The sequence below is a fragment of the Streptomyces sp. NPDC002574 genome (assembly GCF_042889545.1).
In the GTDB taxonomy this organism is placed as follows: domain Bacteria; phylum Actinomycetota; class Actinomycetes; order Streptomycetales; family Streptomycetaceae; genus Actinacidiphila.
On the sequence record NZ_JBIARB010000002.1, the window covers coordinates 500,579 to 557,749 of the forward strand.

The window sequence follows — 57,171 nt, forward strand, 5'->3', positions numbered from 1 at the left end:
CGGGCCCCCCGCGGGCGCCCGGCTGGGGGGCACCCGGGCCCGCTCACCCCCCCCGGGGGGGGGGGGGGGTGGGCGCCCCCCCGCGCCCCCCACCCGCCCACCCCCCGCCGTCGCCCTGGGCAGAGGGGCGGATGCCCGATGAGGAACAGCAGCAACCAGCGAGGGATGCCTGCCCTGACATCCCTCGCGTGTGGACGGAGAGAATGACATGGCTTATTACATCGCCCGTGCGGCGGACCGGAAGTTCTTCGACGTCGAGGGCGTGCCGGGACTCCGGCAGGCACTCCTGGTCGGACACGAGCAGGGCGCTTCCCACCTGGAAGTGAGCCTGTACGAGCTGGCTCCCGGCGAGACGACGGGCTGGGCCCGCTGCCCGTTCGAGGAGTCGTGGTTCATCGCCGGCGGATCCGGCGAAGCCGCCTTCGCCGGGCTGCGCTACGAACTCGGTTCCGGCGACTACGGTGTGGCACCGGTCGGCGTCGCCCACTCGCTGTCCGCCGGTGAGCAGGGACTGACCTGGCTCGGCGTACGCGCACCGAAGCCGCCCACGTTCGACGGAGCCCGCACCAGCATCGCCGCCAAGCCCGCTCCGGGTGAGAACCTCGGCCGGCCGTCCGAGACGGACCCCCGGCACCGTTTCGTCGGGCACTTCGAGGACTCGGACATGGCGCCGTACGCGCAGCTGTCGATGCCCGGATACCACGGTCCCAACGTCAAGAACATCAGCCTCAGGATGATGGTCGACCAGCTCGTGGGAGCACAGCACCACACGGTCTTCGTGTGCGAGATCGCGCCGAAGTCCGGCCCGGGCAAGGCGGCCAAGGTCCACTACCACCCGTTCGAGGAGATCTACTACTTCACCTCCGGCGGGATGCGCGGCACCCTCGACGGGAACGACGAGGTCATCGAGACGGGTGACCTGGTGTGGGCCGGCACCAACGGCACCCATGGTTTCGTCAACGAGCGCAACGAGCCGGCCCGCTGGATCGAAGTGCAGTCGCCGATTCCTCCCACTTCGGACGGGTTCTTCTTCCCGGACGACTGGCGTAAGGTCCCGGAAGAGAACTGACGATCACGGAGGCTCGACGATCGATGGGTGACTCCGATTCCGATCGGCCAGGCAGCTCGAGGACGCCAGGTCGGCAGCATCGCGCCATCATCAGACGGAAACTGGCCATGCCGGAGCCGGCGCAAGGCGTCGTCGTCCGGGACAGGCTCAGTCAACGGTTGAGAGGGCTGCTCGACCGCCACACCGTGGTGAATGTCTTCGCGACGGCCGGGGCCGGCAAGACCACGGCGGTGGCCCTGGCCGTCCGGGACCTCGACAGACCGGTCGCCTGGTTGTCACTCGACGGTACCGAGCAGGCGGCGGGCCGCCTGCTCGTCTACCTCGAGGCGGCTGTCGAGGGCATCGTCCCGAGCGCGGCCGATGTGGCGACTGATGCCCTGAGCAGCAGTCTCCACATCGGCGAGGCAGCCGGCCTGCTGGCCGAGAGCCTCCAGGGGAGCCGGCTCATCCTCGTGTGCGACAACGTGGAACGGATCGCCCCCGACGAGACCTGCGTCGCCGTGCTGTCGTCCTTCGCCCGCTACCTGCCCTCCGGGGTGAACCTCGTACTGATCTCGCGCGTCGATGTCCGCCTGGACCTCGGATCGACGAGCGAGCGCGATCGGGTGGGTGAACTGGTCGAGAGCGAACTCGCCATCGACGCCCAGGAAGCCGGCGCGGCACTGCGTACGGTCGGCCATGCCGACGTGAATCCGGCTCAAGCGGTGGCGGCGACAGGGGGCTGGGTCACGGGCGTCCTGTTCGAGGGCTGGCGTCACGCGCGGTCGCGCGAACTGGACCCCGACGCGCTGCGGTCCTATGTCGCCGCGAACGTCTTCAACTCGCTCTCCCTGATGGAGAGGACGTTCCTCCTCCACACCAGCCTGCTGGAGGAGGTATCGGTCGAGGGAGCCCGGGCCCTGGGTCAGGAGAACGCGGCGCGGGTCATGGCGAGCCTCCGCGCCCGGCATCTTCCGGTGACGTGGTCCGAGGACGGCTCGCGCATGACGCCGCACCCGGTCTTCCGCGACTTCCTGCACGAGGCCCTGGGCCAGGAGGACGCCACGACGCTCGGCACGGTGCGTCGCAGGCACGCCGAGGTCCTGATCGCCCGCGGCGAGCACGAGGAAGCCGTCGATGAGCTGATCCGGCTCGGCGACCTGGAGGCGGCGGGGCGGCTGGCTGCCGTGGCCCTCCCCAGCCTCGTCGCGCGGATGGACTTCGCGCCGGCGGCACGCTGGCTCGACGCGCTGGGAGCGTCGGCCCGGACCCCGACCGCGGAGATCGGATCCGTCATCCTGCGCGTCGCGTTCGCCCTCGAGCAATGCGACCGCGGCGTCGAACTCGTCGACCGCCACGGATACGACTGGCTTCCCGAGCCGGAGACCCCCGACTGCGAGGAGGCCCACGTCCTGGCCTGCTGGTGCCTTTGGCACCACGGGCGGATCGAGGAGGCGCGGTCCCTCGCGGACCACCTGCCACCGGGCCGGAACCGGCTCATCGCGCAGACACTGATCGCGATGGCCACCGGCGAGAAGCCGCCACCGTTCCCCGACTTCTCGACCACACCGTCCGGCCCACTCGACGGCTTGCTGATGCGGCTCGCCTTCCTGCGCGGCCGCCTCGAAGGACTCGACGACCCGGGATCGTTCGACCCATGGCGCACGATACTCGGCGGCCCTTGGGTCGTCGCCGCGCTGCGCGCCACCGGGCGACTCGATGCCGCGATGTCGATGTTCGAGCCCCGCCGGGGATCGTCGCAACCGGTCTGGCTGCACGCCGTCGACGCCGTCGATCTCATGCTCGACCTCGGCCGAGGAGAGGAGGCCCGCGCCTCCATCGACCGGGGCAGGGAGCTCATCGCGGCGACCGGCTCGAAGGTGTACAAGAACATGAGCCTGCTCGTCGAGGCCAAGCTGTGGCTGCGCCTCAAGGGCGACACCCAACGCGCCCACCGTGTGCTGGCGGAGGCGAGTGCCAACGGAGCCTCGGACTACATCCTCACGCGGGAGACCTGGCAGATGTGGTCGGGTTTGTCGATGCTGCTGCAGAACAGGGACGCCGAGGGGTACGAGCACCTCGCGGAATGCCTCCGCAGCATGCAGCAGGGAGACCGCCATCTCGATCTCCCGACGGCCGCCGCGTACCTGGCCGAGGCCCAGTGGCGGCTCGGCCTGGAGGACGAGTCCGACGCCACAGCCGACCTCGCGATGGTCTCCGCCTCGGCGCACGGAACACAGCACCTGCTGCTGACGGCCCTGGCGGATGTGCCGTCGGTCGCGGCCAGAGCCGCGGACACCAAGGCCAGTCGCATGTCGCCCTGGCACGAGATCCTGGCCGTCCTCTCGGGCCAGCACTCCGTACGCGTGAACGTCAGTACCCCCCGTCTCGTGCTCGAGGAGTTCGGCGAGCCGACCCTCACCGTCGACGGGAACGCGGCTCAGCCCCGGCTGACGAAGAGCGTCGAGCTCCTCAGCTACCTGCTCGGGACACCCGACCGGAGGGCCAGCCGCGAAGAGCTGCTCGGGGCGCTCTTCGCCGGCCGCAATGACGCTGCCGGCCGCAGCTATCTGCGGCAGGCGCTCTACCGGCTGCGCGAGATACTGCCCGAGGGCCTGGGTCCGGCGCAGGACGGCGATCTCTTCCAACTGGTCGGCCCCGCGCTGGCCATGGGTTCGGCACAACGGGCAGTCGACCTCGTCGCCCAAGCGGGGAGACAGACCGGCGAGATCCGCCTCCAGACGCTGACGCACGCCCTCAGCATCGCCGACAGAGGGCCCTACCTCGCGACGGTTTCCGGCGACTGGGTCGCCGAACGTCGCGTGGTCCTGGCCGAGACCTTCCTGGCCGCCCGCGTCGACGCGGCCCAGCTCGCCTGCCGGATGAACCGCTATCGCGAGGCGAAGGCACTCGTCGACCACGTCCTTCGCGAGGATCCGTACCGCGAGCAGGCCTGGCGGCTCGCCATCAAGCTGGCGCACGCCAGCGGCAGCGACGACGCCGTTCTGGCGCTCTACCAGCGGTACGTCGCACGGATGCGGGAACTCGGCGTGCCGCCGTCCGACGAGGTGCGCCGGCTCGTCATGCAACTGCGCCGATAGGGCCCGGCCCGGGCCGATTTCGCGTCGGTAAACATGCCGCCCGTCACACTCGGGCCACCTGACCGAAGGAACGCTCAAGCCATCTCGTTACCGGCAACGGAGGGCATCATGGGTACATCGACCGCGCAGAACATGGCCGCCACCTACCGAGGGGCGATGTCACGGTTCACGACCGGCGTGACGATCGTGACCACCAGGGCTCCGGACGGAGGACCGGCGGGGATGACGGCCAGCGCTGTCGCGTCCGTTTCGCTGGACCCGCTCATGCTGCTGGTGTGCGTCGGGAACACCCTCGCGACGAGGGACGCGATCTCCGGCTCCGGAGTCTTCGCCGTCAGCGTCCTCGCACAGGGCCAGGAGCACCACGCCCTCCGGTTCGCGAGCCGTTGTGACGACAAGTTCGCCGGCATGGGACTGCGCACCGGCCACGACCTCGCCGTCGTCGACGGCGCGGTCGCCTACTTCGTCTGCGACGTGAAGGAAGAGGTCGCCGGGGGAGACCACACGATCTTCATCGGCGAGGTCGTCAGCTGCGGCTACTCCGCCGACTCGGAGCCCCTCGTCTACTTCGGTGGCAAATTCGGCAGCCTCTGCGACCCCCATTCCCACGCGCAGCTCGCGTTCGACTGGCACCTCGCCGCGTCGATGTAGCGGGACGCCGCCCAGGTGCCCGGAACGGCTGTGCGCGCCCCCGCGCGGCGCCGGGCCCGAACCGGAACAACCAACCCTTGCGCAGGTCGCGCATCGTGTCCTCAGGAGTTCAACGTGAACATATCCGTGCTGGGTCTCGGCCAGATGGGATCCGCCATATCCGAACGCCTCATCAGCGCGGGCCACAAGGTCAGCGTCTGGAACCGCTCGAAGGGCAGGGCAGAAGCCCTGGTCGCCAAGGGCGCGATCGAGCTGACCGACCCCGCTGACGCGTGGGCCCGGTCAGAGGTCTGCATCACGATGGTCGCGGACTCCCAGGCCCTGGCCGATGTCGCGCTCGCGCGCGACGGCGGGCTCGTCCACGCCGCGTCCGGCCGGGGCCGGACCCTCATCGACATGAGCACGGTCTCCGCCGAGGTCTCCCGCGAGGTGGCAGCCGCCGCTGCGGAAGGCGGCGTCCAGTACCTGCGCGCCCCCGTCAGCGGAAACCCGGGTGTCGTGCGAGCCGGGAACCTCACGATCATCGCCTCGGGTGAGGACGCCGTCTTCACCTCCATGGAGAGTCTGCTGCGCGACATCGGTCCCCATGTGTTCTACGTCGGCGAGGGCGATGCCGCCCGCGTCATCAAGCTGGCTCTCAACCTCATGGTCGCCGGGACGGCCGAGCTCCTCGCGGAGTGCGTCGCGCTGGCCGAGGGCCACGGCGTCCAACGCGACAAGCTCCTGGAGGTCGTCGGTGCCTCCGCGGTCGCGTCCCCGCTGGTGAAGTACAAGATCGGGCCCCTGCTGTCGGACGACTACACATCGACGTTCAGTGCACGGCTCATGCGCAAGGACCTGGACCTGGCCCTCGAGTCGGCCGCGGCCGGGGGAGTCCCGCTGCCGCTCACCGGCGTCGTGCAGCAGCTGCTCCAGGCCTGCATCTCGACCGGCCTGGGCGAGCTGGACTTCATGGCCCTCCTCATCCGGCTGAAGCGTGAGGCCGGCCAGATTCCCGCCTGACGGCGCGGGCGGCTGCGGCCGCTCCGTACACACCATGAGGCCGGCCAGACCCTGTCTGACCGGCCTCACTGCCTTGCGCGCTGGATTCAGAGCCGGGCCGCCACGGCCGCGGGCGCCTCCGGCATGTCGAGCTCGAAGGCCATGACACGGTGGAAGCGTGACAGCGCGTTCCACATGCTGATGCACATGACGAGCTCCACCAGCTCCGCCGCGCCGAACACCCGCTGCACCTCGTCGTGGACAGGACCCGAGACACCTGTGGGGTCACTGGCCACGGGGACCCGGGGAAGGGAGACCGTCATCTCCTCGGCCAGCCGCAGCGCCAGTCGCTCCTGCTCGGTGAAGCCGTCGAGCTCGCCGTTCGCGACAGCCGCGAGTTCGTCGAGCGCCACCCCCTTGGCCAGCGCGGACGTGCAGCGGTGACTCGCGGTGTAGCGGCAGTGGTTGAGCACGGCGATGCGTACGGCGACCAGCTCCTTGATGCGCTGCTCCAACGCGCCCGGGCCGTTGAGCTGCCCCAGGAACGGCAGGTACTTGGCGAGCAGGCCGGGGCTGTTCCCGATGCCCGCCCAGGTGTTGAGCACGTCGCCGTACATGTTCACCCCCTGCGCGAGAGCGGGTTGGTCGACGGCGGAGAACTGGTCGGACGCGAGGATCGGCACCAGCGACATGGCAATTACCTTTCGACGGTTCCTGCCTGGAAGCGGCAGGTTCGGGGGGAGGGCGGGTCGGACTCCCGGGGGCCGGCTGTGTCCGCGGGCGCGGTCCGGTCACGCGGTGAAGCGCCGGGCTTGCGCAGGCCGATCGCGATGCCCATCGTGGCGTTGAACCAGGGCACCAGGAACGTCAAGGCGACGCGAACCGTGAGTGCCCAGGTGAACGGGGTTTCCCGGACCTGCGAGTACAGGTTGACCATGAACAGGGTCGACCCGACGATCAGGGCGGCGGCGGTTGTCTGCGCCACGGCCCTGCCTCGTACGGCACCGCGCAGGGCCGCACTCCAGGCGACAGGGATGGTCTTCGCTTGAGGGTCATGTTCGGGCAGGCTCATCGCGTCCCTCGACTCTGGACGTCACGTCACGTCACGATCCGCAGCCGGTCCTGCGTCGGACCGATGGAACTCCCGCACCCAGTGGGCCGCGGCCGCACCGTCGACGCGCCGATGGTCCACGGACAGTGTGAAACGCATCGTGTGCGGCAGGGCCTATCGGCCCTGCCGCGGTCGAGGCCGGTGCACGGTCGACCCAAGGCGCCGCGTGAGCCGGGCCAGTGGCGCCGGGTCAGGGTGCGGCTCTCCGGGTTCCGTTGCTCTCTACCGTGGCAGAGAATGGATCCAGTTTCAATCGTCGGCCTAGAAAATCTTGCCTTTTGGGTGGCAGAATGGATCCGAAGTTGTCTCTGGTGGTGGCGACCTGACGTGTGGAGCCTGCCGGCTCGAACCGTGCCCGCGCCGAGCCCGACGGATCGGGCGGCGGTGCCGGAGCGGTCCCACCGACCAGCGAGCCGGGCCGGCGGGAGCGTGTGATGCGTATCCGCGCCATGGCCACTCAGTGTCGGCGGGGTTTCCCACCGGCCCGTCCGCCACTGCTGTCCGCGTCCTGCCGCCCGAAACAGACCGCGAAACCCGGTTTTCCCTTTGCGTATCCCTGACACAGGAGGCCCCCATGAGCGTGTCGACGGAACCCCTCACCCACTCCGACTTCCCCTCCGCCTTCCGCGGCGCGGTGCTGCGGCCCGGCGACGACCAGTACGACGTGGCACGTGCGCTCTACCAAGGCCGTGCCGCCGACGAGGGCCCCGCCCTGATCGCGCAGTGCAGCGACGAAGAGGACGTCGCCACCGTCCTGCGCTACGCCTCCGCCCACGCCGTACCGGTGGCCGTCCGCAGCGGCGGCCACGGCTCCGACGGCTATGCGATGCCCGGTGGCGCGTTGGTCGTCGATCTCTCGGCGATGCGGGCGGTCACCGTCGATCCCGAGACCCGGGTGCTGCGGGCCGAACCAGGCGTCAAGCTCGGTGAGATGGACGCCGCCGCACAGCAGCACGGCCTGGCCGTACCCGCCGGGACGGTCAGCAGCACCGGCGTCGCCGGGCTGACTCTGGGCGGCGGCATCGGCTTTCTCATGCGCCGCTACGGCGCCACCGTCGACAATCTGCTGGCCTGCGACATGATCACCGTGGACGGCCGCAAGGTCCGCGCCGACGAGACCGAGAATCCGGAGCTGTTCTGGGCGCTCCGCGGCGGGGGCGGCAACTTCGGGGTCGTCACCTCGCTCGAGTACCGCGCGCATCCGGTGGGCCCCGACGTCGTCGCCGGGCAGTTGATCTTCCCGTTCGACCAGGCCGCCGACGTCCTCGGCAGGCTGTCGGCGCACCTGGCGACAGCCCCGCGGGAGCTGGGCCTGCTGGTGGCGATCGCTCCCGCCCCGCCGCTGCCGATGCTGCCCGGGCACGTGCACGGCAAGCCGGTGCTGATTCTCGTCGTGGTCCACACCGGAGAGCCCGCCGCGGCCCATGAGGTCGTTCAGTCGCTCGCCGCGCTCGGCCAACCGCTCGCCAACCTGGTCACGGAGACCACCTGGGTCCGGGCGAACAGCATGCTCGACGCCGTCGCCCCCTACGGCATGCGCATGAACCTCCGCGGCGGGTACTTGTCGACGCTGTCAGCCAGTGCCGTCGACGTGCTGCTGGAGAATGTCGCAGCCGTGCCGCCGAACCCCGGCATCATCTACTCGATCAACATCTCGTTCATGGGCGGCGCGATCTGCGAGGACGTCGACGAGGACGCCATGGCCTTCTCCCGTGAGGGAGCAACCTGGCTGTGGGAATCCATCTGCAAGTGGGACGCGCCCGAGCACGACGCGCAGTACGACGCATGGGCGACGACCCTCACCGAGGCGATGCGGCCGCACGCCCTGACCAACGGGTACATCAACCTCACCGACGACCTGGGCGAAGAATGGCGCCGCGGAGTGCACGGCAGCGACGCCAAGCACCAGCGGCTGCGTTCGGTCAAGGCTGCCTGGGACCCCCACAACCTGCTGCGCTTCAACAAGAACATCGCCCCTGGGACCACCGACTGACTCCGGCAGCCCGGACACCCTCAGGTCCGCGGCCTCTGCGCGCGATGCGCAAACGCGATCCCCCACCCCGTCCACGTGGACGGCCGGTGGGGGATCGCGTTCGCGGTCAGAGGGCGGCGGTGTCGTTCCGGTGGCTGGAACGGCTCCCGGTGAGCGTGTTCAGATGCGACTGGGAGTCGCGCTGGGTCGACAGCGGCCCCGAGACGGTGAAGTAACGCTGGCCGGCGACGAGAAGCTCCTCCGCCGGGAACTTGGTGATCACCTCGCACCCGTCGGCGGTCACCACGAGTTCCTCCTCGATCCGGGCCGCGCCCCAGCCGTCCTTCGACGGCCAGTAGGTCTCCAGCGCGAAGACCATGCCCTCCTCGAGCACCTCGGGGTGCTCGAGGGACACCAGCCTGGAGAACACCGGCTTCTCCCAGATCGACAGCCCGACACCGTGGCCGTACTGGAGCGCGAAGGCCGCCTCCTCGTCGGCGAACCCGAACTCCTGGGCCGTCGGCCACACCGACACGATGTCGGCCGTCGTGGCTCCGGGCCGGACGAGGCTGATCGCCTCGTCCATGTACTCGCGGCACCGTGTGTAGGCGTCGCGCTGGGCGGAGGAGGCGCTGCCGACGGCGAACGTGCGGTAGTAGCAGGTGCGGTAGCCGTTGTAGCTGTGCAGGATGTCGAAGAACGCCGGATCCCCGGGCCGCACGATGCGGTCGGAGAAGACGTGGGGGTGCGGTGCGCACCGCTCGCCGGAGATCGCGTTGACGCCTTCGACGAACTCCGAGCCGAGGTCGTAGAGGGTCTTGGCCACCACGCCCACGCACTCGTTCTCGCGCACGCCCGGCCGGAGGAACTCGTAGAGGTTCTCGTAGGCGGCGTCGACCATCGAGCAGGCGTGGGTGAGCAGATGGATCTCGTCGCGCGTCTTGATGCGTCGCGCCTCCAGGAACACCTGCTGGCCGTCCACTACCGTGATGCCCGCGTTCTGCAGGGCCATCAGGACCGGGAGCTCGATGACGTCGACGCCGAGCGGCTCGTCCAGGAGGCCGTAGAGCTCGAGCTCGTGCTTGATCTTCCGGGCGACGGAGTCGGCCATCCCGACCAGGGGATTGATGGCGCCGCGCAGCGTCGAGATACCGGCGCGGGCGCCGCTCGGGTTGCGGGCGTCGGTGCCGTGGTGGGCCGCGTGCGGATCGCCGTCGGACTGGGCCTTGGAGTAGTCCAGCCACGGGTTGTACAGCTGGTGGTGCTTGGCGGCTGAACCGAAGTCCCAGACAATCGGCTCGCCTCCCCTGACCAGCAGGGAGAACCGGATCATCTTGTCGATGGCCCATGTGCCGATGTTCGTCGAGGTCATGTAGCGGATGTTGGCGAAGTCGAAGGCCAGCACGGCGCCGAGGTCGGACTGCTCCAACGACTCGCGCAGACGGGCCAGCCGTTCGTCGCGGAGCCTGCTCATGTCGACGCGGGTTTCCCAGTCGACTGCGTTCGGGCCAAACGTCGGTATCGCCATCACACGTCCTTTGCCAAGCGGACAGTTGCGGGTATGGGGGACGCACGCGCATCGTCCACACTCCGAGTGGTGGCGCGTGTTCAGTGTGACTTAACACCTGAGGGGCGGGCGACGTCAACCATGACGGGGGCCGGGTTCTCCGTCGCCGGGCCACCGTTGCCGGCGACCACATACCACAGGCCGCTGGCCGGCTCGTCGCTCTCGTTCACGTACAGGTGGGGGACGGCGGAGTCGAAGCTGATGGACGAGCCGGGTTCCAGGGTGTGAGTCTCGAAACCGAGGCGGACGGTCAGGCGCCCCGACGTCAGATAGCCGTACTCCCGGCCCTGGTGACTCATCAGCCCTCCGTTCGTCGAGGAGCTGCTGCCCGGCGGGTAGGTCACGAGCAGCGCGTCGACGAGCGGGTCGGGGCTGGGAGTGAGCCGCTCCCAGGTGACGCCGCTGTCCATGACGAGGACGGCCCGGTTCTCGGGCGTGACGACGGGCGACGCGGGGGCCGTCACCGGGCCGGGACCGCGCTGCGCTCCCGGTCCGGCGAGGAGCTGGTCCAGCGAGATCGAGAGTTCGGACACCAGGGCGTAGAGGGTGGCCACCGAGGGTTCGCAGTGCCCGTTCTCGATCTGGGACAGCATGCTCGGTGAAATGCCGACGCGGCGGCTCAGTTCACGAACGCTGAACTTGGCCTCGGTGCGGGCGGTGCGCAAGCGGGCGCGTGCTTCGGGTTCCACGGGTCCGTTCCCTCCTCGATCCCGCATGCGGCACACGGGCACTCGTCGACGGGCGTCGGACGGCGCCCGGACTGCTGTGCAGTAATACTAAACGAGGGAGAGGGTGCTCGGCCCGTCAGGCTCGCCTCACGAACGTCACCTCGACGTGGCTGCCGGTCCGCGCCGTGCTCATGACTCCGACCGTGCGGTCCTGGCACACGCGAAGGGCGCACGGGTGACGGTCGACGCAGCCGAGATAGCGCCCGGGCGCGGGGCGCGCGAACTCGGACGAGATCAGCAGCCGGCCGTCGTCGCCCACGGCAGCCGGAAGGACGAGGGAGGCCCCCAGCAGGTCGGCGGCCTCTTCGACGTCGCCCTCGTCGATCAGCCGGCGGATGCGCGTCGACGAGATCGGCTCACCGGCCGGACCCCGCCTGACCAGCGGGACGACCCGGGTGCTCAGCCCGGGATACCGGTCGAAAGTGGCGGTCGTCCCGGCACCCCGGGCGCCGAATCGAAAGCCCTGGCCGACACTGATGAACTCCGCCCCGAGCCGGTCGACAAGCACGCCTTCGACGAAGTCCTCGGCGGAAAGACGAGACCAGGCGTGGTCGAACGGGACGATCGCCACACGCCGGATCCCCAGGGCACGGAGCTTCTGGAGCTTCCGCCGGCGATCGCTGAGCAGGCCCGGTACCCGGCCTGGCGCGAGCACCCGCATCGGGTGCGGGTCGAAGGTGAGCACCGTGTCGCACCCGCGCAGGACCTGACGGTGGCCCAGGTGGACGCCGTCGAAGGTCCCCAGCGCAACTTTGGCGCGTGCGCCTGTTCCAGCGGTGCGGCCACTGCCGGTGTCCCGCTTCCCGGGCGGGATCCCGACGCTGAGGACCTCCATGACTCACCTCTCTTCCAGCCTCGGATCGGCTGCGCGCCGGACAGTGTGTGCCCCGCGCCGTTAACCGTTCGAAAGGTGCGACGAGGCCCGGCAGCCCGCGTGTGAAACGGGCGTTAGCCGTGCTTGCAGCGGCCTCGGCGCTTCGGTCCACTCTCTGGCAGACGCAACACAGCGCTGACTGGAGGAATCGAACATGGCTGCAGGTTGGAATTTGGAGGGCCGCACGGCTTTCGTGACCGGTGGTAGTCGAGGCCTGGGCTTCGCCATCGCACAGGCGCTGCTCGAGCGTGGCGCCAAGGTGGCGATCGCAGCCAGGGACGAAGCCGCCGTCAAGGCCGCGGCCGGCCGGCTCAGCGCAGGAGCCGGCGCCGAGGACGTACTCCCGGTCGTCATGGACGTCACCGACGCGGACTCCGTCAACGGCGCGCTGGCAGAGGTGCACGCCTGGCAGGGCGGCATCGACATCCTCGTGAACAACGCGGGCCCCCAGCTCGCGCCGTCCACCCTGGACAACGTCGACGAGACGGTCGTCGCGGCGGCCTTCGACACGAAGCTGCTCGGGTTCCTTCGTGTCTCGCGGGCCGCTCTGCCGTTCCTGAGCCGGAATGGCAGCGGCGCCATCGTCAACGTCGTCGGTGCCACCGCACACGCGGTGATCCCCAACACCGGCCCCACGGCCATCGTGAACGCGGGCGTGGTCGCGCTCACCAGCTACCTGGCGAGCGAGGCGGCTCCGAGCAACATCCGGGTCAACGCGATCTCCCCCGGGATGACCAGGACCGAGGGCTGGCTCACCAAGACCGAGGCCATGGGCAAGCAGCAGGGCAAGAGCGCGGAAGAGGTCCGGGCCGGCATGGCCAAGGGGCTCGGCATCCGCCTCGACCGCTGGGCCGAGCCCACCGAGATCGGCTCCGCCGCGGCGTTCCTGGCGTCCGACGACGCCTCCTACGTGACCGGTCAGGTCCTGCGTGTCGACGGCGGGCTGTCGAAGCCCGTCGCCTGATCCCGGGCACCCGGGCAATCGCCGTCCAGGGCCCGCACTCGCCCTGGACGGCGCTCATGGTTCGCGTACCCGAGGTCCGCCGAGTGCCCCGCAACATCGACAGCCTGGAGTCATGGGAATGTTGATCGGAATCGTGAGCGAAGCCCGCCGCGGCGAGACGCGCGTTGCCGCGACTCCAGCCACGGTGGTCCAGCTGGTGAAGCTGGGGTACGACGTCGTGGTGGAGCCGGGTGCCGGCGCGTTGTCGCGACTCCCGGACGAGGCGTACGCCGAGGCCGGTGCGAGCATCGGCGACCCGCTGGCAGCGGACGTCGTGCTCGGTGTGAACGCCCTCTCGCCGGAGCAGTTGGACGGGCTGAAGCCGGGAGCGACGGTCGTCGGCATCATGAGCCCGGCGTTGAACCCGGCGCTGGTGGAGGACCTGGCGAAGCGGCCGATCACGGCGCTGGCGATGGACGCGGTCCCGCGTATCTCCCGGGCGCAGTCATTGGACGTGTTGTCGTCGATGGCGAACATCGCGGGATACCGGGCGGTGGTGGAGGCAGCTCACGTCTTCGGACGGTTCTTCACCGGCCAGGTCACGGCCGCGGGCAAGGTGCCGCCGGCCAAGGTCCTCGTCTGCGGCGCCGGGGTGGCCGGTCTGGCCGCGATCGGCGCGGCGGGAAGCCTGGGCGCCGTCGTGTACGCCACCGACCCACGGCCGGAGGTCGCCGACCAGGTCAGGTCGCTGGGCGGTGAGTACCTCTCGGTCGAGCCCGAGGACGCCGGCGAGCTGGAGGTGTCCGCGACGGGCTACGCCAAGGAGATGTCGCGGGACTACAACACCCGCGCGGCCCAGCTGTACACGGACCGGATCGCCGGGATGGACATCGTGATCACGACGGCGCAGATCCCCGGCCGGCCCGCGCCGACGCTGATCACCGCGGACATGGTGGCGGCGATGAGGTCGGGCAGCGTGATCGTGGACATGGCCGCCGCGAGCGGCGGCAACGTCGAGGGCATGGTCAGGGACAAGGCGGTGGTCACGGCCAACGGCGTGACGATCATCGGCTACACCGACCTGCCCGGCCGGTTGCCCGCCCAGGCCTCCCAGCTGTACGGCACCAACCTGGTCAACCTGATCAAGCTGATGACGCCGGACAAGGACGGCCTGCTGGTCCTGGACTTCGACGACGTGGTGCAGCGGTCGATGACCGTGGTCCGCGACGGCGAGTCGACCTGGCCGCCGCCGCCGGTCCAGGTGTCGGCCGCTCCAGCGGCCGCTTCCGCTTCCGCGTCCTCCGGGGCGAAGCCGGTAGCGCCGCAGGCGAAGCCGGTGTCGGCCGAGCGGCGGTTCGCCGCGGTCGGGGTCGGTGCGACCGTGCTGTTCCTGCTCGCGGCCCTGTCCCCGGCGGCACTGCGGGGACACCTGACGGTGTTCGCGCTGGCGATCGTGATCGGCTACTACGTGATCGGGCATGTCCACCACGCCCTGCACACGCCCCTGATGAGCGTGACCAACGCGATCTCGGGAATCATCGTGGTCGGCGCCCTGATGCAGATCGGGCACGGTGACGCCGCCCATGGCGACGCGGTCACGGCGCTGTCGACGATCGCGATCCTGCTGGCCTCGGTCAACATCTTCGGTGGCTTCTCGGTGACCCGCCGGATGCTCTCCATGTTCTCGAGAAGCTGAAGGGCCCTGCCATGTCTGACCTCATGTCCGTCGAGGCCGCCGCGGCGGGTGCCTTCATCGTCGCGGCCCTGCTCTTCATCCTGGCGCTGGCCGGACTGTCCCGTCACGAGACCGCCAAGGCCGGCAAGACCTTCGGCATCGCCGGCATGGCGGTGGCGTTGGCCGCGACGATCGGGCTCGCGGTCCACCGTGACATCTCCGGAGCCGGTCTGGCGTTGATGATCGGCGCCGTGGCGATCGGTGCCGCGATCGGGCTGTGGCGGGCCCGGGTCGTGGAGATGACCGGGATGCCCGAACTGATCGCCCTGCTGCACTCCTTCGTGGGACTGGCCGCGGTGCTGGTGGGCTGGAACGGCTACCTGAACGTCGAGGCCACCCTGGACGGCCCGGTCGGTGCCGAGGCCAAGGTGCTGGAGGCCCAGGAGCTGCTCGGGATCCATTCCGCCGAGGTGTTCATCGGCGTGTTCATCGGCGCGGTCACCTTCACCGGCTCGATCGTGGCGTTCCTGAAGCTCTCGGCGCGGATCAAGTCGTCGCCGCTGATGCTGCCCGGCAAGAACATCCTCAACCTCGGTGCCCTGGCCGCGTTCGCGGTGCTGACCACGTGGTTCGTGATCGACCCGGCGCTGTGGCTGCTGATCGCCGTCACGGCCGTCGCGCTGGCCCTGGGCTGGCACCTGGTCGCCTCGATCGGCGGCGGTGACATGCCCGTCGTGGTCTCGATGCTCAACTCCTACTCCGGCTGGGCGGCCGCGGCGTCGGGATTCCTGCTGGAGAACGACCTGCTGATCATCACCGGCGCCCTGGTCGGCTCCTCGGGCGCCTACCTGTCCTCCGTCATGTGCAAGGCGATGAACCGGTCCTTCCTCTCCGTGATCGCCGGCGGGTTCGGCATCGAGGCCGGCCCGGCCGACGACAAGGACTACGGCGAGCACCGCGAGATCACCGCCGAGGGAGTCGCCGAGCTCCTCGGGTCGGCCCAGTCGGTGATCATCACCCCCGGCTACGGCATGGCCGTGGCCCAGGCCCAGTACGGCGTCGCCGAGCTGACCCGCAAACTCCGGGACCGGGACGTCGACGTGCGCTTCGGCATCCACCCGGTCGCGGGCCGGCTGCCGGGCCACATGAACGTGCTGCTCGCCGAGGCGAAGGTCCCCTACGACATCGTGCTGGAGATGGACGAGATCAACGGCGACTTCGACGACACCACCGTCGTCCTCGTCATAGGCGCCAACGACACCGTCAATCCCGCCGCCGCCGAGGACCCTGACTCACCCATCGCGGGCATGCCCGTACTCCAGGTCTGGAACGCCGAGAACGTCATCGTCTTCAAACGCTCCATGGCCTCCGGGTACGCCGGCGTCCAGAACCCGCTCTTCTACCGCGAGAACTCCGCCATGCTCTTCGGCGACGCGAAAGACCGCGTCGAAGACATCCTCCGAGTCCTCTGACACCCCGGCGTGAACGCGGTGGCGACGCGCCGTCTTCGACCGACAGACCAGAACGAAGTGAGAGGACTCGGATGATGACGAACGGCGAGGACGGCGTCTGGAGTGGCGCCGTGGAGCAGGAAACGATCGGTGCCATCAGCGTCCTGACCCTTCGCAACGGCGAGCGGAACCTGCTGAACCCAGCCATCCTCACCGACATCCGCACCCGGCTGCAGGAGTGCGACGACAACCCGGACATCCGCGCTGTCCTGCTCACCGGCGCGGGTGAGACCTTCTGCGGCGGCCTCGACATCGCTCCCATCAAGGCGGGTGCCGACCCGGCCCCGTTCGGCAGGGCACTGATGGAGACCCTCCGGATCTTCCCTCGGCTGGGTCTGCCGGTCGCGGCCGCCGTCAACGGCGACGCGCTCGCCGGGGGCGCCTCGTTCGTCGCGGCCTGCGACTTCGCCGTCGCGGTGGACACCGCGCGCATCGGCACGATGGAGGTCAGCGCCGGGATGTGGCCGATGATCGCGCAAGTGCCCATCATCCACCGGCTCGGGCCGCGCCTGGCGATGGAGAACATAGGTTCCGGCGAGCCGTTCACCGCCGAGCGGGCCCGCGAGGTCGGTCTCGTGCAGGCCGTGGTCGAGGCCGGCCGGGCAGCTGCGGTCGCCAGGGAGTGGCTCGACAAGGCACTGCGGGCGGCCGGCGCTGGTGCCCCAGGCCGTCGCTCCGTCTACGAGTTGGCGTCGATGTCGTACGACGACGCGTTCGACGCGGCGCTGCCACGCTTCACCGGGCTTTTCGGCCACTGACCCCTCGGCAGGCCGCGCGGGTGACGTGCGACGATCCCAACCTCGTCCGGAAGGGCGAGGTTGGGATCGTTTGCGGGTCCTGAGTCACGTGCCCGCGCCGATGACGACGGGACCGGGCGCGAGGAGCCGGCAGGCAGTGCCAGGACCCCTCGCGCCCAGCCCGGGGAAACCGAGCGTTCCCGTCAGCTCTTCCAGACCGTCTTGAGGTTGCAGAACTCCCGGATGCCTTCCGCGGCGAGTTCGCGGCCGATGCCGGAGTCCTTGATGCCGCCGAAGGGCAGCTGGGGGTAGGAGACGGTCATCCCGTTGACGAAGACGGCACCGGCCGTGAGACGGCTGATCAGGAACCGCTCCTCGTCCGGGTCGTCGGTCCACACCGACGAGCTCAGGCCGAACGTCGTGTCGTTGGCGAGCCTCACGGCCTGCTCGACGTCGTCGACCCGGTGGACCACCGCCAGGGGACCGAAGGCCTCCTCCCGGTACACGCGCATCTCGGGGGTGACCTCCTCCAGCACGGCCGGCTCGAAGAACCACCCCTTGGTTCCGACCGCCGACCCACCGCACCGCAGGACGGCACCCTTCGCGACGGCGTCGCCGACCAGGCCGACGAGCTCGCGCCGGCCGGACTCCGTGGCGATCGGCCCGATCTCGGTCTGCTCGTCGAGCGGGTCGCCGACGGTCAGCGCCTTCGTGCCCGCGACGAAGGCCTCGACGAACTCCTCGTACACGTCCGTGTGGACGATGAACCGCTTGGCCGCGATGCAGGACTGACCGTTGTTGATGGTGCGGGCGGTCACGGCGGTGCGGGCGGCCGCGCCGACATCGGCGGAGGACAGCACGACGAACGGGTCGGACCCGCCCAGTTCCAGCACGACCTTCTTGACCTCGGAGCCGGCGACGGCCGCCACCGACCGGCCGGCCGGCTCCGAACCGGTCAGCGTCGCGGCGGCGACGCGCCGGTCGCGGAGGACCGGCTCGACGTCGGCCGCTCCGATGAGGAGCGTCTGGAACGACCCGGAGGGGAAACCCGCCCGTTCGAAGAGCGTGTCGAGGTACAGCGCGGACTGCGGCACGTTCGAGGCATGCTTGAGGAGGCCGACGTTGCCGGCCATCAGCGCGGGCGCCGCGAAGCGGATCACCTGCCACATCGGATAGTTCCAAGGCATCACGGCGAGGACGACGCCGAGGGGCTCGTACGTCGTGTACGCAGCCGAGGCTCCGACCGTGCCCGGGTCGGCGAGTGGCTGGTCGGCCAGCATGCTCTCGGCGTTGTCGGCGTAGAACCGCATCGCGTAGGCGCACTTGAGGACTTCTCCGCGGGCCTGCGCGATGGGCTTGCCCATCTCGATCGTGAGCATGCGCGCGGTGTCGGCCGCTTCGGCCTCGACGAGGTCCGCGGCTGCCCGCATCCAGCGGGCGCGTGTGGCGAAGTCGGTCGCCCGCAGCGCAGCGACCGCGGCCTCCGCTCGCGCCAGCCGCTGATCGACCTGTTCCTTCGTGAGTGAGGCGAACTCTGCGACGAGCTCACCTGTAGCGGGGTTGACAGTGGCGATGGGCACGGTGCTCTCCTCGTGGGGTGGGGCTCTCCATGATTCTTGATTGGATCCATTCTAGGTTCGGTGGAAGAGGTGTGCCAGGGTAAAGGTGCAGCGATTTCGTTTCGCGTGACCATAATTGGATACATTCATGGGCGCGCAGGCTGCGTCTCGGAGCAGTTCGCGATGCGTCGGGAGGGGTGGCCGCGTGCGCGCCGGATCCAGGGCGCGCCGACATTCACCCCTGGGCCGCGGGGTGTTCGGGAGGGTGTTCGGAGGACCGGCCTCGACCGGCTCGGCCTGGGTGCGGACGCCGTCGCGGGAGTCCGCCCCGCGTCAGCGCTTTTCGGTGAAGAGTTCGGAGTGCGCGGTGAGTTCGACCCTCGTACGACGGATGTGCCCCGTGAGGTACCGCTCGCCGTCCTCAGGATCGCGGCGCCGCACGGCGTCGAGGATCAGCCGGTGTTCGGCGTTGACGATCGTGGCCCGGTCGGGGTCCGTGAGCACCATGAACGCACGGCGGTAGTGCTGGGTCGAGTTCCACAGCCGCTCCGTCATCGCCAGCAGGTGGTCGCTGGGGCAGCCCGCGTAGGTGGTCATGTGGAAGTCGCGATCCAGCAGAAGGAACCGATTGACGTCGCTCTGGTTCTCGATCTCGTCCTGGACGCGCTCCAGATGGGCGAAGTGGTGATCCGTGAGGTGGGGGAGGCTCTCGGCGAGTGTCAGCGGCTCGAGTCGCTCGCGCATCCGGTAGTACGTGTTCACGTCCTGGAGGCTGAGCACGGGAACCCGCGACCCGCGATTGGGGAACGACTCGGCGAGACCCTCGGACTCCAGGATCCGCAGCGCTTCGCGGACCGGGATGCGGCTCGTGCCGAGGCGCTCGGCGAGTTCGTCCTGGCGCAGCCACGTGCCGGGAGTCAGTTCGCCCGCGAGGATCTCCTCGCGGAGGGTGCCGGCGATGCGCTGACTGCTGACGCTGTCCGATCCGCGCGGATCGCGAGCGTGCTCAGGAGTCAAGAGCGGTCACCTCTGAACGTGGACGGGTCGCGGTCGAAGGCCTTGCCGCCAGGATAGGACACCAGCTCAAAGTGCATCCCCCACGGCGAGAGGAAGTAGACCCACCGCTGCCCCTCCGACGGGCCGGAGCTGACGGTCGGGTCGCCCAGCACGGGAACGTCCCTCGCTCGCAGGTACGACACGGCTTCGTCCAGGTCCTCGACGTACAGCGCGACATGGTGACCGCCGACGTCGCTGTTGCGCGGGACGACCTGCTGCTGCGCCTCCGCCCGGTACTCGAAGACCTCGAACACGGCCTGTTCGCCGCACCGGTAGAAGCGCAGTTGGCGCATGACCGTGCTCGCGTCCACGTTCAGGTGTTCCGACATCCAGTCGCCTGCCGAACGGAACGGGCCGAGCGAGTACAGGTACTCGCAACCCAGGACGTCCACGAGCCAGGCGTGCGCCTGGTCCAGGTCCGGCACCGTGAATCCGATGTGGTCCAGGCGCATGAGGCCGGGTAGAGCCATGGTCTTCCTCCTTTGGATACAAACATGTCCCATGGTGGCGTCTCTAGTACTGAAAGTCGAGCGTGGTCTTGTAATTGGATCCAACCTTGTGGCAGGGTCGGGTGCACTCCGGTCGACTGAAGGGGGCTCCCCATGCCTGCGGAACACCAACTCGAAGCGAAGGCCGCGTGGTCGGAGTTCGTCGTCACACAGGACGACTGGGACGCCGCGGCTCCCGACCTCCTGACGGGCATGTTCAGCCAGCTGGTGCTGATCCGGACCTTCGAGGAGTACGTCCTGGAGCTCGCCGCGGACGGGCTCATCCACGGCCCCGCGCACTCCAGCATCGGCCAGGAGGGCGGCGCGGTCGGCGCGTGCTTCGCCCTGACCTCGGAAGACACCGTGAACGGGTCGCACCGTGGCCATCACCAGTTCCTCGCCAAGGTGCTCGCCCATCTGCACCCCAAGGGCATGGACCCCACGAAGCCGATCCCCGAGGACGTGCGGGCCGTGCTCCTGCGCAGCCTGCGCGAGATCTGCGGACTGGACCAGGGCTTCAGCCACGGTCGAGGCGGCAGCATGCACCTCCAGTGGCACGAGGCCGGCGCCATCGGGACCAACGCGATCGTCGGTGGCGGGGTGCCGCTCGCGGCCGGATCCGCGTGGGCCCACAAGAAGGCCGGCACCGATGCGGTGACCTTCACGTTCTTCGGCGACGGCGCGATCAACATCGGATCCACGCTGGAAACCCTCAACCTCGCGGCGGCGTGGTCGCTGCCCTTGTGCTTCTTCGTCGAGAACAACCTGTACGCCGTCTCCACCCACGTCTCCGAAGTCACCGCCGAGCCACGGCTGTCCGGCCGCGGCCCGGGCTTCGGCATCCGCAGCTGGAAGGTCGACGGCATGGATCCGCTGGCCGTCCACCTGGTGACGCAGCAGGCCCTCGCCCACATGCGCCGCGGTGACGGCCCGACGGTCATCGAAGCCGACGTGTACCGCTACTTCCACCAGAACGGCCCCTTTCCCGGTTCGGCGTTCCGGTACCGCACCAAGGAAGAGGAAGCGCAGTGGCGCGCCCGGGATCCGATCGACACCCTGGTCGACCACCTGGTGCGACGCAGGATCCTCACCAAGAGGGCGGTCGCCGAGACGATCAAGCGCGCCAAGACCCTGATGTCCGAACTCGGCGACGTCCTCCTGGAACCGCGGCAGGGCGGCAAGCCGGGGGAGCGACGTATCCGGCCCTCCGAGTGGCCGGACCCGGCGTTCGTCGACCAAGGTGTCCGGGGCGACCTGTCGGAGCTGGCCGGGATCGAGTTCACCGACACCGAGGACTTCGCCGGCGGCCTGACCGACGTCAAGTTCATCGGCGCCGTCGCCGGCGTGATGGGACGCCGCATGGAGACCGATCCTCGTGTCGTGGTCTTGGGGGAGGACGTGCACCGGCTCAACGGCGGCACCAATGGCGCCACCCGCGGCCTGAGCGAGCAGTTCCCCGACCGCGTGCTGGGGACCCCGATCTCGGAGAACGCGTTCGCCGGCCTCGGCGGCGGACTGGCCCTGGACGGCCGGTTCCGCCCGATCGTCGAGTTCATGTACGCCGACTTCATGTGGGTGGCGGCGGACCAGCTGTTCAACCAGATCGGAAAAGCCCGCCACATGTTCGGAGGTGAGGGCAAGGTGCCGTTCGTCCTGCGCAGCAAGGTCGCCACCGGTACCGGGTACGGATCCCAGCACTCGATGGACCCGGCAGGCATCTTCGCGACGGCGGCGGGCTGGCGCATCGTCGCTCCGTCGACGCCGTTCGACTACGTCGGCCTGATGAACACGGCTCTGGCCTGCGACGACCCGGTCGTGGTCCTCGAACACGTGGACCTGTACAACTCCAGCGGTCCCGGACTGCCGGACAACTACGACCACTACCTCCCGGTCGGCAAGGCCGCCGTACGCCGCGAGGGCGCGGCCATGACCATCCTCACGTACCTGTCGACGACGCAGGCCGTCCTCACCGCCGTCGAACAGACGGGAGTGGACGCCGAGGTCATCGACCTGCGCTGGCTGGACCGGGCCAGCCTGGACTGGGACACCGTCACCCGGTCGGTGCGGAAGACCAACAACGTGCTCATCGCCGAGCAGGGCGCCCTCGGCACCTCCTACGGTGGCTGGCTCGCGGACGAGATCCAGCGCCGGCTGTTCGACTGGCTCGACGCCCCGATCGAGCGCGTCACCGGTGGCGAGGCGTCACCGAGCATCAGCAAGGTACTGGAGCGTGCCGCGTTCGCCTCCACGGAGGAAGTCGTCGCCAAGCTCCGCGAGATCGCGCAGGGGCAGAACAATGGCTGAGATCCTGCGCATGCCCGAGGTCGCCGCCAACACGACAGAGGCGATCCTGGAGTCCTGGAACGTCGGCCTGAACACCCCTTATGCGGCCGGCGACACGATCGTCACGGTGGAGACCGAGAAGGCCGCGGTCGACGTGGAAGCCGAGAAGGACGGAGTCCTGCTGCGCCTCCTGGTCGAAGCGGGCACGACAGTGGCGGTGGGTACACCGATCGCGGTCTGGAGTGCTTCGGAGGAGCCGGCGTCCGAGGTCGACGCCCTGATGGCCTCGCTGGGTATCGGAGAAGCGCCGGCGACGACCACCGCCGCACCGGCATCGGTACCGGTACCGGCACCGGCAGAGCCCGCGACGCCGGGGGGCACGGTCACTCCGCCGCCCGCCGTCGCGGCCCCGGACAGCAGCGAGCGCATCTTCGCCAGCCCGCTGGCGAGACGTCTCGCGCGGGAACTCGGAGTCGATCTGAACGCTGTGACGGGCAGCGGCCCGCACGGACGAATCCGGCGCGCCGACATCCAAGCGGCCGCCGTCACCTCCGTGGAGCCGGAGGAGACGCTGCCGGCCGACGACACCACCGCGGAGGCCCCGCGAAACGAGACAGCGGCCGTCGGCGCGCGATTCGTCGACGTGCCCAACACACGGATGAGGTCGGCGATCGCCCGCCGGCTGACGGAGAGCAAGCAGAACACGCCGCACTTCTACCTGCGCGCCGGCGCACGCGTCGACGCATTGCTCGAACTGCGGCAGCGGATCAACGCAGGTCAGGGCGTGAAGACTTCGATCAACGACCTGCTCGTCAAGGCGATCGCGTCCGCACACACGAGCGTTCCCGCGATGAACACGCAGTGGAACGGCACCTCGATCCGGCACTTCTCGGACGTCGACATCGCTGTGGCCGTCGCCACCGACGGCGGGTTGGTCACCCCGGTGGTCCGCGGCGTGGACTCCCTGTCGATGAGCGGCGTGGCCAAGGCCACGAAGGACCTGATCGCCCGTGCGAAGGAGCGCCGGCTCCGGCAGGACGAGCTGGAAGGCGGCACGATCACGATCACCAACCTCGGCATGTACGGCACCGAGGACTTCGCGGCGATCATCAACCCGCCGCAGGCCGCGATCCTGGCCGTCGGCGCGATACGGCAAGAGGCGGTCGTCGACGAGGGTGCGGTCACGGTCGCGTCCGTTCTGCGACTGACCCTCGCCGTCGACCACCGGTCGGTGGACGGCGCCACCGCGGCCGAGTGGATGAAGGCGTTCGTCGACGTCCTCGAGCACCCGCTCCGGATCCTGCTGTGAGTGCCGGCGCACGCGAAGGCGCGGACAGGGCGCACGGAGTGCTGCGCTGCCACGGATCGCCGTTGCCGCAGCGCGTACTCGGGTTCGGCAGTCAGGACGGCTGGACCTGGTCGAAGAGAGCCAGGGCTTCGGCGGGGTCCGGGCTCACGAGGCGCTCCAGGCCGTCCGTCGTCGTTTTCGCCCACCGGCCGGCCCGTGCCCACATCTGTTCCTCGAAGGCGCGGACGGCCTCGTCCGGATCCCCCGGGCCGGCGGCGATGGACTCGGCGAGTTCTGCGCCCTCCAGCATCGCGAGGTTCGCGCCCGCCCCCAACGGCGGCATCAGATGGGCCGCGTCGCCCAGGAGCGTCACACCGGGCACGTGGGTCCAGGTGTGGGCCACGGGCAGGACGTAGAGGGGGCGGTGGACGAAAGCGGTGCCGTGACGGAGGAGGTCGAGGACGGGAGCGGCCCAGCCGTCGAACAGGGCCAGCAGACTCGATCGCACGGCCTCGGCGTCAGCCGGGTCCAGGTCCGTGTGCCAGTCCAGCGGCACACGGAACTGGGCGTACACCTTGACGTGGCCGCCGCTGTTGCGCTGGGCGACGAGGCTACGGTTCACGCCGTACACGGCGACCGAACCGTCGCCGATCAACCGGGCGAGGTCGGGGTGGCGGGTGTCGACGTCGTCCAGGGAAGTCTCGACCGAGGTGACGCCGGTGTAGTGCGGCGTCACCGGCGAGACGGCCCGGCGGATCCGGGACCAAGCGCCGTCCGCGCCGACCACGAGGTCGAACGCCTCCTGATGCCCGTCTGCGAAATGGACCCCTACACCCTCCGGGGTCCCCGGCACCACCTGTGTCACGCCGTGGCCCCATCGGACGTCGAGAGGACCGAGCAGCAGGTCACGCAGTTGCCCGCGGTCGATCTCGGGATTGGCCCGGTCGTCCGGACGGGGCCGCCAGTCGCGCAGGACGGTCCCGGCCGTGTCCAGGATCCGCATGGCCTGCCCCTCGGGACGGGACAGTGCCTGGAACTCCGCCAGCAGTCCCGCCTTGTCCAGGGCGCGTTGGCCCAGCCCCTCGTGCAGGTCCAGCGTGCCGCCCGGGGGGCGGGCGTCGGGGGAGGGGTCGCGTTCGAGGACGGTGACGGGGTAGTCGTGGCGGTGCAGGACGCGGGCGAAGGTGAGGCCGGCGGGGCCGCTCCCGACCACAGCGATGCGTTGTCTCATGTCGATACACTGTATTGGTTCGCTACGAAGTATCGCAACGGTACGGTGAGGGCATGACTGTGTGGGACCGGCCGGAGCCGCCGACTCGCCCCGTGCCGCTCGACCGGGAGCGGATCGTCGCCGCCGCCATCGCCCTGGCCGACGAAGGCGGGCTGGAGGCGGTGTCGTTGCGCAAGGTCGCCGCCCGGCTGAACGCCGGCCCGATGCGGCTGTACGGATACATCTCCACCAAGGAAGAGATCTTCGACCTCATGATGGACGAGGTCCAGGCCGAGATCCTCCCCGAGGAGCAGCCCGAGGACTGGCGGGACGCGCTGCGCGTCCTCGCCCACCGCACCCGGCGGGCCGCCCTCCGCCACGAATGGCTGGCCGACCTGCTCGGCGGCCGCCCGACCCTGGGCCCGAACGGCCTCGCCGTGACCGAGGCCACGCTGGCCGCCCTCGACGGACTCGCCGACATCGACACCGTCATGCGCGCTATGGAGACCGTCAGCGCCTACTTCACCGGTGCGATCAGACGCGAGATCGCGAACCTGCGGGCCGAACGCGCCACCGGCCTGTCCAAGCGCGACTGGCAGCGCGCCTACGGCCCGCACGTGACGAGAATGCTGGCCACGGGTCGCTTCCCGGCACTGGCCAAGGCCGTCCACGACGGCACGGACGTGGACGCCGAGACATCCTTCGCGACCGGCCTGGAGTGGGTCCTCGACGCCGTGGCCGCGAAACTCACCCCGCCACGGGCGTGACGCTCAGATCCCAGCCGGCCTGTCAGCCGGCGTTGGGCGGGCCGAGGCCGTAGCGCCGTTCACGGACGGCCGCCACGACCCCGGCGATGCGGGCGTCGAAGGCCTCGAGTTCCGCCGCTTCGGCCGCGCTGGCGACGAACGGCCGTCGGTCGCACAGGACGCCTGCCCGCCAGATCCGTTCGATGGCTCGGGTCGCGGTGACGTCGGTCAACGGGTCGCCGGACACGAGCACGAGGTCCGCGCGCCGACCCGGTGCGACGGATCCGCGGTCGGCGAGGCCGAACACGCGCGCCGGAGCGGCGGTCGCGGCGTTCAGCGCTTGAGCGGGCGTCAGGCCGCAGCGGCCGAGCAGTTCCAACTCCCGGTGCAGACTTGCTCCGAACACGGTCCCCGGGTTCGGGGCATCGGTGCCCGCCAGGATCGTGACGCCCGCGTCGACCAAGCGGCCGACATTCTCCTCCGCACGGGAATAGGGCGGCGTCTTCCGCCCCTGCTGCCCTGCTGCGCCAGAGGTCAGCCGCCGTACCTGCGCGTCCCCGAGTTCCGCGGCGAGTCGCGGGTCCGCGACCACGGCGGCCCCGCCCGATGCACCCAGGACGTTCTCGAGCGTTGCCAGCGTCGGGCCGACCGCGATTCCGGCCTCGGCGATGCGCCCGGCCAGGGCACTGTCCAGTTCGCCGTCCACGGGCACATGCGCAATGACATCGACGCCCGCGGACACGACCTCGCCCACCCCGGCCACGGAGTTGATGTGCCCGACGACCACGAGCCCGCGCCTGTGCGCCGCCTCGGTCAACGCGGTGATCGTGTCCAGGTCCAAGGACGGTGCCGCCCAGGGACCCCGCGGGCCCGAGGGGCCGAAGATCTTCACATAGTCCGAGCCTTCGGCGACCCGGTCCGCGACGAACCGCTCGGCCTGCTCCGGCCCGGTCACGGTCGGGAAGGGGTCGTACATCATTGAGGGATGCCCACCCGGTGCAGTGGCACCGATCCCCGCGGAACGCACGTCGGCCACGTCCGACCGGCCGTCGGCTTGTCGCTTGGCCACCGCCATCGTGTCGGCCTGGCTGAACATGTCCAGTGCAGTGGTCACACCGAAGACGAGCCCCTGCGCCAGAGCGCCGGGCACCAGATGGATGTGCGTGTCGATCAGCCCCGGGAGGAGGGTGCCGCCCTCGGCGTCGATCACCTCGTCGCCGTCTTGGGCTGCGGGACCGGTGGCGCAGTCGGTGATGACGCCGCCGGCGAACCGGACCGACGTCCAGTCCCGCAGCCGGGTTCCGTCGAAAACCCTCGCGTTGACGACCGCCGTTGCTCCGGTCACCAGGCTCCCCCCGAACGGACGCGGTGGATGGTCAAGGCAGGGACGCTAGAGCGTCACACACCGCAGGTCAACTCGACTCCCAGCGACGACATGCGCAACGGCCATGTCCGGGGCACACTGGCATGGCACGGCGCGCACCCCTCCCTGCGCCTCCCGACATCGGAAACCCCGCAGCCTCAGTCGTGCTGACAAGAGCCGGGTTGTCCGTCGGATCCGATTCTTCGAAGGTGAAAAAGATGGATCTGAAGCTCGAAGTCATCGTGCTGCCCGTCACCGACGTCGATCGTGCCAAGAGCTTCTACGAGGCGGTGGGATTCCGTCTGGACGTCGACAACACCTTCAGCGATGACTACCGGCTGGTCCACTTCACGCCCCCCGGCTCCGCGTGCTCGATCATCTTCGGCAAGGGAGTGATCTCCGCCGCTCCCGGATCGTCCCAGGGCCTGTACCTCATCGTCTCGGACATCGAACAGGCGCGGGCCGAACTCGCCGGCCGCGGCATCGAGGTGAGCGAGGTATTCCATGACGCCGGGGGACTTCTCCACCACGGTCACGAGGCCGGGGACGCCGTCCACCATGGCGCCGACCAGGAGCGGATCAGCGGCCCGCACCCCGACCGCACCTCCTACGCTTCCTACGCCACCTTCAGCGACCCGGACGGCAACGGTTGGGTGCTGCAGGAGATCACGGAGCGCCAGCCAGGGCGGTGACGTCACGTCAGCCGACGCCGCAATACCTCCTTGGCAAAACACCGGGAATTTCAGAACGGTCGCGTATCGACCGTCACCCTGAGCCCGGCCATGGGCGAGGGCGCCGCAAGTCAGGCCTGCGTCGACATCGATGTTGAGCCGAGGTGGGCGCGGTCGTCGGCGTGGTGACCGGGCGGTGGCAGCCCCAGGTCCGGGCCCGCCGGCGGGCTCCGGTGCCGCGGGGGTGAGGATCTCCAGCACATAGGCGTTGCAGCCGACCCGGGCTGGTAGGGGGCGGTCAGCGACAGGGTGTGCGCCGCGTGGATCGCCTGGTCGTCCAGGTCGTGTCGTCGAGCGAGTCGACATGGTCCCGGGAGTTGCGGTCGCGCCAGGACGCTGGGTTGGTGTGGCGGCATAGCGCGTGACCTCACCGCCTCCGGCGCGGTCTTCGCCTCCGGCTTTCGATGACGGCCGGCTCACCCCGTCGGGCCCGACCGGTGAGCTGCTTCCGGCCTGATCCGTTGTCGTGGGGGCCCTGCGGTCCGCCGCCTTGGGCCGGCTCCCTGCCCACGGGCGTGGACGGCGGTCTTGGCGGCCGTTTCAGCGCGAGGGCCGCAGGCTTGCCAGCCCCCGCAGACAGGAGACGGCCGCGATGGCGACGGCCGCGGCCATGACGGCGGCGTAGAGCGTCAGCACAGCCGTCGGCCCCTGGCCAGGTCCACGCAGTTCGCTCATGAGGGCCGCGCCGGTTGCCGCGGCCATCAAAACGACGGCACCGGCACCTGCCACGACCGCGGCCGCCAAGGACGGCTCTCGCGGGCGTGAGCGGGCCAGGGCCGCCGCGGGACCGGCAGCGCACAGCAGAGCAGTAGCCACCCCGAGCACTGCCAGCACCGAGAACGCCACGGCTCCGAAACCATGCCCCGAACCGACCAGCGCAGAGGCCGCCGCCACACTTGCCAGGAAGGTCGGCGGGACCACCAACGGCACGGCAAGCAACACCAAGGTGCCGCGCAGGCGCCCAGCAGCGCGAGCCGCCCCCGGGACCGCGGCCAGCAGAGGCGACATACCGAGCCCCAAAGTCACCACCGACGCGCCGCAGACGAAGACGAATACGTCGTACCATCGCGCCGCCCCCGAGCCGGTCCGACCGTCGGCGCTCCACGCACCGTCGTGGGTGATCTTGGCGAAGAGCACCGCACCGGCGGCCAGTACGGTCCAAGCGAACAGGGCGGCCGTCACGCTGACGCGAAGTCGGGCCTGCCGATCGTGGAGACGGCGCGCAGGCCGGACCCACGCCGCTGCCGCGCCGACGGCGATGTCGAGCAACTGGCGCGGACCGGGGCGCATGTCGTCCAGCAGCGCGCGGAACTCCTCGCCGTAGCGGGCCCGCCAGGCCGGCGGGTACAGCAGGACGACCGTGTGGGCGGTGCGCCGGGCGGTCACGGATGCGCCCCGGCCGCACCCAGGCGCCGCAGACCCAGTTCGGCGATCTGGCGCATGCGCTGCGCCTGTTCAGCCAGTGCGGTCCGCCCGGCGGCGGTGATGCGGTACGGCCGGCGGCGTCCCTCGGCGGGCATGGGCTCGATCAGGCCCTCGTCCTCCAGCCGGGACAGGGCGCCGTACAAAGTGCCGGGACCGAGGGCGGCCCCGACCGTGTCGGCGATGTCGCGGGTGATCGCGTACCCGTGCTTGGGCCCTTCGGCCAGGCTCGTCAGCACAAGTACCGCTGGATCGTTCTCGGATGCCATGGCGGTGGGCGGTTCCTCACGTCGAAGCGTCTCTTCCCCTACACGGTACAACGCGAGCCGTTATATCGTCCCGCGTAGTAGATTGTGGATGCGGAACCGCGAACGCGACCGGAGGACACCCATGACATCCGACGACCCCCACACCCCTGCCGCGGGGGAGGAACGCGCCCTGCGCGCCTCGGCTGCCGCCCTCCTCGCAACGGCGGTGTGCGTGACGGCCTTCACCGCCTTCGCTGTCGTCACCACGCAGGACAAGAGCATCCGTGCCGTCAGCCCATGGCAGAACGACCCCTACGACGGGGTGGTCTCCTTCACGGTCTTCTTGGTGCCCTTCTTGGCCGGCCTGGTGACACTGCGCGCGCTGGGCCGTAAGGACCGCTGGCGGCATGGGCCCCGGCCTCACCAGATGCTGCGTGGCGCTCTCGCGGCCACGGTGTTGATCGCCGCGACGGTCCTCACGGACTGGACAGCCGTCGCCGCGGGCGCGGACAGGCACGCATGGACCGGGACGACCCACTGGCTGATCGGCTCCCTGGCCGTGCTGACCGGTTCGACCTTGGCCGTATGGGCCACCGTGCGGTGGGCCCTGCGCCTGGTGCTCGTCGCTTCCTCACCGGGTCGCGAGGGCGACTGGCTCGACGATCTGCCGCTGCCGGTCCCACCGCGACTGGTCCGGATGGCGAGGCAGCACGTGGTCGGTGTTCTCGCGGGCCTGGCCCTCTTCTCCGGCCTCGCCGTCACCACCATGCAGGCCGTGGGTGAGGACTGGACGAGTCCTGTGCTGTTTGTGACCAGCACCGCCATCGGCGCCGGCGGCTTCTTTGCCCTGGGCACGATCTGCAATGCCTTCCTGCACATCGCCCGTCCCGCCCCTGGGACCGCACGACCTGCCACCGGGGTTGGCCGGGCCGGACGGCTCGCCGTGGTGGCTGCCGCCCTGGGTCTCCCCGCCGCGGCCGTGCTGCGGGACGGCGTGTGGAGCGTCACCGGACTTGCCGGGGCCGTCGACTCACCCGGGAGGTTCGCCGCCGTCACCTTCGGCGGCGCGACGGTCATTGGACTGCTGGTCTTCTCCGCGGTGTTGACGACGGCGCGGGGCACGGGCCATGGCCGCTCACACCGTCAGTTCGGCATGCACTGACAGGCCGATCACCCGAGCACTGCGGGGACCGTGTCGTGCGCCCCTCCACCCAAGGGGCGCTCGGCGCGACAACCGAACCCTCGGCGCAGACGAATGGGTCAGCGGCCGGTAGCCGTGCCCGCGCGAAGTGGTCTCTCCGGTGGACGGACGTCCGCAGGGAGAGAGGGCGGTGCTGCGCGGAGTCCTCGGGGAGAGGCTCGATGAGACGTCCCTGCATGGCGGCTCCCACCAATCGACACCAATCGTCGCCTTGAGGGCCGGCAACCGGGGTGGTGGGGCCGGACCACGGTCGAACCCGGGCGACGGGTGAGCCAGGACGTGATGATCCGCGCGCTGCAGAGGGTTGCCGTTCCCGGTGGAGGCTACTTCTGCAGGAAGGACTGCAGCATCGCCGTCACTTCCTGCGGCTTCTCCTCGGTCACCCAGTGACCCGAACCCTTCAGGACCCGGCCGTCGACGTTCACGGCGTACTCGCGCCATTGGTCGGCGATCTTGCCGCCGAAGGACGCCTGGCCGCCGATCGCCAGGACGGGCATCCTCAGCTTGCCCTTGGCCAGGAACTTCTTGTTCTGCTGGACGTCGTCACGGAGCTGGCGGTACATGTTCATCCAGGCCGTTGTGTGGCCCGGCTGCTTCAGGTAGTGGGCGTAGAGGTCGTAGTCAGCGGGGGTGAACGCGGACTTGTTGGCCAGGAGTTCGCCGATGAAACCCTGGACGAAGGGGCGCTCGTGACCGGCTATGAGCTGCTCGGCGAGAGGCAACTGGAACAGGCCGAAGTGCCACATCGACGGGGTTTTCGGGTTGGCATTCAGCGCCGGGAAGCTGTACAGGCTGTCGTCCGGGATGGGAGCCTCCATCACGGCCATGCGGCGCACCTCGGACGGCCACTGGGCCGTGTAGGCGTAGCTGACCCACAGACCGACGTCGTGGCCCACGACCTGCACGCCGTTGTTCAATTTCAGCTGCTTCAGCAACTGATGCACGTCCCCGGCCATCTGCGCCTTCTGGTAACCGCTCTTGGTGACCTGGGAGTTGCCGGCACCGCGCAGGTCGACGGCGATCACGGTGTGGTTCTTGGCGAGCGGCCCCATCTGATGCCGCCACTCGGCCCATGTCTGCGGGAACCCGTGGATCAGCACGACCGGTGAACCCTTGCCGCCTCGCAGGTAGTGCATGCGGAAACCATTCACCTCCGCGTACTTGGACTGGAATCCGGGCGGCGCTTTCGCCTGCGGGCCGGGCGACGGCGACTGCGTCCCTGCGGTGCCGTGCCCGCGACCCTCGCTCCATGCTCCGGCGCTGGAACTGACGGACACCACCAGAAAGGTCACCATTGCCGCGGTCATCGCGACGAGCCTGTTGGTCTTCCTTGTTCGGGTAGCCATGTTTCACCTACCTGAAGTGACGTACCTTCCTGCAAGCCAATTGGGGGCACGGCGAAAGCCACCCGTACAACCCCCCGAGGACACGAACACGCAGTCGGCTCCGGCGACGTCGCACATGACCCCAAGGTCGCGAGAAACCCAGGAGCAATGGCGGGAGCGCGGGCACGACGCGACATGGCGTGTCGCGAAAGTCGACCGCACCGAACCATCATGTGCACAGCACGCGGGGATCCGCCATTGGGGGGACGGCAGGATTGGTACGCGCTTACGCCGGAACGGGCTCGGCCGGTCCCCGGCCGCTTGCCTGTCATCCTGGCGACGATAAGTGCTCTGGTGTGGCGACATGTCCGTGCCCGGGGCCGCCTTCTTGTGGCCTCCGCAGACCATCGCCATCGGTGAGGACCAGCCAGTCCCAGGAATCGGCGGTAGGCCTGACCGGCACAGAGGGTTCGGGACCGTGCGGGGCTGCGTGCGCCCGTCGCGCGGGAGCACCGCGATGACCGTCAGGCTCGTGGAGCGATCAGTTCGCCGCGGTGCAGCCCGTCCGCTGTCCCGGCCCATGCGAATGGGTTGCGAAGGGTTGTTTCAGGCCGAGGTGACGGCGACCTTCCTGCGAAGGGCGGTCATGGGCAGATGGTCCGGGTGCGGGACTGCCGAGGTGGCTTCCTTCGGCTGGTGCCCGGAAAGATGGGTGAGCTGCCAGCGCGGCAGGATCGTGGCCATCGCAATGATGACGGCAGTCCAGGCGAAGGCGTCGCCGATGCACTTGCGATTACCGGCGCCGAAGGGGACGAACGACTCGCGAGGCCTGCTGCCGACATTTTCCGGCAGCCAGCGATCGGGGTCGAACCGCTCGGGGTCGGTATACGCCCGGGGGTCCCGGTGCAGGGCGTAGAGGCTGAAGGCGACCTCGGTTCCGGGGGGCACGATGTGGCCGCCCAGGTCGACCGGCTTGACGGCGCGTCGCATCAGCAGGGTGACGCCGTGCAGACGGATCGTCTCGTCCAGGACGTGCTGGAGGAACGGGAGTTGCCGGACGTGCTCGAAGGTGACCGGGCCGTCGCCGACGACGGAGGCTATCTCGGCGACCAGGCGTTCCTCTGTCTGCGGGTCGCGGGCTATTTCGTGAAAGGCCCACGCCAGCGTGCTGGCCGTGGCCTCGACGCCGGCGAAGAGGATGGTGCCGAGTTCGTCGCGGATCTCGGAGTCCGTCAGGGCGGCTCCTGTTTCGGGGTCTCGGGCCTCGAGGAGGGTGGACAGCACGTCCGGGACGTCCGGCGCGTAGGCCGCCCCGGCGTTGCGTGCCTCGGCGATGACGTCGTCCAGCACCTGGTGCAGTTCGCGTGTCGCGGCGTCGAAGTGACGGTTGGCCGGGATCGGAAGACGGTCGAGCACCTTGGGGGACACCGTGCGCAGAAGCAGGTTCTTGATGATGACCGGAACGTTTCGCTGGACGCAGTCCCGGGCGGGTGCTCCGATGTCGCTGGAGAACATGGCGGAGGCCACCGTGGTGACGACGAAGGCGTTCATCACCTCCTCCACCGCGACGGTCGATCCGGCGCTCCAGGAATCGGCCATCTGCTGAGCTTGGTCGCTCATCAGGCGGGCGTAGCCGGCGATTCGGTCACGATGGAACATCGGCTGCATCAGGCGGCGGTGCACCCGGTGGGTCTGGGCGTCCGCGGTGGCCAGGCCGTTGCCGACCAGGTCGCGCAGCCGGTCGAAGAACCGGCCCTTCTCAAAGCTGGAGGCCTTGGCGACCATCACTTCGTGGGCGAGTTCGAAGGAGTTGACGAAGTAGACGGGCAGCGTGCCGATGTCGACCCGGACGAGGTCCCCCGACTCTCGCAACGAGGTCACGAACGCCAGGGGCGACCGTGCCAGGGGGAGGGCGTGCCCGAGCAACGGCAGTCGGCCGGGGGCCCGGGGGACGGACTGCAACCCTGTCATGCGGCATCCCTTCGTGACCCACCCCGGGTCGGCAGGGGGAACCGGACGACGCGGCTGTACGCCATGACGACGGCGCTGGTGCCGGCCCGGGGTGGGGCGCTCCACACGCGATCGCTCTGGCTGGTCAGTCGGCGCCGGCTCCTACTGCCGCTGGGAGCGGATCGAGTAGTTCATATGACAGGGTCAATGCTCCAACCTGGGGTGATCACGTCAAGGGCCCAAATCCGCCAAGATGGTTCCCGATTCTGTTGCATCGGATGCGCTCTCTGACAACTTCCGTCGCAGCATGGGTGCCGGCATGGACGGAAAGAGCGTCAAGGGGGCGGCTCCGTGGACTGTCGGCCAGACACACGAGACGCCGCCCGCATCTGGACCATGTCCCTGATGCGGGCGGCGTATTGATCGCCTAGGGGAGGCGGGTCACCGGCGGAACAGTCGCTGCCACCACCTGGTGCGCGTGGCCGATACGGGGGGCCGCGCCGGCACGGGCGGCATCGCGGCCGCCGCAGGAAGGGGCCCGTTGGCCGCCGGGGCGGTCTTTGAGGCGCCAACGGGGTCCGCCGTCAGCGGGGCCTTCCGCGTGAACGCCACCGGGAGCGTGATCAGCGGGTGGCTGAGCCAGGTGAAGACGCGCTGGCCCTCCCCGGAGGCGTGCAGGTCCGGGAGTCGGGTCAGCAGCACGTCGGCCGCGGTCTCGACGACCGCACGGCCGATGTCCTGTCCCGGACACTCGTGACCGCCTCCGCTGAAGGACAGGTGCGAGCGGTTGCCGTGCATCGAGGCGGTGGGGTCCGGCCGGACCTCCGGGTCCCGGTTCCCGGCCGCAAGGCCGAGGAGGACCATGTCGCCCTCCTCGATGTCCTGATCACCGAGTTTCGTGGGGCCGGTCGCGTAGCGGGCCGGCAAGACGCTCAGCGGCGGCTGATCCCACAGGATGTGGTCGACGGACGTCTCCAGCGTCTGCGCCCCGCCGGCCAGCTGGGCACGAGTGGTGGCGTTGGTGAGGTAGAAGTGCAGAGTGTCGGCAAGCAGGACGCTGGTGGTCGTGTGGGCCGCCACGAGAGTGTGCCGCAGGTGTTCCGCGACCTCGAGGTCCGTGAGCTGAGCCTCGTGCTGGATCAGGAACGACGGAAGGTCGTTGTCCGCGGCCGTCTTGCGCGCGGCCACCAGGTCCTGCAGGACCTGCATGACGTACTGGTTGGAGGAAGCGGCGCTCGCCGTGCCGGCGATCAGGTCCTGGCAGGCCGCGATCAACTTCGGCGCGGTACCTTCGGGCACGCCGAGCAGCCGCATCATCGTCAGCATCGGCAGCTGTTGTGTGTACTGGGAGACCAGGTCGGCCTGGCCGTCCTGGCAGAAGCCGTCGATCAGCGTGTTGGCGATGTACTGGATCCGCCGGCGGACCCCGATGTTGTTGAACTTCGCCAGGCTGCCGTTGACGGCGCCCCGCAACCGTCGTTGGTCGGGTCCCTCGGCGAAGTTCACCAGCGGCTGCCAGGCGATGAGCGGAGCCAGCGGGTGCTCCAGGCTGAGGGTTGTGGCGTCTCGCCACAGACGGGAGTCCGCCGAGAACCGCGACGGTGTCCGCAGGACTTCCAGGTTCTCCCGGTAACCCAGGACCAGCCAGGCCCGCACGCCGCCTGGGACCTCGACGGGGGCCACCGACCCGTGGACCTTCCGCAGGTCTTCATAGAGCTGGTTGGAGTTCTCCACTGCCGTCGGCGCGTGCAGCTGCTGCAGTCCGGTAGCCGCGTACAGGCCGTGCGCCGGGCAGCCCGGGGGAGGACTCGCGGGAGCCGGCCGGGGCTGTTCGGGAGGAGAGGTGGTCACGAGACCTCCGGGGTCACAGTGGGGATCCGAAGAGTGCGAAACAGCAGGACACCAGGTTGATCCGGGGGCCTCGCCACCCCATGGAGGCAGGGCTCGCCGCACCTGCCCAAGTAGCCTTGCAGCAAAGCGAGTTGGAAGCATATCCGTGCCCGGATCGGTCCTTGCCGTGCATCTGCCGTGCCGCACCGCCCGCCGGAAGGCCTGCCGCCCGTCGCGGAGCGCCACGGATGGACGCGGCACCCGGCTGTCCGGCAGTGGGAGTGGCGGTGAGGGGGCATGCGGCGGAGGGTAACCGGAACGCCGATCCCGAGTGACCTGAATCGCGATCCGCCCCCCGATCGAGTGGAACGAACCGCGGTTGGAACCTTCGGCCCGCCGTGAAGGCGTAGGCACCCACTGGCCTGGCTCAGATGCCCGCGGAGCCGGCAGCCCGGCCGCCGCGCCGGCGACGATGTTCAAGCTCGTCGAGTCCGCCCAGACCGGCTGGCGCGCGACCACCGCACCTTGTCGAGCCAGGTCCGGTGGGACTCCTCGGCGTACACGAGAAGGTGCCCGGCTACTGACGTAGGGGGACTGTTCGTGGGCAGTTCGCCGCCGGCCGTTAGGGCCGGCGGGCGGGCAGCCCCGCTTCGGCACGCCAGTAGTCCGCGTCGCGCGGGTCGGCCAGCCATCCGATCAGACGTTCAGCCCCCGCCCGGAATGCCTGGGGCAGGGAGGCCGCGTCACCGACGACAAGACTCCATGCGTCAACGTCGTGGGTGGCGTGATCGGCGTCGCACCAGCAGGCCACGTTCACTGCCGCGTTGACCGAGAGGTGACCCAGGTCTGTCCATGCCACCTGAAGCAGGAACTCCGGCTGGTCAGCCCCGTCGGCATACTCAATGACATCCAGGCCGATGATGACGGGCGTCCACGGTTACGGGCCAGGGAAGGCCGCGTGCGTCATGCGTCGATCATCCGTTCTCCCTCAGCTCGAACAGCAAGGAGCTTCTGACTTCTCCCCTACCGCAACACGACGGCTTGGCGACCACCAAGCCGAGCACGTTCATCCGCACCTCGCTGAGCACTTCAACGAGTACACCGACAGGACGGGTCAATCGATGATGACGCCGTGGGCCCGGGCGAGTGCGTCGAGGCCGTCGGCCCAGCCTTGGCCGATGGCGCGGAGTTTCCAGACGGGCACGTCGCCACTGTTGTGGCGGTAGATCTCGGCGATGACCATGGCGCGGATGTGGGGGTCGGCGGGTGGCTGGAAGGTCCAGGCGGGTCCGGTGGCGCAGTTGATGTGCAGGGCGGCATGGGTCAGGGCGCCGCACGTCAGGCCGGCGTCGACATCCATGTTGATGGCGATGGTGACGCGCTGGATGTGCGGCGGCAGGGCAGCGGGGTGGAGGGCTGCCCGCTCCACGGTGTGGGGGCCTTCGGTCTGCTTGCCGAGCAGACGGGCCGCCCCTTGGGCGGTGGAGGGCTGGTTGTAGAAGACGAAGTCCTCGTCGCAGGTGACCCGGCCGTCGGTGTCGGTGAGGAAGAGGGTGAGGTCGGCGTCGGCGCCGGCGAAGCTGAAGGCGATGAACAGTTGCTGCCAGGCCTCCTCCGGCAGGACGAGATTCTGTCCCGGGGCGAGCGCGGTCGCCGGCGTGGGGGAGAGCACGGCGGAAGCGTGGGTGGATGCCGGGGCAGTGGCCGGCGGGCTCTCGTGGGGGACGCCGTGGTTCTTCCACTCGGCGAATGGGCGGATCCGGTAGGGATCCGGCGGGGGAGCGGCCCGTCCGCCGGGTACGTCGGCGTGGAGGTCGGTGTCCAGGCCGGCCAGGGTCGCGTCACCGGAGGCGGTGTCGTCCTGGGCGTGGTCGAGGAGACTCTGCAGTCCGGGCAGGCGTCGGGTGTCCAGGGGCTTGATGGCGCTGGACAGGTTCCCCGACGCGGTGGTGGTGACCGAACAGGCGACGTCCTGGCCGATGTCGAGGAACCGCAGAGCGTCGTTCGTGTCCCGCCAGGAGGTGGTGTCGACGGCCTGGCGGGTCCAGCGGCCGTAGGCCACGAACCCGAGCCGCTGGGTGTCCGGCAGGCGGGTGAGAACCGCCAGGTCGACGGCGGTGATCCCGGGTGCGGTGGCGAAGGCTTCCTTGAGGGTGGCGATGATGTTCGATCCCATGGAGGTGAGCCACCACAGGGTGCGGTCCCGTTTGCTCAGCGTCTTCAGGGTCGGGCGGCCGCTGGAGGTGACCCCCGCTGTCTGATCCGGCAGGGAGTCGATGTCCTGCTGCCGCATCACCACGGACAGGACCGAGCCGTCCACCCCGACCGCGCAGCCCGCGGCGGGGTTGTCGGCGAAGGCGTGGTTGACGACCTCGCACACGGTCTCCTCGTTGTTGCCGATCAGGGCCTGCCACCACTGATCGCCCTCGGTGACGAGCGTGCCGTGGACGGCCTGCAGGCGGGCCTGTTCCGAGGCGAGGTAGACCGGGGCGTCCTCCGCGGCCTTCCGCTTGGCTGCCGCCCGCTCCGTACGGGCGAACACGCCCAGCCCGGCAAGATGGTGAGCCTGCGCTTCGGCCAGGGCCCAGGCCAGCCCGAGCTGTGGTGGCCCCGGGACGACCGGCGCGTGGACCGGGGTGAAGGACTGCAGGTGCACGCTGGTCGTCTGCCGACGCAGCTCCTTCAACTGGGCGAGCGCCGCATCGCGTTGGGCTTCCTGTTGCGCCCGCTCCGCCTGCCGGCGGGCACGGTCCAGCTGTGCGGGGGAGGGGGCGACGGCTCTCGTCCTGGTCGTGCGGCTCGTGCTGGTGCGGCTGCGTCCGCCGCCGAGTGAGCTGGAGGCGTAGAACGGACCGACCCCGGACGAGAGCCGCGTACCGCCGCTGCCCACGCTGACGCGCGCGGCCCGGGGACCGACGGACGTCCGCACGCCCAGGGTCGAGACCCGCACACTCATCCCCGGCACACCGACACGAAAACCGAACGCCATCGTCCCACCCCGTCCTTGCCGTACATCGAGATCTGCAGCCACACGCAGGCCACCCGCCTGCCAGGCCGCGCCCGCGGTGCCCGCGGGCCGGCTGCCGTCTGGGCTACCGGTAGAAGACGGCGACGCCGTGGTGATGAGAGCACGCGCCCTGGTGGTGAGCGGCGTAGCTGTAGGTCCCGTCGTTGCACAGGGCGGTCGCTCCCGCCGGGTGCGACGTCCCGCCACCGGAACCACCCGAGGAGCCCCCCGACGACGAGCCGCCGCTGCCGCCCCCCGACGAACCCCCGCTGCCACCGCTGGTGGAGCCGGCCGCCGACTTGTGAGTCGCCGTCGACGCGGGCTTCGCCGTCTTCGTCACGGTCACGGTGGGATGCGGCGTGGCGGTCGTGGTCACCGTCACGGTGGGGGCCGGAGCGGCCGTCTTCGTCGCGGTGGCGGTCGCGGTGACGGTGACCGCGGGGCGAGGTGCCGGAGCGGCTGTGCTCGAGCCCCCGCTGCCGAACGCGGCGCCCACGACGAGCAGCACAACGCCACCCACCCACACGCGCTTGCGCTGGTACAGCGGTCGGATGTCAGGCATGCGGACAGGCTCCGGCGGACGTACCGCCCACTGTGGTCCCTGCTGGTACTGGCTCATGTGACAACCCCCCACGACAACACCGGGCTCCTTTGCCCGGACAGTTGAGAACTTTACAAATTCTCCTCACGAAGCATGCGGCTCCGTTACATAATTGGGACCACCTCGCGCGGCTGCCCTCACCGGTCCGAGCCGGCCGCGCCGTGAGGGGCGCGACGATTGCCGCACGTCTGCCGTACAACGGCCCATCGCTGTGGTGGGCTTGGGAACGGTCCCGCCCCGCCGCGGGCTCCACTCAGTGGAGGTCGACCTGGAAGGGGTGTCGGTGGTCATTCGGGCAGACGAAGATCCTCAGCTCGCCCGCGCGCCCCACAACGACACCCGTGACGAGGTCATCGCCGGCGACAGTGAACAGCAGGACCATTCGCGTGCCGCACGCGTCGCAGCGCAGGGCCAGCGGATGGGCGAGATGCCACGTGGGCCAGCCACCGACCTTCCAGCCGGCGACACGAGTGATCACGTCACCGCCGCCGGGGCTGGTGTCCTCGACGAGCTGCTGCAGCCCAGGCCGCAATTCCTCGGGCAACTCCTCGCGGTAGGGGAAGTCGACGAGGGGCTCGGGCGTGACCGTGCAGGGGTTGGGCAGGTAGCCGTAGTCGTAGTGCCGTAGCGGCGCCGGCAGGGTGCCGATCAGGGTTGCCACGTCCGCAGCGCGGCGCCAACGGATTTCCACTACCGGGCTCACATCGGCTTGTTGGGCAGGCGCGTCCCAGTGCTCGTTCGGGCACCAGACGAGCTGCAGGAGATCGACGCCGGACGGCCACCACGGCCCGGGGACATCGCGGGCGTAGATCTGGGCTACCGGGACCATGGCGGAGGGTGGCATGCCGGTCGGCTCCTCGTCGTCCGGCGCCGAACAGGTCGGCCACGGCTCGTCCGCGGGCCACCACAACGGACCGCCGATCGAGCTGTCCTCCACCCCCGGGTTCCCGCGGGCGGGACGGAGCAGTGCGGCCTGACGCCCGAATGGGGCCAGTTCAGGCAACCGCGCGACTATCTCATCCGCTGAGGGGCGCGTGAGGGACACCGTGAGGCCTTCCTGGTCGAGATGCGGCGGGACGGCCACACGCTACCTGCGTGGGCCGACGGGTCGGCCCTCCGCGAGCGGTCGCTCTCCGACCATCGGCGCGAGCACGCCCATCACCGGCCCGACCGAGTGCGGCAGCTCTGGCCATTGCGGCACGCCCGGGCTGGGCACCACGGGCCCCTGTCGAGAGTTCAGCAGGGGCCCACGGTGTGCAGAGCTGCGGATGGCCGGACTTACGCCCGGTGAGTGGCATGCCGACCGGCGTCAGCTACCGTCTGCTGCCGGCCGCCCTGCCGGTCCGCCCTCATTTCAGGTGTCGGGTGAAGAACTGGGCAGCGCCTTCCCCCGCGAACTGCGGGACGCCGGTGTGCCCGCCGAGATGGGCGTGCAGGGACTTCTCCTTGGAGCCGAAGGCGTCGAACAGGTCCAGGGCCGCCTGCCGGTCGTTCCCTTCGTCGTCCCACTGCAGCAGGACGTGCAGGGGAACGGTGACCTGCCGGGCCTCCTCGAACATGGTGCGAGGCACGAAACTCCCGGCGAACAGAGCGGCGGCCGAGAGGCGGGGTTCGACCACCGCCAGGCGGACGCCGATGGAGATCACTCCTCCCGAGTAGCCGACCGGGCCGTCGATCTCGGGCTGTGAAAGGAGGGCGTCCAGGGCGGCCTGCCATTCCGGGACCGCCTTGTCGACCAGCGGGAGGATGAGGGCGTCGATGATCTCGTCGCTGACCGGCGCGCCGGCCTCCATCGCCCGGCGCAGGTCGGCACGGGCCTGTTCGAGGGCGGGCCAACGGGGCCGGTCCCCGCTTCCGGGGAGCTCGATGGTCGCCGTGGCGAAGCCCTCCGCTGCGGAGTGCCGGGCGCGGGCCACGAGTCGCGGGTACATCCTGCCCAGCCCGAGGGGAGGGTGGCCGAGCAGGATCAGCGGCGCCGGTGCGGATGCGGATGTCGATGCCGGTGTCCACAGGAAGCCGGGGATGTCACCGAGGGTGAATGCGCGTTCGAGGACGCCGTCGTCAAGGCGCTGCTCGGAAGTGAACTGCATGGTCGTGCCTTTCGGGAGTGCACTGAAGTGGCGCTCCCGGACGACCTGCCTATCGCCCGACCGTGACCCCGGAGGGGAGCACCCACGTCGATACTGCGTTCACGGGTACCACCTCCTCGATCTCTCGCACGGCCCCCGGAACCTAGCAGTGGCCGCTCCCGTCCGCCAACGGGTTTTCGCGGAGCCCCCGCCGCGGAGGGTGCTCGCGCGGCATGGGCGATTCGCTCGGCTATCGATGATGTAGCAGGAGTCGACGCAGACCTGTCCCAGGCTGCGCACGGGCGAGGCCCCTCACCCGGGGAGGGGCCGCGTTTCCGCCGATCTGCCGTGGCGCCCGCGGCGGTGCGGTGGCGGGCCGCGACCCCTGGCGCCTCCCGTCGCGTCAGTCGCCGGCGATGCCGTCGTCACCGCGTGCGTGCGCGGCGAACTGGGCCGCGGCGGCGTCCGGGCCGGCGGATTCGAGAGCCGAGAGCAGCTCCGCGTGGGAGTCGGCCATCCTGCCCCAGTCGCCGGTGAACAGCGGGTCCGACACCACGCGCAAGGCGCGCAGGCTGGGCTCCATCACCGCCCAGACCTTGGGGAGGAAGGGATTGCCGCTGGCTTCGCAGACGAGCCGGTGGAAGCTGATGTCGGCGTCCCGGAAGCGTCCGACGTCGCCTTCGCTCGCGGCCTCCCGCATCGCTTCGACCTGCGCGCGGAGCCCTTCCATCGCGGCCTGCGGCGGGTTCTCGGCGACGGTGCGCGCGGCGAGTTCCTCGATGGCCACCCGGACGGAACGGGCGGAGTGGGCGTCGCTCTGCGACACCGTGGCGACGAAGCTGCCGCGGCGCGGGACGTGCTCGGCCAGGCCCTCGTGCGCGAGTCGTCGCACCGCCTCCCGGACCGGCGCCTGGGAGACGCCGAGCTGGCGGGCGATCGCCGATTCCACCAGCCGGTCACCGGGCATGAGTTCACCGCTGATGATCAGGCCGCGCACCCTCGTGTACACCTGGTCGGACAGCAGGACCCGCGTCAGCGGCTGACCGATGGCGCTTGCCATGATGCCTCCCTGGGTAGATCGCTCGATTCTATCGATGATCGCTTTGATTTTGTTGCCGACTCTTGACATCCGAGTGAAGGGCTACATCATATCGTCTATCGATAGTCGTGAATCGACCGGGAGGGTGTCATGAGCCGCAGCAGACCCAGTGGGCCCATCAGCCACAGCAGACTCGGCAGTTCCATGGGCGTGGCGGGGGCGACGATGCTCGTCCTCGCTCTGGTCGCCGGCTGCGGGGGCGGAGGCTTCGAGTCCACCGACTCCAGCGATCCGGACTCGGGCTCTACGGGCACGGTGCGGATGCTGGTCAACATCACACCCAACCTGACCAAGTCCTACTGGAAGGGCCTGGTCGCCCCGTTCGAGAAGGCCAATCCGGGGATCAAGGTGCAGATCGACGCCCCCACCTCGTCCGACGGCGGCGTCGACACCACGCTCCCGCAACTGCTCGCCGCGGGAAGCCCCCCGGACGTGGTCGAGGGCTCCCACAGCGTCAAGGTCCTGCCGCAGCTGCGAGACCTGTCCGACCTGACGTGGGCCGCCTCGGCTCCCATGGCCGACGCGCAGCGGCGCGACGGGCACCTGTACGACGTGGCGATCGGTCAGCAGGCCCAGTCGCTGATCTTCTACAACAAGACGGCCTTCACCAAGGCGGGCATCGACAAGCCGCCCGCCACCATGCAGGAACTCACCGCCGACATGGCCAAGCTCAAGAAGGCCGGCTACCTGCCCATGCAGACGGCGGGGGAGTGGGTCACCCAGGCCCAGGTGATGATGCTGTTCGACGCGACCCTCACAGCCGACGACGCCGACTGGTTCCGGAAGGCGGCCGACGGCAAGCAGTCGCTGAGCAGGGACCTGGGACCGTCGCTGGCCCTGTACAAGTCCTGGCTGGACAAGGGCTACCTGGACAAGAACGCGCTGGGGGTGAAGTACCCCGAGGGCGAGTCCGAGTTCCTGTCCGGCACGTCGGCCCTGTACCCGATGGGCTGCTGGTTCGTGGCCGCCGAGGCCCAGGCCAAGAAGAACTTCGACGTCGGCGTGTTCGCCGCGCCGCAGCTCAACAGCAGCAACCCCCCGCGCCTCGCGGTCACGCCCGGCGCCAACTACCGCATCTTCAAGGCGAGCAAGCACCAGAGCGCCGCGGCCAAGCTGGTGGAGTTCCTGACCACCGACCACGCCGCGGTCGAGAGCCAGCTCAAGCAGGACTCCTCCTTCCGCACCGGCTACCCGTACCAGCTCTCCCCGCTGGCCGACGAGGTGCAGAAGCTCTTCGACGCCTCGAAGGACAACCAGGCGATCGTCGGCAGCGGTGAGTACCAGATGCCCGCGGGCTTCGAGGACGCGGAGAACAAGGAGATCCAGAGCCTGTACACCGGGGCGGACCCGGCCACGGCGCTGAAGAACGTCGACAACTGGCTGAAGGCGCAGCCGAAGTGAGCAGTCAACCCTCCCAGCCCGCGATCGCACCACGCCGGGTCCCGTTGCTGTCGGCCCGCACCCGCGACCGACTGGCCGGCGTGGTGATGACCGCACCCGCGATCGTGCTGTTCGCCGTCATGATGCTGGTCCCGCTGCTGTTGTCCGGCTACCTGAGCCTGACCGACTGGGACGGCTACTCCGCCAGCCCCGCGGTGATCGGACTGCACAACTACCGGGTACTGCTGCACGATCCCGAGGTCCGTCAGGCCGCGTTGACCACGGCGGTGATCGCCGTGGTCGGCACCGTGGCCATCAATCTCGCCGGTCTCGGAGCCGCGCTGGCCATCTCCGCGCCCGGCCGCGTCAACACGCTGCTGCGGACCGTGTTCTTCTACCCGTACGTCGTCAGCGCCCTGATCATCGGCTTCCTGTGGTCCGCGCTGCTGTCGACCAACGGCGCCGTCAACACCGTGCTGGAAGCGCTCGGCCACTCCGGACTGCCGTTCCTGTCCATGCCGGGCTGGGCACTGGCCAGCCTCATCACCGTCATCGTCTGGTCCGGGTTCGGCTTCTCCCTGGTTCTCTACATCGCCGGTCTGCAGACCGTCCCCGTCTCCCTCATGGAGGCGGCGCGCATCGACGGCGCCGGCCGGTGGCGGACGCTGCGCAGCGTGACCCTGCCCATGATCGCGCCGATCGTCACCGTGAACCTGGTGCTCACACTGGTCTCACTGCTGCGCAGCTACGACCTCGTGCTGTCGCTCACCGGCGGCGGTCCGGCCGGCAGGACACAGACCGCGGCGTACCTGATCCTCTCCGAGTCCTTCCAGAACAACGTGCTGGGCTACGGCTCGGCCCAGTCGGTGGTGCTGACCGTGGTCACCGGAGTCGCCGCCCTGGCCGTCACCTTGCTGCGTCGCCGCGCTGATTCAGGAGCCACGGCATGACCCGCCGGCCACCGTCCACCCTGACCCGAACCGACGACGTCCCCGCCCCGGCGCCCACAGCCGGGCCGCCGCCCGGCCCGTCCGCCGGGACGCCGGGTCGCACCGTCCGGTCGGTCGGATGGGTCAGGGCGGTCCGGGCCGTCGTGCTGGCCGCCGGGGCGCTGGTCATGCTGGTCCCGCTGTGGCTCCTGGTGGTGAACGCGTTCAAGTCCGAACAGGACATCCGCACCTCGCCGTTCGGACTGCCACTGTCGCGGCTCAGCCTGTCCCACCTGGGCGACGCCCTGCACAACCCGGACTTCGACGTGGTGAAGGCGTACGGCATCACCGCGCTCTTCGTGGTCCTGGTCAACGTGCTGTCGCTGGTGGTGTCGGCGCCGGTCTCGTACGTCATCGCCCGCGGCACCAGCCGGTGGCACACCGCGCTGCTGCTGCTGTTCGTCGCCGGAACCTTCGTCCCCAGCCAGGTCCTGCTCATCCCCGTCGTCTACGTCCTGAAGTACCTCGGTCTGATGGGCACCGTCCCCGGCTTCGTGCTGTTCGAGACCGCTCTGACCCTGCCGGTCTCGGTCTTCCTGTACAGCGCCTACATCCGCACGGTGCCCCGCGAGCTCGACCAGGCCGCCGCGGTCGACGGCGCGGGACGGCTGCGGACCTTCTGGCTGATCGTCTTCCCGCTGATGCGGCCCATCGTCGCGACCGCGGTCATCCTGCACACGCTCGGCGTCTGGAACGACTTCGCGAACCCGCAGATCATCCTCGGCCCGGGCAGCGGCCTCTACACCGTCACCACCGGGGTGTACGCGGCCGTCGGCAAGTACTCCACGCACTACGCGGTGGTCTTCCCCAACCTGCTGCTCGCCATCGCCCCCGCGCTCGCCTTCTTCGTGATCATGCAGCGGCACATCATCAGCGGCCTCACGGCCGGCGCGACAAAGGGGTGACGTGACTCCCGACCTGACGATCGGCCCCGCACCAGCGGTGCCCGCGATCATCGCCACCACCCCCACCGGCCCCCCGCCCGCCTGGGCAGTCCTCCAGCGCAGGCTGTTCGACGATCTCGACACCGCCTGGCGTGCCTTCAGCGACCGCTACACCGAAGCCGACGGCCGTCTGCGCCACGAGGGAACGATCGAGGACCGCGACGGCGCAGACGACTTCTACGAGGCGTTCTTCAACTGGCCCGCGCTCTACCTGCTCGGCGGCGCGGACGACCTGCTGCCGGCGGTCAAGCGCCACTGGGAGGGGGTCACCGCACAGCTCACCGAGCTCGGCCTGTTCAAGGACGAGTTCGAGCGCGGCTACGACTGGTTCCACCAGGGTGAGGCGCTGCTGATGTTCTACGGCATCTGCGCCGCCGACCCCGCGGACGAGGCGTTCCGGCGCCGCGCCGTCCGCTTCGCCGAGCAGTACCTGCCCGGCAGCGGCACCGGCACCTACGACCCGCACGCCCGTGTCGTCCGGGCACCCCACAACGGCGCGGACGGCCCCAGGCCGGGCCTCGGCCCGCAGTGGGACGACGGGTTCGCCGCCGACCAGCCCGGCATGCGCGTGTACGGCCTGCCCCTGCAGGACGTCCCCGGCATCGAGAAGTGGGAGGACCTCGACGACCCCGCCCTCGCCGTGCGGATGGGGCACGCCATGCGCGACCGCCTCGGCCGCGGCGACACCGCCGTCAATCTGGCCGCGACCGCGCTCGCGGTCAACGCCTGGCTGTACGACCACGACCCCCGCTTCTCCTCCTGGGTGACCGAGTACGTCGACGCGTGGCGCGAACGAGCCGGCGCCTGCGGCGCGATGCCCGACAACGTCGGCCTGACGGGCACCGTGGGGGAGTACCACGACGGCCGCTGGTTCGGCGGCCACTACGGCTGGACCTGGCCGCACGGCGTCCACTCGGTCGGCGCGGCCGCCCTCGTCGGTGCCATCAGCGCTTGTCTCGTCGCAGGTGACCTCGCACCCCTGGACCTGGCCCGCCGTCCGCTCGACCAGGTCTGGGAACACCGCCGCACCGGCCTGATCGGCAAGGAGCCGGCCAGCCAGGACCACACCTGGCGGCCGATCCTCCAGGGAGAGGCGGAACACCCCGTCGGCCTGCTGCCCACCCGCGTCGGACTCCAAGGGTGGTTCGACCACCAGCCCGCCCAGGTCGCCTACTGGACCTGGCTGTGGTGGTTCGGCATGCAGGACCAGGACCGGGCCCGGCTGCACGCCCTGCGCGACGAGGCCGGCTACGACTGGACCGCGGTACGCGCGTTCCGCGGCAAGGAGGAGGCCGGGCACGAACCACCGTGGCTCGCCTACCTCGCGGGGGACAACCCCGGCTATCCCGAAGCGGCACTGCGTCTCGCCCTGGCCCAGGTCTCCCGCCGCATGGCACTGATCGACGCCGACGACACCCCGCCGGAGAAGACCGACCTGCACCACTGGCAGCGTCTCAACCCCGTCGTGACCGAGATCCTCACCCAGCTCACCACCGGGGCCCCGCAGAGCATCTACAACGGCGGCCTGCCCCTGGCCAGGCTGCGCTGGTTCGACCTCGACGCCGGCCGGCCGGGCCTGCCCGCCGACGTCGCCGCGCTCGTCGAGCACCTCGGCCCGGCCTCCACCACCGTCCGGGTCGTCAACCTCGCTCTCTCCCGCACCCGTCGGCTGGGCCTGCGCGCAGGGGCGTTCGGCGAGCACCTCATCACCACCGCGCACTGGTCCGGGGCCGAGGCCCGCGACACCTATCCCGGGGACGCGCACGACTACCGGATTCCCGCACCGGAGCCCACGGACCACTCCCTGGAAGTGCAGGGCAACCGGATCGACGTCACCCTGCCCCCCGGACACGGGATCCGGCTCGTCCTCGACATGCGCCTGAACGCCCTCACCCCCGCCCACCACGTTCCCTCCCACCCCTCCCGGAGCCACCCGTGACCGACCGGTCCGCCACCTTTCCCCCCGACACCGCACCCACCGGCTCCGCCGCAGACGAAGCCCCCGTCGTGTGGCCGCTGCCCGTCCGCGGGGAGGCATGGACCCGCCCCGACAGCACCCTGGTCGACGGCCTCAGCCGCGTGAGCTCCGCGACCGCATGCGCCAAACTCCACGAACTCGGCATCCGGCGCAGCTTCATCGAGGGACCCACGTCGATGAAGCCCGGGACCAGGATCACCGGGCCCGCCCTCACCCTGCAGTTCATGCCCCAGCGCGAGGACGTGGCCAGCGGGCTCAGCCAGGAGTACGTCGAGCGCAACACCGCCCTGTGGGCCGTGCTGGAGGCCGTCCAGCCCGGGGACGTCCTGGTCGTCCAGGCGTACGGCAGCGCCTTCACCGGCTGTTTCGGCGACATGCTCGTGCGCTACTTCAAGAAGAAGGGCGGCGCCGGGATCGTCGTCGACGGACGCATCCGCGACGCCGAACGCGTACGCCGCCTGGGCGTCCCCATCTGGTGCACCGGAACGACGCCGCACTACGCCTCCCAGTCCGAACTCTTCCCCTGGGCCTACGACGTCCCCGTCGCGGCCGGCGGAGTGCTCTGCCTGCCAGGAGACATGGTCGTGGCCGACGACGACGGCGCGGTCGTCGTGCCCCGCGCCAAGTCCGAGCAGGTCGTGCGCAGCGCCTCGGACCACGAGGAATGGGAGGTCTTCAGCCGGATGCGCATCGACGCCGGGGCGCGCCTGTCCGACTACTACCCCCTCAGCCCGGACAGCCGGGCCGAGTACGAGCAGTGGCGGGCGGCCCGGCCCTCATGACCGACGCCCGCACGACCGACCGCACGAAGGCCCCGATGGGCCTGGGATGTGCCCCCATCGGGGACCTGTACGGGCCGGTCGACCCCGCGACGGCCGTGGCCACGGTGGTCGCCGCCGTCGAAGCGGAAGCCGCTCTGCTGGACACGGCACCCAAGTACGGCGACGGGCTGTCCGAGCGACGGGTCGGCCAGGCCCTCGCCGCGACCGGCCGCCGCACGTTCCGGCTGTCGACGAAGGTGGGGTGGGCGATCGGCGAAGGACGCCCGCCCCGCCCCGCGTTCGGCGCCGACGACGTCCGGCGCGGCCTCGAGGACAGCATGCGCCGGCTCGGGGTCGACCACATCGACGTCGTCCATGTCCACGACCCGGACGACCATCTCGACGAGGCCGTCACCCGCACCGTGCCGGCCCTCGTCCGGCTGCGGGACGAGGGCGTCATCGGGGCCGTCGGCGCGGGCATGAACAGCAACCGGCTCCTCCACGAACTGGTACGGCGGACGGACCTGGACTGCGTCCTCATCGCCGGGCGCTACACCTTGCTGGAACAGCCCGCCCTGGCCGACCTGCTGCCCCTGTGCGCTCAGCGAGGCGTGGAGGTCATCGCCGCCGGGGTGTACAACTCCGGGCTGCTCGCCGACCCCCGGCCCGGCGCCCCGTACAACTACCGCCCCGTCCCGGACGACGTCCTCGCACGCGCCCTGAGGATCAAGGAGATCTGCGAGCGCCACTCCGTGCCACTGAGGGCGGCCGCCGTGCAGTTCCCTCTCGCGCACCCCGCGGTGACCACCGTCCTGGTCGGCGCGGCGACCCCCGAGGAGGTCGCCGACAACCTGCGCCTGGCCCGGCTGCCGCTCCCCGCCCTGCTGTGGGAGGAACTTCGGGAGGCGGGCCTGCTCGACCCCCTGGCCCCGCTGCCGTGATCATCGACGCCCACTGCCATCAGTGGAACCTCGCCCTCGGCCGGCACGCATGGCTCGACGCCCCGGACGCGGGTCCACTGCGCCGCACCTTCGACCGCGCCGACCACTACGCCGCGTCGCACGGCCTGCCACTGGACGGGACGGTGTGCGTCCAAGCCGAGGAGTCCGCGGCCGAACTCGCCTGGCTGCGCCGGCCGCGGACCTCGCCCGGCGTGCCCGTCCTGGGCGTGGTCGCGGCCGTCGACCTGTGCGGCCCACAACTGGGCGCCTACGTCGAGTCGTTCGGTGACCGGGAGTCCGCCACCGCCCACGGCATCGTTCCGGTGGTGGGCGTGCGGGACTCCCGCATGCTCGCCACCGGCCCGCGGCCCGCGCCCTCCACGATGGCGCTGCTCGCCGCACGAGGCCTGACCGTGGACCTGCTCGTCCCGGACCCCGGACGGCTGGGCGCCGCCGTCGACCTCGTCGCCGCCCATCCCGCCAACAGCTTCGTCCTCGACCACCTGCCGCAGGTGTCCGCGCCGGCCCGGACGGCTGCCGCCCACCGCGCCGCCCTGGGCGCACTGGCGGAACTGCCCAACCTCACCGTCAAGGTCTCGGGGCTGCGGGCATCGCCCGACTCCCACGGCGAACCACTGCGGCGCCTGCTCGCCGCCGCCTTCGGGGTGTTCGGACCGCGCAGGCTGATGTACGGCTCCGACTGGCCCGTCTCCACGCCCGGCCGCGCGCCGGCGGCGAGCGTCGACACGCTCCGGGAGCACCTGCCGGACCTCACCGGCACCGAGCAGGACGCCTTCTGGCACCGCACGGCCCGCACCGCCTACGGGCTGTCGCCCGGCCCGGATGCCCAGGACCGCCACCGGCATCCCGGCCACCTTCCGCCGCACACAGAGGACGGACCCGAGGCACCATGACGACACCCATCACCATCAGCGCCGACCGGCAGGACCCCGGCCGCCCCTTCACGCACTTCTGGAGCACCTGCGTCGGCGCCGGCCGTGCCGCCGAAGGGCTGCGGGCCTCCTGGCAGGAGCACCTGCGCACCGTGGCCGACGCCGCCGGCTTCCGGTACGTCCGCTTCCACGGTCTCCTGCACGACGACATGTTCGTCCACCGGCGGAACGAGGACGGCCCCACCGTCCTGAACTTCCAGTACGTCGACGACCTGTTCGACCGGCTGCTCGACGCCGGCGTGCGCCCCTTCGTGGAACTGGGCTTCAGCCCCCGCGACCTGGCCCGCGACCCGAGCACGACCTTCTGGTGGAAGGCCAACGTCGCCCCGCCCGCCGACCTCGACGCCTGGGCGGACCTCGTCCGGCGCCTCGTCGGGCACTGGCTGGCCCGCTACGGCCGCGACGAGGTGCGCCGCTGGTACTTCGAGGTCTGGAACGAGCCCAATCTCAGTCCCTTCTTCAAGGGCTCCAAGAGCGAGTACTTCGCCCTCTACGAGATCACCGCCCGTACGCTCAAGGACGTCGACGCCGAGCTGCGGGTCGGTGGGCCCGCCACCAGTAACTTCGTCCCCGACGCCCGCTTCGCGGGGGAGTACGAGGACACTTCCCAGCACGCCGTCGTCTCCGAGGCCGCGGATCTGGACGCCCTGGACTGGCGTCCCGTCTGGGTCGAGGACTTCCTCGCGTTCTGCCACAGCCGCCGACTGCCGGTCGACTTCGTGTCCTGCCACCCCTACCCCACCGACTGGGCACTGGACGGCCACGGAACGACCCGGCAGCACACCCGCGCCGCCGACGCGACCACCCGCGACCTGCGCACACTGCGCCGGATCGTCGACACCGGCCCCTACCCGGACGCCGAGATCCACCTCACGGAGTGGAACTCCAGCCCGTCCTCCAGGGACCACTCCCACGACCACCTGCAGGCCGCGACCTTCGTGGCCAGGACGGTGCTGGAATCGATCGGACTGGTCGACTCCCTCGCGTACTGGGTGTTCACCGACGTCTTCGAGGAGGAAGGCGCCGGCGACACCGCCTTCCACGGCGGATTCGGGATGCTCACCCTCCAGGGCGTGCCCAAGCCCGTCTTCCACGTCTACCGGATGCTGCACCGACTCGGCGGCGAACTGCTCGCCCGGACCGAGGGCGCCGTCGTCACCCGGGACAGTTCCGACGGCAGTCTCTCCGCGCTCGCGTACCACTACCCGCCGGAGGTCATCCAGGCGCCTCCAGGGTCGTTCGGCAGCCGCGAGGTCGCCGAACAGACGCTCGCCACGGGCGAGCCGCGACTGCTGAAGGTCGAACTGACCGGACTGCGCCCGGGCGCCGCCGTCGCCGTCACCACAATGGACCACACCCATGGCAACGCCCTCGCCGCCTGGAGGGGCATGGGCGCTCCCGAGCCCCTCACGAGGGAGCAGACGGCGGCGCTGCGCGAGGCCGCGCACGCGACCGGTCATGAGGTCCGGCACGCCGACGACGCGGGCCGCTTCCTCGTCGAGGAGGCGATCGCGCCGTGGGCTGTCCTGCTGTTCGCGGAACTCTGACGGGTGTCGATCCGGATCTCGAACGGCTGCCGCGATTTCTGGGGGCCTACCGTCGGGCGGGGCCTCCGTCGACCGGGATCCGGTAGAGCACGTAGGGCTTGCGCCGAAGATCGACACCGGCGTTGTAGGCGGCCTGGCGGTTGAGCTGATTGGCCATCACGTACAGGTTCCGGTCGTAGCCGATCGACAACGTATCCGGCCAGATCAGCCGGTTGTCGTGGACCAGGGTGCGGAATCGCCCGTCGGTGTCGCGGAAGACGAGCGCGTTGTGTTCGATGTCGCCTCCGTAGACGCGGCCCGCGTTGTCCATCTCCAGCCCGTCGGACATCCCCTTCGTGCCGAGATCGCGAACGGTCTTCGCGATCTTGGAATCGGCTATCCGGCGGTCTGTCAGACCGCTCGTCGGCACGGAGTACAGGGTGCGGCTGGAAAGGGGGCAGTAGTAGAGGGTCTTGCCGTCCGGGCTCAGGGCGATGCCGTCCGACCCGATGTTGATGGGGCTGGTGGGGCCGTGCGCCGGCCGGTTGAGCATCCGTTTCCCGTCGATGACGGGGACGAAGTCGGGCACCGGTCGCACCGAGGGCGCGTTGTCGAGTCGCCGCCAGGACGTCCCGGACGCCAGATCCACGATGATCAGACCGTTGGGGCCGTCCGAGGAGGCGTCCGTGAGGTAGGCGGTGCCTGCCTTGCCACGGGTGAGGTCGAATCGCACATCGTTCACGAAACTGCGGGGACCTGCGACCTGACGGGGCAGCAGGATGGTGCGGACGACCTTGTTGGTTCGCAGGTCTATGGCGACGAGCTTGGGCCCGCCCACCGGTGCGTTGCCGAACTGGATCCGCCCGGTGTCCACCACCCACAGCCGGTCGGCGGCGTCGACGACGACACTCTGCACCCCCAGGAAGTGGTGCGCGGGGTCGTGTGTGTCTGCGGTGTTGATCTCACGGTTCGGGTAGGGGACGGCCTTTCCGTCGCGCACCTCGGCGACCGAGAACGTCACCTTGTCGCCCCAGTGGGGGAAGTTGACGAACACCCGGCCCGTGCGCGAGACGCTCACCCCTGTGGGCATCGCCCCGTTGAACTCCGCCACGGGCTCCAGGCGTTCCTTGTTCTGCGCGGGTGCGCCGGGCGGTTCGCCGGAATCGGCCGGAGCGCTCCCGTAGGAGCCCTGGGCGGCGCTGCCACCGATACAGAGGGCCGCCAGCAGCGCGACAACGCTGCGGCTCGGTATTTTTCTCCCAGTCACGTCCTGCTCCTGTTCGGGAATTCGAGGAACGATGATTTCAGGGTAATTGATCCATCGGTTCATTCGCGGTCATGGAAATCCATACGAACCTATGACCGGCGAGCGGGGATCGCAACCGGGACATTTTCGTGCCGACCGGAGGCTATGGGCCCGCAAACACGCTCGGCGTCTGTTCCGGCGCTCTCTGGAATTCGCAAAATCGCAGGGTAACGCCCGGCCGGATCAGAGGCAAAAGCATCATGCGCGTTTCTGCGGGTCGCGCAGGCGCTCCGCCACGTGCGCGGGCATCAGGGGGGCATGGGCGCCGAGGACGTCGAGGAAGGAACTGGTGACTGGGTCGGGACTGGTCCGGGTGTATCCGCTCAGTTGCCGGTGCACGGGCGGATCGGGGCGCAGGACAGTGCCGGCGAAGTGCGGTGGGATGGTGTTGGCGGGCACGAGCGTCGGCCCGAGCCCGGCTCCGGCGTACTCGACGGCGGAGGGTGCCTGTTCGGTGCGCACCGCGATGCGGGGCTGGAAACCGGCGGCGGCGCAGGCTTTGTCGAGGACTTCGGAGAGACCGCTGTCGGGGGTGAAGTGGACCCAGTCCCGTTCCGCGAGATCGGTGAGCCGGACGCCCGGCGCCTCGGCGACGGCGGCCACGGGGTCGTCGACGTGCGTGACGACCAGGAACTCCTCGGCCCCGATGTGCCGGGCGGTGCCCTCCCAGTCCTGGGGCAGGGGTCCCACCGCGACGTCCGCCTGGCCGGCGGCCATGGCCTGGGCCAGTTCGTCCCACCGGCGGTGCTCGAACAACCGGATCCGCACCTGCGGGTGCTGCTGCCGCCACACGCCCAGGACCGTGGGCAGCACGCCGGAACTGACCGAGTAGAGCGCCGCCAGGTGCAGCTCGCCGGCGGACACCCCGGTGGCGCGCCGGGCGGACGTCGTCGCGCGGGTCGCTTCGGCCAGAGCGGCGCGGGCGTGCGGCAGCATCGACCGGCCGGCCGGAGTGAGCCGGACGCCGCGGGGCAGCCGTTCCAGCAGGGGACCGCCCACCTCGCGTTCCAGTGCCTGGAGCTGGTGCGAGAGCCCGGGCTGGGTGACGTGGAGGCTTTCGGCGGCCCGCGTGAACGATCCCTCGTCCACGATGGCCACCAGATATTCCAGCTGTCTCAGCGTTGCCATGAACTCAGCATATAGAAACCATGCCGAATATTTCTTGGACTTATGGGTGGCGCTGGGAGAGGGTGGCTCTAATGCGGCGATCCGACCGGCTCGAGTTTCGGTCGGGTTGCGGTCGTGTCGACCGGAGTGAAATAGGAATTGATGTTCTCAAGGAGGCGTGATGTCCGTCGCTGCGTCTGACCCGATCATCGTGGGAAATATTTCCCTGTCCTTTCACCGTGCCGCCGCCGGTGTCACCCGCCGGGTCCTCGAATCCCGCGGTCACCGGGTGAAGAGCGTCGAAGCCAAGCACGAGGAGCTCTTCGATCTGCTCAGGAACGGGGATGTCGAACTCCATGTGGGCAACGACGGTATCGAGGAGATCGACACCCTCATCAACGTCAGCGGGATGAGCCCGCTGCGGGCCGCCGACCGCTACCTCGCCGACCACCACCCCGAAGTCCTGCTCTGACCCGGGCCGCGGCAGCACGCGGCCTCTCGCTCACCGATCGCACCGAAGAAGAGGAATCACCCATGAACGCCACGTCCATGCGCGCCGTCGGCTACCGCAGGAGCCTGCCGCTCAGCGACGCGGAGAGCCTGATCGACCTGGAGCTGCCGGTTCCGGAGCCCGGACCGTACGACCTGCTGGTCAAGGTGGAGGCCGTCGCCCTCAACCCCGTTGACTACAAGGTCCGCCAGAGCACCGATCCGGCCGGCGAGCCGAAGGTCCTCGGCTGGGACGCGGCAGGCAGCGTCGTCGCCGTCGGCGAGAAGGTGCGGCGATTCGAAGTCGGCGACGACGTCTACTACGCCGGTGCCATCGACCGGCCCGGAAGCAACTCCGAGTACCACACGGTCGATGAGCGCATCGCGGCGCTCAAGCCGTCCACCCTGTCCTTCACCGCGGCCGCCGCGCTGCCGCTGACCTCGCTGACCGCCTGGGAAGGCCTGTTCGAGCGCCTGGGTCTGGAGAGCGGCGGCATGAATGAGCAGGGCGCCCTGCTGATCACCGCGGCGGCCGGTGGTGTCGGGGCGATGGTCGCCCAGCTCGCTCGCGCCCTGACCAGTCTGACGGTGATCGGCACCGCCTCGCGCCAGGAGACGATCGACTTCGCCACCCGCATGGGTGTCCAGCACATCGTGAACCATCACAAGCCGCTGGCGCCGCAGCTCGCGGAGGTCGCCCCGGAGGGGGTGACCCATGTGTTCAGCACCACCAACACCGACCGCAACCTGCCCGACTACGCCGAGGCCCTGCGTCCGTTCGGCCGCATCGTCGCCATCGACGACCACGACAGCCTGCCCCTGGGTCTGCTCAAGCCGAAGTGCATCTCCTTCCACTGGGAGTTCATGTTCACCCGGTCCCTCTTCCAGGCTCCCGACCAGGACAGGCAGCACCACATCCTGACCCAGGTCGCCCGCCTCGCGGACGCCGGCATCCTGCGCTCCACGGCCACCAACGATCTGGGGCCGATCAACGCGGCCAACCTCCGCGAGGCGCACGGCATCCTCGAATCCGGCACCGCCATCGGGAAGATCACCCTCACCGGCTTCTGAACCGGCGGCCGGGTCCCCTCGCGGTGACGGTGCACCCCCGGGCCGGGTGCGGATCGGTCCCGGGGGCGTGTGTTCCTCCACTCACCGTGAGGGGAACGAGACCCCGGTCAGTTCTTCGGAGATCGCCCACAGCCGGCGCTGGAGCGACGCATCGTAGGACTGATCGCTCGACCGCAGCGCCTTCGGATAGCCCCTGCTCTGCTGGAATCCGCGCGGGCCGTAGAACTCCCCTCCCTGGACGCCCGGGTCCGTCGCGGCACGGAGGACGGTCAGCGCTCCCATCGCCGGCGACTGGAGGAGGAGTGGCCGGACGGCCGCGAACGCCGTACGGGTGAGAGCGGACGCGTGCGTCATCGCGTCCTTGGATCCGGTGGTGTCGGCGCCGCCGGGATGCGCGGCGACGGCCAACGGGCCGCCCGGGGGCAGCCTGCGCTGAAGCTCGTAGGTGAAGAGCAGATTGGCCGGCTTGGAGTGCCCGTACGCGGCCGTCCGGTTGTAAGGGCGCGTCTGCCATCCGAGATCGGTCAGATCGATCGGACCCCCCCATACGGTGCCCGGCGCTGCTGACGGTGACGACGCGCGAGCCCGCGGAAGCGGGCAGCAGGTCGAGCAGCAGGCCGGTGAGCGCGAAGTGCCCGAGGTGGTTGGTCCCGAACTGGAGCTCGAAGCCGTCCGCGGTCGTCCCGTGCGGCGTGTACATCACGCCGGCGTTGTTGATCAGCAGATCGATCCGGGAGCAGCTGCCGTGCAACTCGTCGGCGGCGCCACGGACGGAGGCCAGAGAGCTCAGAGCCAGGCGCAGCACACGCACCTCCGCCGCCGGTACGGCGGAGGTGATCTCTGACGCGGCCCGATTGCCCTTGTCCGGGGCGCGGACGGCGAGGACCACGGATGCGCCGTGCCGCGCGAGGGCCTTGGCGGTCTGGAACCCGATGCCGGTGTTGGCGCCGGTCACGACCGCGGTGCGGCCGCGCTGGTCGGGCATGTGGCCTGCGGTCCAGCGTGCGGGGGCCAGTCGGGGCATGTCGTCTCCACGTGTCGTGCAGGCGGCGCGGCCACGAGTCGGGCACGCCACGAGGTAAATGTCATTCACCTCGTGGTTAATAGTGTTAACCTCGGCGGCGTGACAGTCAACCGGCGCCCCAGCGGCACCCACCACGGAGATCTGCGCAACGCGCTCGAAGAGGCCGCACTCGCCCTGGTGGCGGAGCGCGGCCCGCACGGATTCACCCTCGCCGAGGCGTGCCGGCGGGCCGGGGTGAGCGTGTCGGCTCCCTACAAGCACTTCGCCGACCGGGATGCCCTGCTCGTCTCGCTGGCACTGAAGGGCTACCAGGAGCAACGGCGCCGC

The 57,171-nt window shown here is 70.0% G+C and carries 48 protein-coding genes and 1 pseudogene (1 of these 49 running past the window's edge); 25 read left to right on the forward strand and 24 right to left on the reverse strand.

Annotated features, from left to right (window positions below):
* Window positions 1–208 precede the first annotated feature (208 nt).
* The 4 genes from ACFYXS_RS06145 (at window position 209) to ACFYXS_RS06160 (ending at window position 5,802) form a co-directional block, all read left to right on the forward strand.
* A complete protein-coding gene (locus tag ACFYXS_RS06145) occupies window positions 209–1,069 on the forward strand; it encodes a cupin domain-containing protein (RefSeq protein WP_389244400.1) in 861 nt (286 codons plus the stop codon).
* A gap of 107 nt (window positions 1,070–1,176) precedes the next feature.
* A complete protein-coding gene (locus ACFYXS_RS06150; protein ID WP_389244402.1) occupies window positions 1,177–4,149 on the forward strand; it encodes a BTAD domain-containing putative transcriptional regulator in 2,973 nt (990 codons plus the stop codon).
* Window positions 4,150–4,257: 108 nt separating this feature from the next.
* The gene (locus ACFYXS_RS06155; protein ID WP_389244404.1) at window positions 4,258–4,800 is read left to right on the forward strand and encodes a flavin reductase family protein; all 543 of its coding nucleotides are present in this window, start codon (window positions 4,258–4,260) and stop codon (window positions 4,798–4,800) included.
* Window positions 4,801–4,914: 114 nt separating this feature from the next.
* The gene (locus ACFYXS_RS06160; RefSeq protein ID WP_389244406.1) at window positions 4,915–5,802 is read left to right on the forward strand and encodes an NAD(P)-dependent oxidoreductase; all 888 of its coding nucleotides are present in this window, start codon (window positions 4,915–4,917) and stop codon (window positions 5,800–5,802) included.
* Window positions 5,803–5,888: 86 nt separating this feature from the next.
* On the opposite strand, the gene ACFYXS_RS06165 is transcribed toward ACFYXS_RS06160, so the two are convergent.
* The 3 genes from ACFYXS_RS06165 to ACFYXS_RS06175 form a co-directional block, all read right to left on the reverse strand.
* Window positions 5,889–6,473 (reverse strand): carboxymuconolactone decarboxylase family protein, encoded by a 585-nt coding sequence (locus tag ACFYXS_RS06165; RefSeq protein WP_389244408.1) that lies wholly within the window; start codon window positions 6,471–6,473, stop codon window positions 5,889–5,891.
* 5 nt (window positions 6,474–6,478) lie between these two features.
* Window positions 6,479–6,766 (reverse strand): hypothetical protein, encoded by a 288-nt coding sequence (locus ACFYXS_RS06170; protein ID WP_389244410.1) that lies wholly within the window; start codon window positions 6,764–6,766, stop codon window positions 6,479–6,481.
* 108 nt (window positions 6,767–6,874) lie between these two features.
* Window positions 6,875–6,991 (reverse strand): 2-oxo acid dehydrogenase subunit E2, encoded by a 117-nt coding sequence (locus tag ACFYXS_RS06175; protein WP_389244412.1) that lies wholly within the window; start codon window positions 6,989–6,991, stop codon window positions 6,875–6,877.
* Between the two features lie 475 nt (window positions 6,992–7,466).
* Here ACFYXS_RS06175 and ACFYXS_RS06180 point away from each other — a divergent pair, with 475 nt between their 5' ends.
* A complete protein-coding gene (locus ACFYXS_RS06180) occupies window positions 7,467–8,885 on the forward strand; it encodes an FAD-binding oxidoreductase (protein ID WP_389244414.1) in 1,419 nt (472 codons plus the stop codon).
* Window positions 8,886–8,991: 106 nt separating this feature from the next.
* On the opposite strand, the gene ACFYXS_RS06185 is transcribed toward ACFYXS_RS06180, so the two are convergent.
* The 3 genes from ACFYXS_RS06185 to ACFYXS_RS06195 form a co-directional block, all read right to left on the reverse strand.
* Window positions 8,992–10,392: a M24 family metallopeptidase gene (locus ACFYXS_RS06185; protein WP_389244416.1), complete on the reverse strand. Its 1,401-nt coding sequence runs from the start codon at window positions 10,390–10,392 to the stop codon at window positions 8,992–8,994.
* 80 nt (window positions 10,393–10,472) lie between these two features.
* A complete protein-coding gene (locus ACFYXS_RS06190) occupies window positions 10,473–11,120 on the reverse strand; it encodes a helix-turn-helix domain-containing protein (protein WP_389244418.1) in 648 nt (215 codons plus the stop codon).
* Between the two features lie 115 nt (window positions 11,121–11,235).
* The gene (locus ACFYXS_RS06195) at window positions 11,236–11,994 is read right to left on the reverse strand and encodes a hypothetical protein (RefSeq protein ID WP_389244420.1); all 759 of its coding nucleotides are present in this window, start codon (window positions 11,992–11,994) and stop codon (window positions 11,236–11,238) included.
* 193 nt (window positions 11,995–12,187) lie between these two features.
* Between ACFYXS_RS06195 and ACFYXS_RS06200 the strand changes: the two genes are divergently transcribed.
* The 4 genes from ACFYXS_RS06200 (at window position 12,188) to ACFYXS_RS06215 (ending at window position 16,920) form a co-directional block, all read left to right on the forward strand.
* Complete coding sequence (locus ACFYXS_RS06200) at window positions 12,188–12,997, forward strand: SDR family NAD(P)-dependent oxidoreductase (RefSeq protein ID WP_389244422.1); 810 nt, start codon at window positions 12,188–12,190, stop codon at window positions 12,995–12,997.
* Between the two features lie 118 nt (window positions 12,998–13,115).
* On the forward strand, window positions 13,116–14,672 hold the full coding sequence (locus ACFYXS_RS06205) for a Re/Si-specific NAD(P)(+) transhydrogenase subunit alpha (RefSeq protein WP_389244710.1): 1,557 nt from the start codon (window positions 13,116–13,118) through the stop codon (window positions 14,670–14,672).
* A 23-nt stretch (window positions 14,673–14,695) separates the two neighbouring features.
* Window positions 14,696–16,123 carry a Re/Si-specific NAD(P)(+) transhydrogenase subunit beta gene (pntB, locus tag ACFYXS_RS06210; RefSeq protein WP_389244712.1) on the forward strand — a complete coding sequence of 476 codons (1,428 nt, stop codon included), beginning with the start codon at window positions 14,696–14,698 and terminating at the stop codon, window positions 16,121–16,123.
* A gap of 74 nt (window positions 16,124–16,197) precedes the next feature.
* Window positions 16,198–16,920: an enoyl-CoA hydratase/isomerase family protein gene (locus ACFYXS_RS06215; protein WP_389244424.1), complete on the forward strand. Its 723-nt coding sequence runs from the start codon at window positions 16,198–16,200 to the stop codon at window positions 16,918–16,920.
* A 182-nt stretch (window positions 16,921–17,102) separates the two neighbouring features.
* Here the strand turns inward: ACFYXS_RS06215 and ACFYXS_RS06220 are convergent, their stop codons facing one another.
* The 3 genes from ACFYXS_RS06220 to ACFYXS_RS06230 form a co-directional block, all read right to left on the reverse strand.
* Window positions 17,103–18,479 (reverse strand): NADP-dependent succinic semialdehyde dehydrogenase, encoded by a 1,377-nt coding sequence (locus ACFYXS_RS06220; RefSeq protein WP_389244426.1) that lies wholly within the window; start codon window positions 18,477–18,479, stop codon window positions 17,103–17,105.
* Between the two features lie 312 nt (window positions 18,480–18,791).
* On the reverse strand, window positions 18,792–19,475 hold the full coding sequence (locus tag ACFYXS_RS06225; protein ID WP_389244429.1) for a GntR family transcriptional regulator: 684 nt from the start codon (window positions 19,473–19,475) through the stop codon (window positions 18,792–18,794).
* Window positions 19,472–19,984, reverse strand: coding sequence for a VOC family protein (locus ACFYXS_RS06230; RefSeq protein WP_389244431.1), 513 nt, complete (start codon window positions 19,982–19,984; stop codon window positions 19,472–19,474). The genes ACFYXS_RS06225 and ACFYXS_RS06230 overlap by 4 nt, the downstream gene beginning before the upstream one ends.
* A gap of 132 nt (window positions 19,985–20,116) precedes the next feature.
* Here ACFYXS_RS06230 and ACFYXS_RS06235 point away from each other — a divergent pair, with 132 nt between their 5' ends.
* Together ACFYXS_RS06235 and ACFYXS_RS06240 are read left to right on the forward strand one after the other, a co-directional pair.
* Window positions 20,117–22,306 (forward strand): thiamine pyrophosphate-dependent enzyme, encoded by a 2,190-nt coding sequence (locus ACFYXS_RS06235; RefSeq protein WP_389244433.1) that lies wholly within the window; start codon window positions 20,117–20,119, stop codon window positions 22,304–22,306.
* Window positions 22,299–23,594, forward strand: a complete 1,296-nt coding sequence (locus ACFYXS_RS06240) for a dihydrolipoamide acetyltransferase family protein (protein ID WP_389244435.1) — start codon at window positions 22,299–22,301, stop codon at window positions 23,592–23,594. The genes ACFYXS_RS06235 and ACFYXS_RS06240 overlap by 8 nt, the downstream gene beginning before the upstream one ends.
* Window positions 23,595–23,685: 91 nt before the next feature.
* Here the strand turns inward: ACFYXS_RS06240 and ACFYXS_RS06245 are convergent, their stop codons facing one another.
* Entirely contained in the window at window positions 23,686–24,804 is a 1,119-nt protein-coding gene (locus ACFYXS_RS06245; RefSeq protein ID WP_389244437.1) for an FAD-dependent oxidoreductase, read from the reverse strand.
* Window positions 24,805–24,857: 53 nt separating this feature from the next.
* Between ACFYXS_RS06245 and ACFYXS_RS06250 the strand changes: the two genes are divergently transcribed.
* On the forward strand, window positions 24,858–25,550 hold the full coding sequence (locus ACFYXS_RS06250; RefSeq protein ID WP_389244439.1) for a TetR/AcrR family transcriptional regulator: 693 nt from the start codon (window positions 24,858–24,860) through the stop codon (window positions 25,548–25,550).
* Between the two features lie 22 nt (window positions 25,551–25,572).
* Here ACFYXS_RS06250 and ACFYXS_RS06255 read toward each other — a convergent pair whose 3' ends face one another.
* Complete coding sequence (locus tag ACFYXS_RS06255) at window positions 25,573–26,874, reverse strand: amidohydrolase family protein (protein ID WP_389244441.1); 1,302 nt, start codon at window positions 26,872–26,874, stop codon at window positions 25,573–25,575.
* A 236-nt stretch (window positions 26,875–27,110) separates the two neighbouring features.
* On the opposite strand from ACFYXS_RS06255, the gene ACFYXS_RS06260 reads away from it, so the two are divergent.
* Window positions 27,111–27,584, forward strand: coding sequence for a VOC family protein (locus ACFYXS_RS06260; RefSeq protein ID WP_389244443.1), 474 nt, complete (start codon window positions 27,111–27,113; stop codon window positions 27,582–27,584).
* 579 nt (window positions 27,585–28,163) lie between these two features.
* Here ACFYXS_RS06260 and ACFYXS_RS06265 read toward each other — a convergent pair.
* Window positions 28,164–29,009 (reverse strand): hypothetical protein, encoded by an 846-nt coding sequence (locus ACFYXS_RS06265; RefSeq protein WP_389244445.1) that lies wholly within the window; start codon window positions 29,007–29,009, stop codon window positions 28,164–28,166.
* Window positions 29,006–29,314, reverse strand: coding sequence for a PadR family transcriptional regulator (locus ACFYXS_RS06270; protein ID WP_389244447.1), 309 nt, complete (start codon window positions 29,312–29,314; stop codon window positions 29,006–29,008). The genes ACFYXS_RS06265 and ACFYXS_RS06270 overlap by 4 nt, the downstream gene beginning before the upstream one ends.
* 121 nt (window positions 29,315–29,435) lie before the next feature.
* Between ACFYXS_RS06270 and ACFYXS_RS06275 the strand changes: the two genes are divergently transcribed.
* Window positions 29,436–30,455: a hypothetical protein gene (locus tag ACFYXS_RS06275; protein ID WP_389244449.1), complete on the forward strand. Its 1,020-nt coding sequence runs from the start codon at window positions 29,436–29,438 to the stop codon at window positions 30,453–30,455.
* A 362-nt stretch (window positions 30,456–30,817) separates the two neighbouring features.
* On the opposite strand, the gene ACFYXS_RS06280 is transcribed toward ACFYXS_RS06275, so the two are convergent.
* The 8 genes from ACFYXS_RS06280 to ACFYXS_RS06315 all read right to left on the reverse strand — a co-directional run bounded on the left by ACFYXS_RS06280 (window position 30,818) and on the right by ACFYXS_RS06315 (window position 42,336).
* On the reverse strand, window positions 30,818–31,630 hold the full coding sequence (locus tag ACFYXS_RS06280; protein WP_389244451.1) for an alpha/beta fold hydrolase: 813 nt from the start codon (window positions 31,628–31,630) through the stop codon (window positions 30,818–30,820).
* A 795-nt stretch (window positions 31,631–32,425) separates the two neighbouring features.
* Entirely contained in the window at window positions 32,426–33,790 is a 1,365-nt protein-coding gene (locus ACFYXS_RS06285; RefSeq protein ID WP_389244453.1) for a cytochrome P450, read from the reverse strand.
* A gap of 420 nt (window positions 33,791–34,210) precedes the next feature.
* Complete coding sequence (locus ACFYXS_RS06290) at window positions 34,211–35,620, reverse strand: cytochrome P450 (RefSeq protein ID WP_389244456.1); 1,410 nt, start codon at window positions 35,618–35,620, stop codon at window positions 34,211–34,213.
* 1,093 nt (window positions 35,621–36,713) lie between these two features.
* Window positions 36,714–38,588, reverse strand: a complete 1,875-nt coding sequence (locus tag ACFYXS_RS06295; protein ID WP_389244458.1) for a TerD family protein — start codon at window positions 38,586–38,588, stop codon at window positions 36,714–36,716.
* Window positions 38,589–38,691: 103 nt separating this feature from the next.
* Window positions 38,692–39,168, reverse strand: a complete 477-nt coding sequence (locus ACFYXS_RS06300) for a DUF3761 domain-containing protein (RefSeq protein ID WP_389244460.1) — start codon at window positions 39,166–39,168, stop codon at window positions 38,692–38,694.
* A gap of 292 nt (window positions 39,169–39,460) precedes the next feature.
* Window positions 39,461–40,144, reverse strand: a complete 684-nt coding sequence (locus tag ACFYXS_RS06305; RefSeq protein WP_389244462.1) for a hypothetical protein — start codon at window positions 40,142–40,144, stop codon at window positions 39,461–39,463.
* A gap of 412 nt (window positions 40,145–40,556) precedes the next feature.
* Window positions 40,557–41,297, reverse strand: a complete 741-nt coding sequence (locus ACFYXS_RS06310; protein ID WP_389244464.1) for a dienelactone hydrolase family protein — start codon at window positions 41,295–41,297, stop codon at window positions 40,557–40,559.
* Between the two features lie 382 nt (window positions 41,298–41,679).
* Window positions 41,680–42,336, reverse strand: a complete 657-nt coding sequence (locus ACFYXS_RS06315) for a GntR family transcriptional regulator (RefSeq protein WP_389244466.1) — start codon at window positions 42,334–42,336, stop codon at window positions 41,680–41,682.
* A 129-nt stretch (window positions 42,337–42,465) separates the two neighbouring features.
* On the opposite strand from ACFYXS_RS06315, the gene ACFYXS_RS06320 reads away from it, so the two are divergent.
* The 8 genes from ACFYXS_RS06320 (at window position 42,466) to ACFYXS_RS06355 (ending at window position 51,868) form a co-directional block, all read left to right on the forward strand.
* Entirely contained in the window at window positions 42,466–43,776 is a 1,311-nt protein-coding gene (locus ACFYXS_RS06320) for an ABC transporter substrate-binding protein (protein ID WP_389244468.1), read from the forward strand.
* A complete protein-coding gene (locus ACFYXS_RS06325; protein ID WP_389244470.1) occupies window positions 43,773–44,705 on the forward strand; it encodes a carbohydrate ABC transporter permease in 933 nt (310 codons plus the stop codon). The genes ACFYXS_RS06320 and ACFYXS_RS06325 overlap by 4 nt, the downstream gene beginning before the upstream one ends.
* 167 nt (window positions 44,706–44,872) lie before the next feature.
* On the forward strand, window positions 44,873–45,649 hold the full coding sequence (locus tag ACFYXS_RS06330; RefSeq protein ID WP_389244714.1) for a carbohydrate ABC transporter permease: 777 nt from the start codon (window positions 44,873–44,875) through the stop codon (window positions 45,647–45,649).
* A 1-nt stretch (window position 45,650) separates the two neighbouring features.
* Window positions 45,651–47,627 carry a hypothetical protein gene (locus ACFYXS_RS06335; RefSeq protein WP_389244472.1) on the forward strand — a complete coding sequence of 659 codons (1,977 nt, stop codon included), beginning with the start codon at window positions 45,651–45,653 and terminating at the stop codon, window positions 47,625–47,627.
* A complete protein-coding gene (locus ACFYXS_RS06340; RefSeq protein WP_389244474.1) occupies window positions 47,624–48,448 on the forward strand; it encodes a ribonuclease activity regulator RraA in 825 nt (274 codons plus the stop codon). Before ACFYXS_RS06335 ends, ACFYXS_RS06340 begins: the two co-directional genes overlap by 4 nt.
* Entirely contained in the window at window positions 48,445–49,368 is a 924-nt protein-coding gene (locus ACFYXS_RS06345) for an aldo/keto reductase (protein ID WP_389244476.1), read from the forward strand. The genes ACFYXS_RS06340 and ACFYXS_RS06345 overlap by 4 nt, the downstream gene beginning before the upstream one ends.
* Window positions 49,365–50,282, forward strand: a complete 918-nt coding sequence (locus ACFYXS_RS06350) for an amidohydrolase family protein (protein WP_389244479.1) — start codon at window positions 49,365–49,367, stop codon at window positions 50,280–50,282. Before ACFYXS_RS06345 ends, ACFYXS_RS06350 begins: the two co-directional genes overlap by 4 nt.
* A complete protein-coding gene (locus tag ACFYXS_RS06355) occupies window positions 50,279–51,868 on the forward strand; it encodes a beta-xylosidase (RefSeq protein ID WP_389244481.1) in 1,590 nt (529 codons plus the stop codon). The genes ACFYXS_RS06350 and ACFYXS_RS06355 overlap by 4 nt, the downstream gene beginning before the upstream one ends.
* 46 nt (window positions 51,869–51,914) lie before the next feature.
* Here the strand turns inward: ACFYXS_RS06355 and ACFYXS_RS06360 are convergent, their stop codons facing one another.
* The gene (locus ACFYXS_RS06360) at window positions 51,915–53,114 is read right to left on the reverse strand and encodes an L-dopachrome tautomerase-related protein (protein WP_389244483.1); all 1,200 of its coding nucleotides are present in this window, start codon (window positions 53,112–53,114) and stop codon (window positions 51,915–51,917) included.
* A gap of 237 nt (window positions 53,115–53,351) precedes the next feature.
* Window positions 53,352–54,281, reverse strand: a complete 930-nt coding sequence (locus ACFYXS_RS06365) for a LysR family transcriptional regulator (RefSeq protein WP_389244485.1) — start codon at window positions 54,279–54,281, stop codon at window positions 53,352–53,354.
* Between the two features lie 268 nt (window positions 54,282–54,549).
* On the opposite strand from ACFYXS_RS06365, the gene ACFYXS_RS06370 reads away from it, so the two are divergent.
* Complete coding sequence (locus tag ACFYXS_RS06370; protein ID WP_389244487.1) at window positions 54,550–54,732, forward strand: hypothetical protein; 183 nt, start codon at window positions 54,550–54,552, stop codon at window positions 54,730–54,732.
* A 62-nt stretch (window positions 54,733–54,794) separates the two neighbouring features.
* Window positions 54,795–55,820, forward strand: coding sequence for a zinc-binding alcohol dehydrogenase family protein (locus tag ACFYXS_RS06375; RefSeq protein ID WP_389244489.1), 1,026 nt, complete (start codon window positions 54,795–54,797; stop codon window positions 55,818–55,820).
* A gap of 81 nt (window positions 55,821–55,901) precedes the next feature.
* On the opposite strand, the pseudogene ACFYXS_RS06380 reads toward ACFYXS_RS06375, so the two are convergent.
* Window positions 55,902–56,844: pseudogene (locus ACFYXS_RS06380) on the reverse strand (oxidoreductase).
* A 99-nt stretch (window positions 56,845–56,943) separates the two neighbouring features.
* Here ACFYXS_RS06380 and ACFYXS_RS06385 point away from each other — a divergent pair.
* Window positions 56,944–57,171, forward strand: the 5' portion of a protein-coding gene (locus ACFYXS_RS06385) for a TetR/AcrR family transcriptional regulator (protein ID WP_389244491.1). Its footprint extends 414 nt past the window's final position; only the first 228 of its 642 coding nucleotides appear in the window; it begins with the start codon at window positions 56,944–56,946; its stop codon lies off the right edge, out of view.

Coding starts and splice junctions, on each gene's coding strand:
- ACFYXS_RS06260 (WP_389244443.1), top strand. CDS start 27,111: ATGGATCTGAAGCTCGAAGTCATCGTGCTGCCCGTCACCGACGTCGAT.
- ACFYXS_RS06345 (WP_389244476.1), top strand. CDS start 48,445: ATGACCGACGCCCGCACGACCGACCGCACGAAGGCCCCGATGGGCCTG.
- ACFYXS_RS06365 (WP_389244485.1), bottom strand. CDS start 54,281: ATGGCAACGCTGAGACAGCTGGAATATCTGGTGGCCATCGTGGACGAG.
- ACFYXS_RS06215 (WP_389244424.1), top strand. CDS start 16,198: ATGACGAACGGCGAGGACGGCGTCTGGAGTGGCGCCGTGGAGCAGGAA.
- ACFYXS_RS06195 (WP_389244420.1), bottom strand. CDS start 11,994: ATGGAGGTCCTCAGCGTCGGGATCCCGCCCGGGAAGCGGGACACCGGC.
- ACFYXS_RS06300 (WP_389244460.1), bottom strand. CDS start 39,168: ATGCCTGACATCCGACCGCTGTACCAGCGCAAGCGCGTGTGGGTGGGT.
- ACFYXS_RS06150 (WP_389244402.1), top strand. CDS start 1,177: ATGCCGGAGCCGGCGCAAGGCGTCGTCGTCCGGGACAGGCTCAGTCAA.
- ACFYXS_RS06280 (WP_389244451.1), bottom strand. CDS start 31,630: ATGCACTACCTGCGAGGCGGCAAGGGTTCACCGGTCGTGCTGATCCAC.
- ACFYXS_RS06235 (WP_389244433.1), top strand. CDS start 20,117: ATGCCTGCGGAACACCAACTCGAAGCGAAGGCCGCGTGGTCGGAGTTC.
- ACFYXS_RS06250 (WP_389244439.1), top strand. CDS start 24,858: ATGACTGTGTGGGACCGGCCGGAGCCGCCGACTCGCCCCGTGCCGCTC.
- ACFYXS_RS06295 (WP_389244458.1), bottom strand. CDS start 38,588: ATGGCGTTCGGTTTTCGTGTCGGTGTGCCGGGGATGAGTGTGCGGGTC.
- ACFYXS_RS06165 (WP_389244408.1), bottom strand. CDS start 6,473: ATGTCGCTGGTGCCGATCCTCGCGTCCGACCAGTTCTCCGCCGTCGAC.
- ACFYXS_RS06330 (WP_389244714.1), top strand. CDS start 44,873: ATGCTGGTCCCGCTGTGGCTCCTGGTGGTGAACGCGTTCAAGTCCGAA.
- ACFYXS_RS06175 (WP_389244412.1), bottom strand. CDS start 6,991: ATGCGTTTCACACTGTCCGTGGACCATCGGCGCGTCGACGGTGCGGCC.
- pntB (WP_389244712.1), top strand. CDS start 14,696: ATGTCCGTCGAGGCCGCCGCGGCGGGTGCCTTCATCGTCGCGGCCCTG.
- ACFYXS_RS06355 (WP_389244481.1), top strand. CDS start 50,279: ATGACGACACCCATCACCATCAGCGCCGACCGGCAGGACCCCGGCCGC.
- ACFYXS_RS06315 (WP_389244466.1), bottom strand. CDS start 42,336: ATGGCAAGCGCCATCGGTCAGCCGCTGACGCGGGTCCTGCTGTCCGAC.
- ACFYXS_RS06200 (WP_389244422.1), top strand. CDS start 12,188: ATGGCTGCAGGTTGGAATTTGGAGGGCCGCACGGCTTTCGTGACCGGT.
- ACFYXS_RS06180 (WP_389244414.1), top strand. CDS start 7,467: ATGAGCGTGTCGACGGAACCCCTCACCCACTCCGACTTCCCCTCCGCC.
- ACFYXS_RS06285 (WP_389244453.1), bottom strand. CDS start 33,790: ATGACAGGGTTGCAGTCCGTCCCCCGGGCCCCCGGCCGACTGCCGTTG.
- ACFYXS_RS06230 (WP_389244431.1), bottom strand. CDS start 19,984: ATGGCTCTACCCGGCCTCATGCGCCTGGACCACATCGGATTCACGGTG.
- ACFYXS_RS06145 (WP_389244400.1), top strand. CDS start 209: ATGGCTTATTACATCGCCCGTGCGGCGGACCGGAAGTTCTTCGACGTC.
- ACFYXS_RS06375 (WP_389244489.1), top strand. CDS start 54,795: ATGAACGCCACGTCCATGCGCGCCGTCGGCTACCGCAGGAGCCTGCCG.
- ACFYXS_RS06185 (WP_389244416.1), bottom strand. CDS start 10,392: ATGGCGATACCGACGTTTGGCCCGAACGCAGTCGACTGGGAAACCCGC.
- ACFYXS_RS06240 (WP_389244435.1), top strand. CDS start 22,299: ATGGCTGAGATCCTGCGCATGCCCGAGGTCGCCGCCAACACGACAGAG.
- ACFYXS_RS06320 (WP_389244468.1), top strand. CDS start 42,466: ATGAGCCGCAGCAGACCCAGTGGGCCCATCAGCCACAGCAGACTCGGC.
- ACFYXS_RS06270 (WP_389244447.1), bottom strand. CDS start 29,314: ATGGCATCCGAGAACGATCCAGCGGTACTTGTGCTGACGAGCCTGGCC.
- ACFYXS_RS06245 (WP_389244437.1), bottom strand. CDS start 24,804: ATGAGACAACGCATCGCTGTGGTCGGGAGCGGCCCCGCCGGCCTCACC.
- ACFYXS_RS06205 (WP_389244710.1), top strand. CDS start 13,116: ATGTTGATCGGAATCGTGAGCGAAGCCCGCCGCGGCGAGACGCGCGTT.
- ACFYXS_RS06155 (WP_389244404.1), top strand. CDS start 4,258: ATGGGTACATCGACCGCGCAGAACATGGCCGCCACCTACCGAGGGGCG.
- ACFYXS_RS06310 (WP_389244464.1), bottom strand. CDS start 41,297: ATGCAGTTCACTTCCGAGCAGCGCCTTGACGACGGCGTCCTCGAACGC.
- ACFYXS_RS06275 (WP_389244449.1), top strand. CDS start 29,436: ATGACATCCGACGACCCCCACACCCCTGCCGCGGGGGAGGAACGCGCC.